Below are 56569 nucleotides of genomic sequence, written 5' to 3'. Positions count from 1 at the left end.
GCCGGGCGGTGTCGGGAGTGTGGTGTGTGGTCTGGGTCATGCCCGAAGCCTGGACCTGCTCTGCAAGGTGCGCAATAGTTCGCGTATCCACTGGACAATATGTTCAGCGATACGGCCGTATCGGCGGCCTTTCTGTACAGGATGACCATCTCCCAGGGAGGCCGGCGTGGGCATCGACGAGCTGGACGGGCGGATCATCGTGCTGCTCGCGCGCGAACCGCGGATCGGGGTCCTGGAGATGTCCCGGCGGCTGGGGGTCGCCCGGGGCACCGTGCAGGCGCGCCTCGACCGGCTTCAGTCGAGCGGCGTCATCCGGGGATTCGGCCCGCAGGTCGATCCGGCGGCGCTCGGCTACCCGGTGACCGCGTTCGCCACGCTCCAGATCCGGCAGGGGCAAGGGGCCGACGTACGGGCGCACTTGGCGACCGTGCCGGAGGTGCTGGAGCTGCACACCACGACCGGCAGCGGGGACATGCTGTGCCGCCTCGTGGCCCGCTCCAACGCCGATCTCCAACGGGTGATCGACCGGGTGGTCGGTTTCGACGGGATCGTCCGGGCCGCCACCGCGATCGTCATGGAGAACCCCGTTCCGCTGCGGATCATCCCGTTGGTGCAGCAGGCGAGCGGTCAGGAGTCGCCCGGGGCGTAACGTACAAAGAACCCGTTGCAAAGAACTCTTTGCAACGCTATCTTTGTACGCATGCCGGAAGAGCCCCAGGTACGGAACCTCGACGCCCGTTCACTGCGCGGGCTGGCGCATCCCCTGCGGATGCAGCTGCTGGACGCCCTGCGCTTCGGCGGTCCCGCCACCGCCTCCCAACTCGCCGAGAAACTGGGCGAGTCGAGTGGCGCCACCAGCTACCACCTGCGGCAACTGGCCGCGCACGGCTTCGTGGAGGACGCCCCGGAGCGTGGCAAGGGCCGGGAGCGCTGGTGGAAGGCGGTCCACAAGGGGCTGCGCTTCGACGACGCCCTGCTCACGGACAGCGATCCCGCCGTCCGCGGAGCCGCCGACATGTACCTGCACGAGGTGGCCACCGCCCAGATCCAGAACCTCTCCAACTGGCTGGGCGACCGCGCCACCTGGCCCGAGGAGTGGAACCGCGTCTGGGACATGAGCAGCGCGACGCTACGACTGACCCCCGAGCTGACCAAAGAGCTCATCGAGAAGATGCACGCCCTGGTGGACACCTACCGCGAACGCTCCACCACCGGAGACGACACGGCCCAGGTACGCATCCACACGCACGCCTTCCCCGTCGCCACGGACTGAAAGGGCCCCACCATGCACCCCGACACCCACCTCGCCGCACACCACCTGCGCGCCGCCGACCTCCGTGCCGAGGCCGACGCCTACCGGCTCGCCGCGCAGGCCGGGCGGCCGTACGCCATCAGGACCCGGCTCGGCTGGACCCTCGTCGAGGTCGGACTCCGGCTCGCCTCCCCCAGGCCGGCCCTCGCGCACTAGCAGGCGGGGACGGACCCCTTGCCCGACTCCAGTGCGGTCAGGGCGGTCACCGCCCCCTTCAGGGACGTCACCGGGATCAGCCGCAGGCCCTTCGGCAGTTCCGCCCTCGCGTCGGCGCACTCCTCCTCGGGGACCAGGAACACCGTCGCCCCGTCCCGCCTCGCGGCCTGTGTCTTCAGCGCCACGCCACCCACCGCGCCGACCGTGCCGTCCGCGTCGATCGTGCCCGTCCCGGCGACTTTGCGGCCGCCCGTGAGGTCGCCCCCGCTGCCGTCGCCGTCGAGCTTGTCGATGATCCCCAGGGTGAACAGAAGCCCCGCGCTCGGCCCGCCCACGTCCGCGAGCTTCAGCGTGACCTTGACCTTGTCGCCGCTGAGCTTGAGGTAGTTCAGGGCCGCCTCGGTCGCCGCGTCCTGGGACTCCTTCATCTGCGCGGTGTTGTGCTGCTCGATCTCCTTCACGCTCTGCCCGCTCGGGTAGACCGCGTCGTGGGGCATGACGGCCCGGTCGGTGCGGAACCAGCTGTCGAGGATGTCGCCGAGCGAGACATGGGTGTCGGGCCCGGTCGCCTCGATGGTCGTCATCCGCAGCTGGCCGCTCGTCGTACGGGTCTTCGCCCCGGCGATGGTGATCACCGCCGCGCCCTTGTTGTCGCCGAGGACGTTCGCCGTCATCCCGGGCTGCGCCAGCGCGAACGGCAGTGGCGCGAACAGGGCCGTGGCGACCAGTGCCACGACGGGCAGGGCGCAGACGGCGACGGCCTGGGGGCGCGTGAGGCGTGAGAGCACGGGATCAATCTAACGCGGCGGTCACTTCCGGCCACGCGCCGGTCAGCCCCCGTACAGGTCCCGTCGCGCCCGCGTGAAGCGGCGTAGGACATCGGGCAGCGGTTCGACACCGATGCCCGGGGTGCGCGGTACCGGCAGGTGGCCGTCGGCCAGGACGAACGGCTCGGTGATGTCCTCGGCGAAGTAGCGGGAGGAGGCGGAGGTGTCGCCGGGGAGCGTGAAGCCGGGCAGGGCGGCCAGGGCGAGGTTCGGGGCGCGGCCGATTCCGGTCTCCAGCATGCCGCCGCACCACACCGGCACGCCGTGCGCGCGGGCCACGTCGTGGATGCGGCGGGCCTCCAGATAGCCGCCCACGCGCGCGGGCTTGACGTTCACGACCCGGCACGCGTCCATCGCGATCGCGGAGGCGGTGTCCCGGGCGTTGTGGAGGGACTCGTCGAGGCAGACGGGGGTGGCGATACGGCTCTGGAGGCGCGCGTGGCCGTACAGGTTGTTCTCGTCCAGCGGCTCCTCGATCAGCAGCAGCCCGAACTCGTCGAGCCGCCGCAGGTGTTCGGCGTCCGCGAGCGTGTACGCGGTGTTGGCGTCGACCTGGAGGGGCAGGCCGGCGCCGAAGCGCTCGCGGACGGCCCGTACCGGCTCGAGGTCCCAGCCCGGTTCGATCTTCAGCTTGATCCGGACGTACCCCTCGGCGAGATACCGCTCGACGTCGTCCAGCAGTTCGGCGACCGACTCCTTGATGCCGACCGACACCCCCGCCGGGACCCGCTCGCGCACCGCGCCCAGGTACACCGCGAGCGGCATGCCGTACGACCGCAGCTCCGCGTCCAGCACCGCCGTCTCCAGGGCCGCCTTCGCCAGCTCGTGGCCCTTGATCCCGCTGACGGCGGGCCCGACCAGCGCGGCCGTGAGCGCGGGCAGTGCCGCCACCCTCGGGATCAGGAAGTCCCGCAGCACGAGTTCCGCGCCCGCGACGAACTCCGAGCAGTAGCGCGGCTGCGGGTCGGCGGCGAACTCCGACCAGCCCTCGGCACTGTCCGTGACGACGTGCAGCAGGAAGGTGTCCTTCGTGGTCATCGTGCCGAAGGAGGTACGGAAGGGGCTGACCAGGGGGATCGCCACATGGACGACCTCGACGCGCTCCAGCTTCACGCGGCGGCCTCCTTGGTGAGGGTGTACCAGCCGTCCCGGGACATCCCGGTCGCCCTGAACCCCTGCGCGAACGCCTCCGTGAACACCTCGCGCACGGCCCGCCGCCACCGCAGCGCGAGCGCCGGGTCGGCGGCCCGCAGCTTGACGACGTCGTCCGGGACCCGGCACCAGACGTGCCGGCCGGCGGGGTCGCGGCGGGCGAGGACTCCTCCGTCGGGGGCCTGGTGCGTGGCGGGCGCGGCCTCGCGATCCCCTGGGTCGTACGACGTTCCGGGCGCCGCCAGGTCCCACGTCACCGTCAGCCGGTCACTCTCGTCGCCTGCGTTCACGCCGTCCCGCATGGGGCCGTAGAAGTCCACGAGGTACTCGGTGCCGGCCCCGCCGAGCTTGACCAGGTTGAAGCGGGCGTTGCGGCCCACCAGCGGGTCGAAGGTCCAGCGCATGGTGCGGGCGCCCAGGCCGAGCGCCCAGGCCCGCTGCGCCTGCTTCACCACCTGCCCGAGCCCGGATTCCGCGGCGGTGACCAGGGAGTACACCTCCGCCGACCCCGGCGGCCCGAACACGGCGACACTGGCCCCGGCCAGCCGCTCGCCGTCGTACGCGGCGTGCACCGCGCCGCCCGCGTGGACCAGGCTGTGCAGCACTTCGGCCGGGTAGGGCGGGGCGCTGGGCGCCTGCCAGACCTCGCCGAAGTACGCGCTGACGGCCCCGAGGCCGGGGACGTCGTGGACGGTACGGATGCTCACTTCGCTCATGTGCCGAGTCTCCGGCCCGGTCCACCGCCCCGGGTTGTGCGGCCGTACAAGGCACACATAGGTTTCTTTGCGGATCGGCTAAAGCGGATCGGCTGAAGCATTCCTCTGGGGGCACCATGGACACCTTCACCCTCGGTGACCTCCTGGACCTCGTCGGCGGCACCTCCGTACGGCTGCACACCGCGCCCGCGGGGCTCGCCGCCCCGGTCACGGAGGTCCTTCTCCACGACGCCGACGCCCCGCTCCCGCAGGTGCCGGGCGCGCTGCTGCTGGCGGTCGGAGTGCGGGCGGCCGCGGCCGGGCCGCTGGTGCGGGCGGCCGCGGAGGCCGGGATGACCGGCCTGGTCGTGCGCGGTCCTGATGGGCCGGCGGCCGCAGCGCAGACGTACGGCGTGGCGCTGCTGTCCGTCGCCGAGGACATGGCCTGGCACCAGGCGCACCTGCTGCTGGCCTCGGCGATCGGCGCCCGGCCGGTCCCCTCGGCGGACGGCCACGGTGACCTCTTCGCGCTCGCCGACGCCATCGCGGCGGCGACCGGCGGGGCGACGGCCGTGGAGGACCCCCGCCGGCGGATCCTCGCCTACTCCACGGTCCCCGGCCAGCCGGTCGACGAGGTCCGCCGCCAGGGCATCCTGGGCCTCCAGGTACCGGAGGCCGCGGAGAACAGCGACGAGTACCGGACGCTGTTCGCGGCCGACGGCCCGGTACGGCTGCCCGCGGTGCGGGACGGCGAGCTGCCGCGCCTCGCGGTCGCCGTCCGGGCGGGCGGCGAGACCCTCGGCTCGGTGTGGGTCGTCGACGACGGCACACTCGCGGCGGACGCGGAGGACACACTCGTCCAGGGGGCGTCGACGGCGGCCCTGCTGCTCCTGCGGGCGCGCGCGGCGCGGGAGCTGGCCCGGCACCGCAACAGCGATCTGCTGCGCCGGGTGCTGGACGGCACGGCGGACGCCTCTGCCGGGCGGCTGGGGATGGAGGGCCCGGTGCGGGTGGCCGCCTTCGTCCTGGAAGCGGCCGGCCTTCCGGACGCCGAACAGACCGGACTGCGGCTCCTGGACGTCGTACGGCTGCAGTGCGAGGCCCGGTACGGGCGGCACGCGTGCGTCCTGGTCGACGGGGTGGTGTACGCGTTGCTGCCGGCCCCCGGGGTCCGCCACAAGCGGCTCGCGGAGGACATCGTGGCGCGGGCCGGACAGGCGCTCAGGGTGCCGGTGCGGGCGGGGCTGGGCGAGGTGGTCGCGGGACCCGCGGAGGTGGCCGGGTCACGGGCGGACGCCGATCTGGTGCTGCGGGTGCTGGGACCGTCGCGGCCGGTGGCGACGGTGGAGGAGGTGCGGGCCCGGGTGACACTGCTGCGGCTGACCGAAGTGCTCGGTGAGCAGCGGGAGTTGAGCGCGGGCTCGTGGCGGCGGGTGCTGGCGTACGACGCCGAGCACGGGACGGACTACGCCCGCACGCTGGCCTGCTGGTTCGACGCGGGATGCGACATGGCGGGGGCGGCGAAGCTGCTCGCCGTGCATCCGAACACCGTCCGCTACCGGCTGAAGCAGGTGCGTCAGCAGCTCGGGATCGACCTGGACGACCCCGACGAACGGCTGGTGCTGTGGCTGCAGTTGAGGGTGCTGGCGGGGCTCGGGCCTGGGGCGGCCGGCGGTTGAGGACCGCACATGGCGGCCGACGGGCACCGCACCCGCCCAGGGGCGCGGGGCTGTATCGATATGCGGCTCCGCCGCGTCAGCGCGACCAGCCCCCACCGGACCCGCGGCCGACGACGAACCCGACGAAGCCACACCCCACCGCTCAGCTCAGCGCAGCGCCTCCGCGACCTCGCGGGCCGCGTCCACCACCCTGGGCCCCACCCGTTCCGGCACCGCGTCCGCCAGCATCACGACCCCGACGCTGCCCTCGACCCCGGTGACCCCGAGCAGAGGAGCGGCCGCCCCGCTGGCACCGGCCTCCAGCTCGCCGTGCGTCAGCAGGTAGCCGGGCTCACCGAACCCCTGCTGCCGGGCCGCGAGTATCGCCCGCCCCGCGGCCCCCCGGTCCAGCGGATGCCGGAACCCGGCGCGGTAGGCCACGTGATAGTCGGTCCAGGTGGGCTCCACGACGGCCACGGCCAGCGCCTCCGCACCGTCCACCAGCGTGAGGTGGGCCGTCGCCCCGATGTCCTCCGCGAGGGAGCGCAGCGCGGGCAGCGCGGCCTCCCGTACCAGCGGATGCACCTGCCGTCCGAGCCTGAGCACCCCGAGTCCCACTCGGGCACGGCCGCCCAGATCACGCCGTACGAGGGCGTGCTGCTCCAGCGTGGCCAGCAACCGGTACACCACGGTCCGGTTCACGCCCAGTTTGTTGGAAAGCTCGGTGACGGTGAGCCCGTGGTCCGTGTCGGCCAGGAGCTTGAGGACACGCAGTCCCCGGTCAAGCGTCTGAGAGGTCTCCGCGGTCACGACGCCCACTCCTCCAAGTGGTGAGGTCGGCAGCCCCCTCGCGGCGGATGCGTCACCGAGTCCCGTCAGTGACGCGCTTCAGAGGCCGCCGATCGGCCGGCGGCCCGGTCTCTTTCCGGGCCGCGTCGCTTCACGGCTGCGCTCCGCGGCGGCGCTGCCACGGGGCGTGTGCGTAGCGGGACAGTAGCGAAGCGGGTTCGCTCAGCGGAAGCCTCCGTCCAGAATCCGGGCAGCGGCCGGTACGGACGACTCCGTTTGTCCTGATACGTACGGTGTGACAGCCGCCGGGCATGAGCGGACGCGGTGGTCACCGCATCCGGGTGGCCCACTCCTGCACCTTGGCGATCCGCTGCCGCAGCTGCCCGGCCGTGGCCTCGGCGCTCGGCGGCCCGCCGCACACCCGGCGCAGCTCGGTGTGGATCACTCCGTGGGGCTTGCCGCTCTGGTGGACGTACGCGCTGACCATGGTGTTGAGCTGCTTGCGCAGCTCCATCATCTCCTTGTGCGAGACGACGGGCCGCCGTTCGGCGGGCAGTTCGAGCAGGTCCGCCTCGGAGTCCGGCTTCTTGCGGCTGTGCGCGATCTGCCGGGCCTGCCGCTTCTGGAGGAGGAGCTGCACCTGATCGGGTTCCAGCAGTCCCGGGATGCCGAGGTAGTCCTGCTCCTCCTCGCTTCCCGGGTGGGCCTGCATGCCGAACTCGGCGCCGTCGTACAGCACCCGGTCGAAGACGGCCTCGGACTCCAGCGCCTCGAAGGCGAACTGCTCCTGCTCGCCGGTGTCCTCGTCCTCCTCCTTGTTCGCCTCCTCCATCTCCTTCTCGGACTCGGCGTACGGGTCCTCCTCGCCGTCCTTCTTCGGCTTGTCGAGGGCGTGGTCGCGCTCGACCTCCATCTCGTTGGCGAAGGTGAGGAGGTCCGGGACGGTCGGGAGGAAGACGGAGGCGGTCTCGCCGCGCCGCCGGGACCGTACGAAACGGCCGACGGCCTGCGCGAAGAAGAGGGGTGTGGAGATGGTGGTGGCGTACACCCCGACGGCGAGCCGCGGCACGTCGACGCCCTCGGACACCATCCGCACCGCGACCATCCACCGGTCGTTGCTCTCGCTGAAGTCGTCGATCCTCTTCGAGGCGCCGGCGTCGTCGGACAGGACGAGGGTCGCCTTGTTGCCGGTGATCTCGCGGATCAGCTTGGCGTAGGCGCGCGCGGAGTCCTGGTCGGAGGCGATGACGAGGGCACCGGCGTCCGGGATGGCCTTCCTGACCTCGGTGAGCCGCTGGTCGGCGGCGCGCAGCACGCTCGGCATCCACTCACCGCGCGGGTCCAGCGCAGTACGCCAGGCCTGGCTGATCGCGTCCTTGGTCATGGGCTCGCCGAGCCGCGCGGCGATCTCGTCCCCCGCCTTCGTCCGCCACCGCATCTGCCCGCTGTAGGACAGGAAGATGACGGGCCGCACGACATGGTCGGCGAGCGCGTTGCCGTACCCGTAGGTGTAGTCGGCCGCCGAGCGGCGGATGCCGTCGTTGCCCTCCTCGTACGTCACGAAGGGGATCGGGTTGGTGTCGGACCGGAACGGCGTACCGGTGAGCGCGAGCCGGCGCGTGGCGGGCTCGAAGGCCTCGAGGCACGCCTCGCCCCAGGACTTGGAGTCACCGGCGTGGTGGATCTCGTCGAGGATGACCAGGGTCTTGCGCTGCTCGACGCGGTTGCGGTGCAGCATGGGCCGTACGCCCACACCCGCGTAGGTGACGGCGACCCCGTGGTAGTCCTTGCCGAGCGGCCCGGCGCTGTACTCGGGATCCAGCTTGATCCCTATCCGCGCGGCCGCCTCGGCCCACTGCTTCTTCAGATGCTCGGTCGGCGCGACGACCGTCACCTGCTGCACGACATGGTGGTGCAGCAGCCAGGACGCGAGCGTGAGCGCGAAGGTCGTCTTGCCGGCGCCCGGCGTCGCGACGGCCAGGAAGTCACGCGGCTGCTCCTGGATGTACTTCTCCATCGCCCCCTGCTGCCAGGCACGCAGCTTGCTGGCGGTACCCCAGGGGGCCCGGCCGGGGAAGGCGGGGGAAAGGTGGTGCTGGGAGGAGGCGGCGGTGGTAGTCACGGTCTCCGTAACAGGGTCGAGCGGCTCGGCGGTCTCTTCGGCTGGGTATGACGACCGGGTCACCCTACCGGCGGGCGGGTCGGGTCAGGGCGCGGACGGGGCCGGGGCGCCGCTGGGTGGGACCGAGGTCACAGTTCTTGTGCGACGCGCGCAGACGGGCTGCGATCTTGGGCATGGAGCCGGGTCGTCACCCACGCCCCGACCAGGGCCACCGCCGCCATCGGCAGGAACACCGCGGCGAAGGCCGCCGGATGCTGTGCCCCGGACGCCGTGGCCGCGGTGGCCGTCGTGGCCGCAGTGGCCGCAGTGTCCGCAGTGGCGGCGGTATGGCTCACCGCGCCCCCGCCCAGTGCCGCGAACGCCGCTCCGCCCGCCGCCAGCAGCACCGAGTTCGCGAGGCCGTCGGAGATCTGGAGGGCGGCGGAGTTGGTACCGGCCTCCTCGGGGGCGGACAGCTGCAGCAGGAGCACACTGGTGGAGGAGATCACCAGCCCCATCCCGAAGCAGCCGAACCCCCAGGCGACCGCGACGGTCCACACAGGCACGGAGTGCACCAGCACACTCGGCGCGGCGGCGATCGCGGCCGCGACCAGCACCATCCCCGCGGTCATCAGACGCTCCCGGTACGGCTCCACCCGCGCCCGCGACTGCACCCACGACCCCAGCGCCCACGTGACGCCACCCGCCGCCAGCGAGAACCCGGCCAGCGTCGGCGACAGCCCCCGCTGGGTGACCAGCATCAACGGCACGAAGGACTCGGCGGCCACGAAGGACCCCGCGGCGACCCCGCGCAACAGCACGACGGAGGGCAGTCCGCGCACCGCCCGGTACGTGCCGCGCGGGAGCAGCCCGAGCACGGCCGGCACAAGCAGCGCGGTGCCCGCGAGGCCGGGGAGCAGGGAGAGGGGGCGCAGGTCCTGGGCGGCGTACTGGAGGAGTCCAACGCCCAGGGAGATGCCGAGGGCGAGCCGGATGCGGCGCCGGTCGAAGGAGGCCTGTCCGTGGGTGTCGTCGACCGGGCCGGACGCCCGCCGCCGTATCTGTGGAAGGGCGAGCACCAGCGGAAAGACCACCAGTACCGGAATCCCGACGAACACCCACCGCCACCCGAGATGCTCGGTCACCGCACCGGCCGCGAGCGGCCCCACGATCGACGGCACCACCCAGCCCGCCGCGAACGCCGCCATGATCGCGGGCCGCAGCCGCTCGGGGTAGGCCCGCCCGACCACGACGTACAGGGCGACGATGACGAGCCCGCCCCCGAACCCCTGCACGGCCCGCCCGACGATGAACAGCCACATCACGCCGGCCGTCCCGGACAGCAGCAGCCCGGCCCCGAAGGCGGCGATCCCGGCGGTCAACGCGCCGAGCGGCCCCCGACGGTCCGCCCACTGCCCGGCGAGCACCATCCCGAACAGGCTGGTGGTGAAGTACCCGGAGAACGCGAACGCGTAGAGCGCGACCCCGTCCAACTCCCGCGCGGCAACCGGCATGGCGGTCCCCACGGCGGTCGCCTCGAACGCGATCAACAGCACGACGGACACGATGCCTACGCTCAACGCCCGGTACGAACGCCCCAGCACCCCCTCCTCTCCCTCTCGACCGGACGGGACCTCAGAGTCATCGGTGACACCGGCGTCACGCGGTTCCAGCACAGCCATGCCCGCCAGGGTAAGGGCCATATCCCAGGTTGACCCCTGTCAAAAGCCCGTCCGGCCCTGAGACCTTGGTCGTACGACCACGAGCCGGCCCGATGCGGTTCATGAACGGCGTGTGGCAGTCCCGTTGCAGCGCCCGCGGTTCCCTTGAGCCCTCCCCCCACAGCCCCCTACGGTCAAGTCACCGGGTTACCCCGGCCGTGTGCCCGAGTGGCTCAGGGACTCGCCCGCGCTGCATCCATCAGCGAGCTCCGCTCGCGGGGAGTTACGCGGGTTCGATCCCCGCCCCACCAGGGAGACACGACCGAACTCCGGTGATGGCCGTGTGCCCGAGTGGTTCAGGGACTCGCCTGCAAAGCGAGTTACGCGGGTTCGATTCCCGCCACGGCCTCTGTAGTGAAGGGGCGGCATCTCGTTCAAGGTGCCGCCCCTTCCGCTGCGCGGCGTCCTAGGCTTGCGGCCGGCAGTGGCTGTGAGTGAGGAGTGCGGGCGTGGTCGACGGTGTGGCGGAGCCTCCCTTTTCCGATGCGGTCCGGGCCGATCAGGCGCCCGCTCCGCACGCGTTGCTGGGGCCCGTGCTCGGGTTTCTCGGGGTGTGGCGCGGACGGGGGCGGGGTGGGTATCCGACGCTGGACGGGGACTTCGCGTATGCACAGGAGGTCAGTTTCCGTCACGACGGGCGTCCCTTTCTGCGGTACGAGGCCCGGGCCTGGCTGGTCGACGGTGACGGGGTGCCTGTGCGGCCCGCGGCCAGGGAGAGCGGGTGGTGGCGGCTGCAGTCGGGCGGCCGGGTGGAGGCGCTGGTCACCCAGCCCACCGGCATCACCGAGATCCTGGTCGGGCACGTCACAGAGGGCGCCGTCGATCTCGCCACGCATGCCGTGGCGCTGACACCCACCGCCAAGGACGTCACCGCCACCCGTCGCCGCTACACCCTCGCCGACGGGGACACCTTCACGTTCGTCCACGACCTCGCAGCCGTCGGGCAGCCCCTGCAGCATCACCTGTCGGCGACTCTGCGCCGCGCGGAAGCTCAGAGCACCCCGCCCGCCTCGTCCTGGAACAGCTCCGTCCAGTAGTGCCAGTCCGCGTCCGTCGTCGTGCCCGTGGGGTCGATGGTGGACAGGGCCCGGATCATCGTCTTGGCGACCTGGGCGTACAGGGTGTTCGTCAGTTCGTGGGCGAGTGACTCGTCTATCCGGCGCTCCCGGTGCAGGAGCCAGAGGGTGAAGGCGAGGGTGGAGATGTCGGTGTTCAGGGGGTGGAGCGTGCCCTCGCGTTCGCTCCAGTTCAGGACCGCTCCCGTCGCGCCGTCGACGACCAGGGTGTTGTCCTCGATCAGGTGGCCGAGGACGATCAGGTGTTCGGCGCGGGGCGGGAGGGCGACCAGCCGGTCGGCCTGGTGTTCCGCGAGGGTCGGGAGCGGGGCGTCCGGGTCGGTGTGGAAGAGGACGCCGTCCTCGGGCAGGCCCGTCTCCGCGAGGAAGCGGCGGGTCGGCGCGTGCGTGAGCGTGGACGGGAAGTCGATGTCCTCGAAGCGGGCGACCCGGTTCCGGCCGAACTCGTGGTCCAGGAGGCGTGGCGGAAGGTCCAGGGCCAGACCGGAGTCCGTGCCCGGGCCCGCGACCAGGGCCAGGGGGCGGATCAGGGCCGCGATCTTCCAGAACGTCGGCACCTCGCCGCCCGTGCCCTCCTCGAACACCGTCATCAGCTGACGCGTCGCGTCCTCCACCGCCGTAGGACCGAAGCGGCCGGCGTACGCGGCGAACTGGCCGCGCACCTCCGTCAGTTCGTCCGTCGCCGTCGCGAAGCGGACCAGGGTGGGGAGGGAGGGCGCCAGGGGGGTGCGGTCCGTCAGGCCGGGGCGGGCGTGGAAGAACGCCGTCGTGGAGACCTCGCCGGTGACGCCGTCGAGCAGGACCGACTCCGTCTCCCTGCCCCCCAGGTCCGTGAGTCCGCCTATGACCAGCTGGCCGCGCAGTTCCTCGCTGAGCCGCCCGCCCGGGTCGTCCGTCGTGTCCGCCACCGTCCGCAGGCCCGCGCGGCGCAGTTCCTCGAAGGTGAACAGGTCGCTGGCGCCGGGCAGTCCGGGGCCGCTGAGCCAGCCGCGGGTCGGGGCATGCGTGATGTACGGGTGCAGTTCGTCCTCGGTGAGTCTGATCGCCGGTACGGCGGTTTCGGTCGTGCTCATGGCTCCCCCGTGTGCTTCGTACGCAGTCCCCTGGCCGGGCACGGCACGGCGAACCCGCCGGGTCTGCGCTCGTCCCCCACTGCTCGAAACACTACGCGCCGCCACTGACAACGCCCCCGTACCAAGGAGACGTCAGAGCACCCGCGCGCGTTCCCACCCCGCGAGCATCGCCTCCACCGTCTGTGCGGGGGTCTGCGCGGAGGTGTCCAGCCACAGCCCGATCGGCGGGGTCGACTCCCGCAGCGCATCGTCCAGCGCGGCGATCGTCCAGGCCTCGCCGTCGTAGCCCGTCTTCGCCCGGCCTGCCTCCCGGGCCGCCACGGTCCTGGGGTCCGGCGCCAGGACCACGACGTACAGCGGCCGGGTCCGGACCAGTCCCACCCACGCCGTCAGGTCCTCGCCCAGGACGACGTCCTGCACGACCGCCGTGAACCCGGCCTCGGCGTACGCGTCCGCGGTCGCCGCCGACAGCCGGTGGCGCAGGCGGAGTTGGGCGGACGCCTCCTCGGAGGCCCCGGGTACGTACTCCTCGCGGCCCGACACGATCATCCGCCGGAACACGTCCCCGCGCACATGCGCCGCCCTCGGCAACCGCTCGGCCAGTGCCTGCGCGACCGTCGACTTCCCGGCCGCCATCACGCCGGTGACGAGCACGACGCCGCGCATCAGGTGAACTCGCGGGCGGCCGGCGGCACCTCGCTCACGCGAAGTACACGCCGCCCAGCACGACCACGATCGCCGCCACCACGAACAGCAGGATCCACAGCGCCAGCTTGCCCAGGCCGGGCGGCGGTTCGTACTCGCGGGGCTCCTGGCCGGGAGCGCTCATCGGTCCGTCACCACCGCGGCCTGCGGGCGGATCGGGAGCCGGTTGACGGGACGGCCCGTGGCGGCGCGTACGGCGGAGGCGATGGCCGCCGGTGAGGTGACCACCGGTACCGCGCTGGCCGCCTTCGCGCCGAACGGGGCGACCACGTCCCGCTCCTCGACGAGCTTGACGATCCGGATCTCCGGCGCGTCCAGGGCCGTCGGCAGGGCGTACCCGGTGAGGTCCGGGTGGCGGATCAGCCCGCGCGCGCTGCGCAGGTTCTCCGTGAGCGCTATCCCGACGCCCTGGGTGACGCCCGCTTCGATACGGGCCTCCAGCTGGGCGGGGTTGAGGATGCGGCCGACGTCCTGGGCGAGCGCCAGCTCGACCACGCGGACCGAGCCGAGTTCGATGTCGACGTCGACCACCGCGCGGATCGCGCAGAACGCCATGCCGACGAAGGCGTCGCCCTGGCCGATCTCGTTGAGGGGCTCCGTCGGGTGCGGGCGGCACTGGGCGGTGGCCCACAGTTCCTTGCCGTCCATGGCCTCGGTGACGGTCGTCGACAGGACGCCGTCGTACGAGGTGATCTTGCCGTCGGTGATCTGGAGCAGCTCGGTGGACATGCCGAACTTGTGCGCCAGGGGCTGGAGGAGCTGGGTGCGGACCATCTTGGCCGCGCGTTCGACCGCGCCGCCGGAGACCCAGGTGTGGCGGCCGCGCGCGCCCGGCCCTGCCGGGGGCTGGTCCGTGTCGACGGGAGCGACGTGCACCTCGTCGATCCCGAGGGTCTCCTGGACGATCTGACGGGCCAGCGTGGTGAAGCCCTGGCCGGTCTCGACGGCCGCGCACAGGACCGTGGCGACGCCGTCCTGGACCCGTACGGTCGCCGTGGAGACCTCGTCCGCGCCCTCCGCGCCGAGCATGTGCACCATGCCGAGGCCGTAGCCGACGCCCCGGCGGATCGCGTCCGGGTCTCCCGCGCCCTCGGGGCCGCCGGGCAGCAGCCACTCGTCCTCGGGGGTGTCCTTGGGCAGCGCGGGCAGCGGGAAGTCCCGTACGGCCTGGAGCAGTTCGGCGACCGGGGCCGGACAGGTCACCGTCTGGCCGGTCGGCAGTACGTCGCCGGTGGCGAGGGCGTTGCGCAGGCGCAGTTCCGCCGGGTCGACGCCCAGCTTCTTGGCCAGCTTGTCCATCTGCGCCTCGTAGGCGGCGCACACCTGCATGGCGCCCTCGCCGCGGACATGGCCGGAGGGCGGGTTGTTGGTGCGCACGGCCCAGCCCTCGATGAAGGCGTTCGGGACGACGTACGGCCCGCAGGCGAAGCCCACGGCGGCGGCCAGGGCCTCCGAGGAGGTGTCGGCGTAGGCGCCCGCGTCGAGCAGGATCTGCGCCTCGACCTTGACCAGCCTGCCCTCGGCGTCGGCGTGGTGGCGGTAGCGGAGCAAGGTGGGGTGGCGGTGCACGTGGCCGAGGAAGGACTCCTCGCGCGTGGCCGTCAGCTTCACCGGGCAGCCGGTCTTGAGCGCGAGCAGGCCGAGCGGGAGCTGGAAACCCTGGTCCTCGCGGTCGGCGGTGGCACCGGGCACCCCGGTGACGACGACCTTGACGCGCTCGGGTTCGAGGCCGTAGCAGGCGGCGGCCGTGTCGCGGTCGGTGTGCGGGTCGGTGGAGGCGAGGTAGAGCTCGACGCCGCCGTCGGGTCTGGGCACCGCGAGGCCGGCCTCGGCGCCGATGGGGGCGGGGTCCTGGCGGCCGATGCGGTACTGGCCCTCGACGACGATCTCGCCGGCCGCGGTGGGGTCGCCGTGCTGGAGCGGGATGTGCCGGATCAGGTTGCCGTCGGGGTGCAGGGGCTCGGCCTCGAAGGCCTGCTCCGGGTCGGTGACCGGGTCGAGGACCTCGTACTCGACGATGACGGCGGCCGCGGCCATGCGCGCGGTGTCGGGGTGGTCGGCGGCGACGGCCGCGATGGGCTCGCCGTGGTGGCGTACGACCTCGGAGGCGAAGACCGGACGGTCGGCCCTGCCGCGGCCGTGCACCGGGCTGCCGGGGACGTCCTCGTGGGTGACGACCGCGCGGACCCCGGGCATCTCACGCGCGTGGGAGGTGTCGATGGACACGATGCGCGCGTGCGCGTGCGGGGAGCGCAGGACGGCCGCCCACAGCAGCCCCTCGGCCCACAGATCGGCCGCGTAGGGGAAGGTGCCCTCGGTCTTCGCGCGCGCGTCGGCGGCCGGCAGGGAGACGCCGATGCCGTGCGGAATCGGCTCGGGGGCGGGTGCTGCCTCCGCGGCGGTGGTCGCGGTGGCGGCTTCGTTGCTCACGCCTGGCCTCCGTCCTGTCCCTGTCCGTACGCCTGCTCATGTGGTCCGGAGGCGTTCGGGAACCCCGGGGAGTCGAACGCCGACGGGTGGACGCTTCCGCCTCCGGGGCCCGCCTGATGCGGAATACGTGCCTCGTCGCCGTCCGTCTCACCGTCGCCCGTCGCGTGGGCCTCGCGCTCGGCGACGACCTCCTTGACGGCGTCGACGACGCCCCGGTAGCCGGAGCAGCGGCAGAGGTTGCCGCACAGCGCCTGGCGGGTCTCCAGCTCGGTGGGCGCGGGATTGCCCTCCAGCAGGTCGTGCACGGTCATCGCCATGCCGGGCACGCAGAAGCCGCACTGCACGGCGCCGCACCGGGCGAGGGCCCGCTGCACGTCGGAGGGCCGGCCGTCCTCGGCGAGGCCCTCGACGGTACGGACCTCGCTGCCGGCGGCGGTCACGGCGGGCACCAGGCAGGAGGCGACGAGCCGTCCGTCGACCTGGACGTTGCACGCCCCGCACTCGCCCTGCGAGCAGCCGTCCTTGGCGCCGGCGAGTCCGAGCCGCTCGCGCAGCACGTAGAGCAGCGACTCGCCGATCCAGGCGTCGGTGACGGGGCGGTCGACGCCGTTGACGCGCAGGACGTAGGCGGCGAGGGGGTGTTCCTCGCCGGGGTGCGCGGGGGCCTGGCCGTCCGGGTTCTCGCCGGGGTCGGCGGCGCGCTCCTCGCCGGCCTCGGTGGACGGTTCGTCGTCGCCCTCGGCCGGAGCGTGCTCGCCACCGTGCTCGGCACCAGGTTCGCCACCGTGCTCGGCGAGGCCGTCAGCGGCTTCTACGGCCTCTTCGGCGCCCTCGGGGCTCCGGAGGGCCGCCGGTGCCTCACCGGGGCCGGACGAGGGCTGTGAGGCGGCTGCGGAGGTGCTGTCCGGGTAGGGCTCGGCGGGGTCGTGGGGCTGGGCCGTGTCGGGCGGCTCGGGGAGGGCGATGCCGCGACCGTCGGTGTGCGGGTGCGCGGAGCCGGGGGGCGCCTCGTCCGTCGGGGCGTGCGCGTCACCGTGCCGCTCGTCGGCCTCGGTGTCCGGTGCCTCGGCCGCGGGCATGTGGGCGTGGGTGTCGCCGACCGGACCACTGTGACCGTCGTCGAAGCCGCCGTGCACGTCACCGTGCGGCGCGTGCGCGTGCCGTTCGCCGGCCGGTCCGCCGTGCTCGGGTCCCGCTCCCGGGCCGCCCTGGGGCTGGTCGCCCCACGGCTGGGTCGCCCAGGGCGCCGCCGCACCGCCCGGCAGGGTCGCCGGCGGGGTGCCGCCCCACTGCTCGACCAGGGACGAGGCGGTGAACTCGCCCGACTCGTCCGGCAGGTCGCCCCCGGCGACGGGGATCGACCACTGGCCCGTGACGTCGTGACCCGGCGCGGGCGCGGCCGCGGGGTCCTCGACGTGCCACTGCTGGGTGGTCGCGGGGTTGTACGTGAACTGTCCGGTGTGGCCCTGCGGCAGCGTGCTCGGGTCGGGCCACTGCGCGCCCTCGGCCGGTACGGCCCAACTGCCCGTGCCCGCCGGGTCGGTCCCGTCGCCCGGCGTCGCCGTTATCTGCGGCGGCACATAGCCGTGACCGGGCGCGGCAAGCGGGCTGTCGGCGGAGGCCAGGAAGGCGTCGATGCCCCCTTCGGGGAGCTTCACGAAGGCGGTCGCGCCGTCGTCGTAGTCACCCTGGGGCAGCGGGTCCCAGCGGCCGGCGGCCCGGGGTGTGCCCTCTCCGTGCTGGTCGTCGGTCACGAAAGTGCCCTCCCCAGTGCTCGTCGGGCCAGCGCGGCGACGGTGCGCCGCAGGTGCAGTACGGCGGGCGGATGCTGCGGTACGGAGCCGTCCGGGGCCGGCGCCGGGTCGGGGATGCAGGCCGCGGCGACGTACTCGCCGAAGGCCTGGAGGGCCTCCGGGACGATCGCGCGGTTGTTGTCCCAGTCGATGAGCCGGGCGACCCACTGCTCGGCGTCCAGGGGCCGCAGCGGCATCGGCGCTATGGCACCGACGGCGCACCTGACCCCGCGCCGGGCCGGGTCCAGGACCAGCGCGACGGAGGCCATCGCGCGGCCCGGGCCGGTGCGCCCTGTGACCTTGAGGAAGACCTGCGGGGCGTGCAGCAGCGGCACGCGCACGTAGCCGATGAGTTCACCGGCGCGCAGCATCTCCATGCCGGCCAGCAGGTGCGAGACCGGCATCTCCCGGCGGGCTCCGTCGGGGCCCGCGATGATCAGCGTGGCCTCGAGGGCGGCGAGGACGGGCAGCGCGTCGCCCGTGGGGGCCGCCGAGGCGATGTTGCCGCCCAGGGTGCCCGCGTTGCGGATCTGCGGCGGGCCCGCCGCGCGGGCGGCGGCCGCGAGGGCGGGGATGAGGGCGGCGAAGTCGGGGCGGCCCATCCGCGCGTGGGTGAGTCCCGCGCCGAGCAGGGCGTGCCCGTCCTGGTACTGCCAGCCGCGGATCTCGCTGATCCGGCCGAGGCCGACGAGGGCGGCGGGCCTGAGCTGCCCGGAATTGACGGCGGCCATCAGGTCGGTGCCGCCCGCGACGGGCACGGCGGCCGGCATGGCGGTGAGCGCCGCCACGGCCTCGTCCAGCGTCGTGGGCAGCGTGACGGCCTGCGCCGCCTGCGGTGTGTGCGTGGTCAAACCGGCTGCCCCTTCCCGCTGCCCACCTGGTCCTGCCTGTTGCTGCCGTACGGTACGTGCTGACAGGGCGGACGTGGCAACTCTGGCACATCTTCGCCACACGCGAGGACAGGGGTCCGCCAGGAGGCGTTCGGCCGCTGTCGCCCGCCCCACCAGGGAGATAGTCCGTTTTCACACGGGATCACCCACACATGGGGATTGACACTCTTCGGTGACCCTTGAGGTCTTTTTCCCCTACCTGTTCGGGGGCGCGCCCTCGATGGGCCGGCCCAGCACTCCGGGCCGTTTCTGCCACGGCAGCGGCCCGGTGGGTGGCCGGTAGCCGACGCCCAGGGCGTCGAGCAGCTCGTAGTGGGCGGCCATCCGGCGCTCGAAGTCGGCGAAGTCCCGTTCCGCGGGGGCGGGCAGAGCGCTCCAGGCCACCTCGGCGAAGGCCGCAAGGCGGGGGAAGGTCTGGTAGTCGACGCGCCCCTGGTCCTCCATCACCTCCGTCCACACGTTGGCCTGTGCGCCGAGGACGTGCGCGGCCTCCTCGGGCGTCAACTCCGGTGGAACGGGCTCGAACCGGTAGACGTCCTCCAGGGTGCGGACGTAGGCGATGGGGACCGGTTCGTCCGCGCCCGCGTCCTGCCGGTAGTCCAGGTACACCTGCTGCTCGGGGCACATGACGACGTCGTGGCCCGCGCGGGCGGCCGCGACGCCGGCCGCGTAGCCGCGCCAGGACGAGACCGCCGCGCCTTCGGCCAGCCCGCCCTCCAGGATCTCGTCCCAGCCGATGAGCCTGCGCCCGCGCGCGGAGAGCCATTTGTCGAAGTGTCCGATGAACCAGGACTGCAACTCGTCCTCGTCCGCGAGGCCGAGTTCCTCGATCCGGGCCTGGACCGAAGGCGACTCCCGCCACTGCTCCTTGGCGCATTCGTCGCCGCCGATGTGAATGAACTCCGAGGGGAACAGCTCCAGTACTTCCTCGAACACGCCCTCGTAGAAGCGAAGGGTGTTGTCAGTGGGGGCGAGTACGTTCAAGGAGATGCCCCAGTTGTCCCAGACCGTGAGGGAGGACGTGTCGATGACATCGGTGTTGCCGAGTTCCGGGTACGCGGCGATGGCGGCCTGCGAGTGTCCGGGTACGTCGATTTCGGGGACGACGGTGATATGCCGTTCGGCGGCGTAGGCGACGATCTCCCGGATGTCGTCCTGGGTGTAGAAGCCACCGTGCGGCTTCTCCTCCCACAACGGCGAGGCCCGGTGGCCGAATTTGGTACGCGCCCGCCATGAGCCCACCTCGGTGAGCCGGGGGTACCTCTTGATCTCGATCCGCCATCCCTGGTCGTCCGTCAGATGGAAGTGGAAGACGTTGAGTTTGTGCGCGGCCATCAGATCGAGGTAGCGCAGGACACCGTCCTTGGGCATGAAATGCCGGGAGACGTCGAGCATGAGGCCACGCCAGCGGAATCTCGGGGCGTCCTGAATCCGGGTCAGGGGCAGCCTCCACCGCCTGCCGGGCAGCGGGGCGCGACGGAAGGCGTCGGGGCCGAGCAGCCGCCGTAGCGTCTGGGCGCCCCAGAACAGCCCGGCGGGGCCGCCGCCCACGAGGTGCACCCCGTTCGGTCGGACGGCCAGCCGGTAGCCCTCCTCGCCGAGGTCCTTGGTGACCGTGGGGTGGGTGTACAGCCGGACGACGTCGTCGTCCTCCCCCTCCCCCGGCGGCAGTGGGAGCCCGGTGGCCGCGCCGAGCGTGGCGCGCAGCCAGCGCTCCGTCCGCTCCGCTCCCTCGCCCACGGCCAGTTTGGTGGCCGGGCCCAGTTCGAAGGAGCCGTCCCCGTGGACCTGCACATGTCTCGGCTCGGGAATCACATCGACCACGTCAGTCCTTAACCGCTCCGCCAGGCCCCGGGACCGGGCGTCGCTGTACTAGTACGGAGAACACCAGCACCGGAATCGTCATGACCATGGACGCTGCCATGACGAGGAAATACCCCCTCAGCATCCAGATCGCGGTGATCCGGAAGCGGAAGCGGAATCGCGTGACGGCGGTCGCCGCGAGAAACGCGATCAACGCCGAGACGATCACGACACCGCGCACGACGACAAGACCGTTGACGAAATACCGACCGAAATCCCGCCCTCCGGACACGCGCCGGGCAGGCCGTGGAAAATTCACAGACACGCGAAAGGTCCCCGAGGCGCGCCGAACACGCCTCGGGGACCTCGTGAAGCTCAGCCGGGTGGCAGGACTACTTGTCGCCGCCCTTGTCGTCGTCCCCGGAACCCATGGACTCGTAGATCTCCTTGCACATGGGGCACACGGGGTACTTCTTGGGATCGCGGCCGGGTACCCACACCTTGCCGCACAGCGCCACGACGGGGGTCCCGTCGAGGGCGCTCGCCATGATCTTGTCCTTCTGGACGTAGTGGGCGAAGCGCTCGTGGTCGCCGTCGCCGTGGGAAGTCTGCGGCGTGGGCTCGACGAGGGTCCCCGTACCAGTCCCGCGCTCGGGCTCGAGAGTGCTCATATCGCCAAGAGTACTGAAGGTCACATGGATCAGTTCAGCGAAGGGTCGTCCGGATACGTGGCCACCATCGCCAGCTCGTTGCGCTGGCGCCGCAGGACCTCGCGCCAGAGTCTTTCCGGGGCCGGCGAGGAGACGTCGCCGGGTTCCGACTCTACGACGTACCAGGCGCCCTCCACCAGCTCGTCCTCCAGCTGGCCGGGGCCCCAGCCGGCGTAACCGGCGAAGATGCGCAGGCTGCCGAGGGCCGAGGCGAGCAGTTCGGGAGGCGCCTCCAGGTCGACCAGTCCGATCGCGCCGTGCACTCTGCGCCAGCCCAGCGGGGACCCGTCGACGGCCCCGCCGCCGGGGATGACGGCGACCCCGAGCGCGGAGTCCAGCGAGACCGGGCCGCCCTGGAAGACGACACCGGGCTCGCCCGCGAGGTCGGCCCAGCCCTCCAGGATGTCGCCGACGTCCACCGGGGTGGGCCTGTTGAGGACGACACCGAGGGAGCCCTCCTCGTCGTGGTCGAGAAGGAGCACCACCGCACGGTCGAAGTTCGGGTCCGCCAGGGCGGGCGTTGCCACGAGCAACCGCCCTGTGAGCGAGGACACCTCGGTCATGCCAGACATGATCCCGCATCTTCCCTCCGCGTGGGGAGGCAATGCCGCTACGGCGGTGGATGCAGCTCAGAGCGCAACGGTGCGCCGTGAGCGCACGCCGGGCGCCGGTGACCCCTTGTACCCGGCACCTAGCAGTTCGTGTTGTGACAGAGCTATGACGTGACTGGGCGGCACTTGGGCTTACAGAAGGGGGGTGGGCGGCGATTACCCTTGTCCCTTCCGGCCCCTGCCCGACTCATCGGAACGCGAGATACATGACCGTCAACGGCTCTGACGACGTACTGCTTGTCCACGGCGGAACCCCGCTGGAGGGCGAGATCCGTGTCCGCGGTGCGAAGAACCTCGTACCGAAGGCCATGGTCGCCGCCCTGCTGGGCAGCGAGCCGAGTCGACTGCGCAACGTTCCGGACATCCGTGACGTGCGTGTCGTACGCGGGCTGCTGCAACTGCACGGTGTGACGGTCCGTCCGGGTGAGGAACCGGGCGAGCTGGTGATGGACCCGACGCACGTCGAGAGCGCCAACGTCGCCGACATCGATGCCCACGCGGGTTCCTCGCGCATCCCGATCCTGCTGTGCGGTCCGCTGCTGCACCGGCTCGGGCACGCCTTCATCCCCGGCCTCGGCGGCTGTGACATCGGCGGCCGGCCCATCGACTTCCACTTCGAGGTGCTGCGGCAGTTCGGCGCGACGATCGAGAAGCGTGCGGACGGTCAGTTCCTGGAGGCGCCGCGGCGCCTTCGCGGCACGAAGATCCGGCTGCCGTACCCGTCCGTGGGCGCGACCGAGCAGGTGCTGCTGACCGCGGTCCTCGCCGAGGGTGTCACCGAGCTCTCCAACGCCGCGGTGGAGCCGGAGATCGAGGACCTCATCTGCGTGCTGCAGAAGATGGGCGCCATCATCGCGATGGACACCGACCGCACCATCCGCGTCACGGGCGTGGACCGGCTCGGCGGCTACAACCACCGCGCCCTGCCGGACCGCCTGGAGGCCGCCTCCTGGGCGTCCGCGGCGCTGGCGACCGAGGGCGACATCTACGTCCGCGGCGCCCAGCAGCGCTCGATGATGACGTTCCTGAACACCTACCGGAAGGTGGGCGGTGCCTTCGAGATCGACGACGAGGGCATCCGGTTCTGGCACCCCGGCGGGCAGTTGAAGTCCATCGCGCTCGAGACCGACGTGCACCCGGGCTTCCAGACGGACTGGCAGCAGCCGCTCGTCGTCGCCCTCACGCAGGCCACGGGCCTGTCGATCATCCACGAGACGGTCTACGAGTCCCGCCTCGGCTTCACCTCCGCGCTCAACCAGATGGGTGCGCACATCCAGCTGTACCGCGAGTGCCTGGGCGGCTCGAACTGCCGCTTCGGCCAGCGCAACTTCCTCCACTCGGCGGTCGTCTCAGGGCCCACCAAGCTCCAGGGAGCCGACCTGGTCATCCCCGACCTCCGCGGCGGCTTCTCCTACCTGATCGCCGCTCTGGCGGCCCAGGGCACGTCCCGCGTCCACGGCATCGACCTGATCAACCGCGGCTACGAGAACTTCATGGAGAAGCTCATCGAACTGGGCGCGAAGGTGGAACTGCCGGGCAAGGCGCTCGGCTGACCGCTTCCCGCACACGACGATGGGGCGGCCACCCGGTTCCGGGTGGCCGCCCCATTGACGTTACTGAGACGTGTACGTCGTCCCGAGACGCACCGTCGGACCTACTTGCCCTTGGCGGCTTCCTTGAGCTTGGAGCCCGCCGAAACCTTGACGCTGTAGCCGGCCGGGATCTGGATCGGGTCGCCGGTCTGCGGGTTGCGCGCGGTGCGAGCGGCACGGTGGGTGCGCTCGAAGGTCAGGAAGCCGGGGATGGTGACCTTCTCGTCGCCCTTGGCGACGATCTCGCCGACGGTCTCGGCGAACGCGGCCAGAACGGCGTCGGCGTCCTTGCGGGTCACCTCGGCGCGGTCGGCCAGCGCGGCCACCAGCTCACTGCGGTTCATGTTGTTACTCCCGTGTTCTTCTTGCCGTTGGGGTGTGCCTCGCGGCGGTGCCGCACACGAGGCACAGCGAAGCCGATGCGCTCGCGCCCAGGGACGCATCCTGCCCCTACCTGCTGCGGGAAAGCCAATCCGGCACCCGTAGGACTCGTATGAACACCCTAGGGGGTCACACGAACAGAGGCCTGGGCGTGGCGCCACCCTAGAGGGTGCCGTGAAGCGCCCGGTTCCGCGACGCGCCGGGCCGGGGGGCCGCCGTGGCGATCCTCACAGCCGAACAAACATACGACGCCCACTGTAGACGCGGGACCGGGAGGCCCGGACAGGGACCCTACGCCGTCGCTCCCGCGGCCTTCGCCGCCTCCCGCACCGCACCCGCGACCGCGCCCGCGACCTTGTCGTTGAAGACGCTCGGGATGATGTAGTTCGGGTTCAGCTCGTCCTCGGTGACGACGTCCGCGAGGGCCTTGGCGGCCGCGAGCATCATCTCGGTGTTGACCGTGCGGGACTGGGCGTCCAGCAGACCGCGGAAGACACCCGGGAAGACCAGCACGTTGTTGATCTGGTTCGGGAAGTCGGAGCGGCCGGTGGCCACGACGGCCGCCGTCTGGCGGGCGATCGCCGGGTCGACCTCGGGGTCGGGATTCGCGAGCGCGAACACGATCGCGTCCTCGGCCATGGCGGCGACGTCGGTGCCGTCCAGGACGTTGGGGGCCGAGACACCGATGAAGACGTCGGCGCCGCGCACGGCCTCCTTCAACGTCCCCGTCAGGTTCTCGGGGTTGGTGTTGTCGGCGATCCAGCGCAGCGCCGAGCCCGGAGCCGCGTCCACGAGGTCCTCACGGCCCGCGTGCACGACACCGTGGATGTCGGCCACGACGGCGTTCTTGACGCCGGCGGCGATCAGCAGCTTGAGGATGGCCGTACCGGCCGCGCCGGCACCGGACATGACGACCCGGATGTTCTCGATCGCCTTGCCGGTGACGCGAAGCGCGTTCGTCAGGGCGGCGAGGACGACGATCGCGGTGCCGTGCTGGTCGTCGTGGAAGACCGGGATGTCGAGGGCCTCGCGCAGCCGGGCCTCGATCTCGAAGCAGCGGGGCGCGGAGATGTCCTCGAGGTTGATGCCGGCGAACCCGGGGGCGATCGCCTTGACGATCTCGACGATCGCGTCGGTGTCCTGGGTGTCCAGGCAGATCGGCCAGGCGTCGATGCCGGCGAACCGCTTGAAGAGGGCCGCCTTGCCCTCCATGACCGGCAGGGCGGCCTTGGGGCCGATGTTGCCGAGGCCCAGCACGGCCGAGCCGTCCGTCACGACCGCAACGGAGTTGCGCTTGATGGTGAGGCGGCGAGCGTCCTCGGGGTTCTCGGCGATCGCCATGCACACGCGGGCCACGCCCGGCGTATAGATCATCGAGAGGTCGTCACGGTTGCGGATGGGGTGCTTGGACTGCATCTCGATCTTGCCGCCGAGGTGCATGAGGAACGTACGGTCGGAGACCTTGCCGAGCGTGACGCCCTCGATGCCGCGCAGTTCCTCGACGATCTCGTCGGCGTGCGTGGTCGAGCTGGCCGCGATCGTGACGTCGATCCGGAGCTTCTCGTGACCGGACGCGGTGACGTCGAGGCCGGTCACCGAGCCTCCGGAGGACTCCACGGCGGTGGTGAGCTGCGAGACGGCGGTTCCGCTCGCGGGCACCTCCAGCCGGACCGTCATCGAGTAGGAGACGCTGGGCGCCGTTGCCATGGCCGACTTCCTCTGCTTTCACCTGCGGAGCTGTATGCCGTCCGATGGTCGCACCTACTGCCGGGTAGGCGTTAGCCGCCCTGGATTGCGAACGTTTTGTTCACGTGGCCGTTCATGAGAAAGAGGCCCACGTCACACGGACGTGGGCCTCTCATCAGCCAAGTGGCACCGACCCGCCATGCTCGCCTCGCGGCAAGTGGTCCCTCTGAGGGACGAAGGTTGGGCCCGGGGGCTTGGATCGGGCCGGTGCCACATCCAGGCTAACAAACAGATCCCGTAAGGCCATTCCCGTCTCGACAGTTCTTTGGGGATCAGTCCCTGAGGAGATCGGGGACACCCTGGGCGTCCGGCTGGTCGCGGTCCCCGGAGACCACGGTCAGCTGCTGGGTCGCCCGGGTGAGGGCGACGTAGAGCACCCGCAGCCCGGCCGGTGACTCGTCCGCGATCTCGGCGGGCGACACGACGACCGTGGCGTCGTACTCCAGGCCCTTGGCCTCCAGGCTGCCGAGCGCCACCACCCGGTCGCCGAGCCCGGCGAGCCAGCGGGCGGCCTCCTCGCGGCGCTGCATGGCGACGACGACGCCGACGGTGCCGTCGACGAGTTCGAGCAGGCGTGCCGCCTCGGCGCGGACGGTCTCCGCCAGGGACCTGCCCACGGCCGTGTATCGGGGCTCGACACCGGTGGACCGTACGGCTCGCGGGGACTCGGCGCCCGGCATGGCCAGGGCCAGCACCTTCGCCGCGAGGTCGGCGATCTCGGAGGGGTTGCGGTAGTTGACGGTCAGCTGGAAGCGGCGGCGGGGGCGGGTGCCGAGGGCCTCGTCGCGGGCCTCGGCGGCCTCGTCGGGGTCGGACCAGGAGGACTGCGCGGGGTCTCCCACGACCGTCCAGGTGGCGTGCCGGCCGCGGCGGCCGACCATGCGCCACTGCATCGGCGTGAGGTCCTGGGCCTCGTCGACGATGACGTGGGCGTACTCGACGCGTTCCTGGGCGAGCCGCTCGGCGCGCTCGCGCTGGGTCTCCTCGCGGACCGGCATCAGCTCCTCGAGGCCGGTGAGCTGGTCGAGCGGGTCGAGGTCGCGCCGCTTCCTCGGGCGGGCGGGGGCACCGAGGACCGCCTGGAGCTCGTCGAGCATGGCGATGTCGTGCACGGACAGGCCGTCGCGCCTGAGCGAGCGGGCGACCCGGCGGACCTCGCCGGGGTTGAGGATGCGGCGGGCCCAGCGCCCGAGGCGCCGCTCGTCGGCCATGGCGGCCAGCACGGTCTTCGGGGTGAGCTCCGGCCACCAGGCGTCGAAGAACTCGATGAAGCTGTCCTCGGAGGTGATGTCCTCGTCGAAGGAGGACCGCAGTTCCGCGGCCAGCTCCGGATCGGTGTGCCGGGTCCCGGCGCCGGACCGCGCCCACAGCGCGTCCAGCAGCAGCTTGCGGGCCCTGGGCCGCAGCAGGTTCACGGGCGCGGTGCCGCCGAGGGCGTTGCGGCGGACACGGTCCAGCTCGTCCGCCTCCAGCTCCAGCCTCCGCCCGAAGGCGACGACGCGCAGGCGGGTGGGGGGTCCGGAGGGATTCCGGGATACGGCGGTGTCGGCGCCGTGTCCCACCCCGGGACCGCCCTCGGACTCGACGGTGTCCCCGAAGGCGAGTTGCCCGGAGTCGGACCGCCCGTGGGTCCCGCCGGAACCACCGGAACCGCCGGTGCCGACCTCCAGCACGCCCCGCGCGGCCTTCCGCAGCACCTTCAGCATCCGGTACGAGCCCTTGGCGCGGGCCACCGACGGGGAGTCGTACAGGGTGGCCTCGACGCCGTCGACCAGGGAGCCGATCGCGCGGATGGCGACCTGGCCCTCCTCGCCGAGGGAGGGCAGGACGCCCTCGGTGTAGGCGACCAGCAGGGGGGTGGGCGAGACGATGAGGATGCCGCCCGAGTAGCGACGGCGGTCCTGGTAGAGGAGGTAGGCGGCGCGGTGCAGGGCCACGGCGGTCTTGCCGGTGCCGGGCCCGCCCTCGACGTACGTCACGGAGGCGGCGGGGGCGCGGATGACCAGGTCCTGCTCGGCCTGGATGGAGGCGACGATGTCCCGCATGGTGTGGCTGCGGGCCTGTCCGAGCGCGGCCATCAGGGCGCCGTCGCCGATGACGGCCAGCTCGTGGCCGTCGAGGAAGGCCTTGAGCTCGGGGCGCATGAGGTCGTCCTCGACGCCGAGGACCCTGCGCCCCTTGGAGCGGATGACCCGGCGTCGTACGACACGCCCGGGGTCCACCGGAGTGGACCTGTAGAAGGGGGCGGCGGCGGGGGCCCGCCAGTCGATGACGAGGGGGGCGTACTCGGAGTCCAGGACTCCGATCCGGCCGATGTGCAGGGTCTCCGCGATGTCGGCGGAGTTGTCCTCGCGGACGGCTCCTTCGGCGGGTTCCACGGCGGTGTAGGCGCCGTCGGGCCCCTTCTTGCCGTCCTTGCCGAGGAGCAGGTCGATCCGGCCGAACAGGAAGTCCTCGAACTCGTTGTTCAGCCGGTTGAGGTGGACGCCGGCCCGGAAGACCTGGGCGTCCCGCTCGGCGAGCGCGCCGGGCGTGCCGACCTGGCCACGCTTGGCCGCGTCGTTCATCAGGAACTCCGCCTCGTGGATCTTCTCCTCGAGGCGCCGGTAGACCCGGTCCAGATGTTCCTGTTCGACGCTGATCTCACGGTCCCGAACCGAGTCCTGAACCGTGCCGACCGCGGTTGGTTGAGCCTGAGCGGCCACCGGGCCCCCTTCTGACGTGCTGGGCAGCCGTCAACCGTACGCGAAGGGGGCCCCGGAAGCTACGCGTCGACCTGGACGAGCTTGTTGCCGTCGGAGTCCACGACCTCGAAGTGGTCGATCTCGTTCTGGGCCGGTGCGACCGCGCCGCCGATGTAGAGCGGCTTCTTGGACTCCGGGGTCTTGCCGTCCGGGATGCCGTAGCCCCACTTGCCGACGGACCAGGTGGAGGCCGTCCAGCGCTCGCCGTTGGTGCCCACCGCGATCAGGGAGCACTTGAGCGGTCCCTTGACGCCCTTGAGCTCCAGACCGAGGGAGGTGCCCCAGTCCTTCTGTGCCATGGCGACCGTCGCGCTGACCCCGGTCGAGGAGTCGGTGGCCGTCACCTTGTCGGTCATGGACTCGAAGAGTTCCTTGGGAGTGGCCGCCAGGACCTGGCCCTGCTTGGGCCCGCCGTCCGAGTCGCCGCCGCTCGCCGCCATGGCGACGAAGGGACCGCCGATGATCAGCGCGGCCGCGGCCGCGACCATGTAGAAGCTGCGGCGCCGCTTCTGCGCACGGCGCTCCGCGACCTCGTCCACGAGCTTGTTCACGATCCGCGGGCTGGGCTTGGCGGAGAGCGACTCACCGATCGCGGGGGTGCCGGAGCCCGGCAGGTCCGCGAGGGCGGCGAGCATCGGCTCCATGCCGGCGAGCTCGTCGAGCTGCTGGGCGCACCATTCGCAGGTCGCGAGATGCGCCTCGAAGGCGGTCGCCTCGGCGTCGTCGAGGATCCCGAGCGCGTAGGCGCCGACGGTCTCGTGCTCGTTCGGCACCGGAGATCCCATCATGGAACCAGACATACCCGAACCACCTGTGCCGAATCCCTGGTTACCCCCGTACACACTCATCACGCCGTCACCCCCCGCTCCTCCAGTGCGAGCTTCATCGAACGCAGGGCGTAGAACACCCGCGAGCGGACGGTTCCGCTGGGTATGCCCAGGGTCTCGGCCGCCTCGTTGACGGTACGCCCCTTGAAATACGTCTCGACGAGCACCTCCCGGTGGGCCGGGGTCAGGTCGTCGAGCGCGTCGGACAACGTCATCAACCACAGCGCCTTGTCGATCTCGTCCTCCGCGGGGATGACCTCCAGCGGCGACGGATCGACCTCCTGCGGCCGGGCCTGCCGGCTGCGGTGGCCGTCGATGACGATGCGCCGGGCGACCGTCACCAGCCAGGGGCGTACCGATCCGGTCGCTCGATTGAGCTGTCCGGCGTTCTTCCAGGCACGGATGAGCGTCTCCTGCACCACGTCCTCGGCTCTCTGGCGGTCGCCCGCAACCAACCGAAGGACATACGCAAGGAGAGGCCCGGCGTGCTCTCTGTACAGGGCACGCATCAGCTCCTCATCAGGTTCCGAGGGCTGGGACATGCGATGTCGGGCCCTCGATCCACGTTCATTGGCCACGACAGAATCCTTGCGCACGCCCACCTCCGATGTCCGGGGGTTCCCCCAGTCGGTCGCTCGTGGAGGGGTACGGACGGGAGGGGTGGGGTGTTCAAAGGGCGACGACAGTTTTCTTCTGAGTGACGTGACGAGACAGGACATGCGCGCACATTCCCGCCGCGCGATCTTTACATTTCCACCACACAGGCAAGATCACGGCTACGGCCCGTAAGGTTGAGCGATTAAACGACATGTAATCGAAATCACTTCGACTCCCCCTCCACAGAAGGGACATAACGACCAGTCAGGTGCGCGAGAGCGCCGCGCGCCGGCGATGCCGGGCCACTCTTTCGCGGTTCCCGCAGACCTCACTGGAGCACCAGCGCCTCCTGCGCCCCCGTGACGTATCCAGGTACACGATGGGGCAGTTGTCCCCTTCGCACTCCCTGATCCCGGCCCGCGCGACCGGGTCCGTCAGCAATCCCACGGCGTCCCTGGCGATGGCCCCGAGCAGTGCCGCGCAGCCCGGCGGGCCGTCCAACTCGCGCACCAGCGCACCGTCTTCGCCGCGTACGGCGCGCGGGGCGGGCGGCGCGACACGGGCGGCGGCGTTGAGGCGGGCGAGCGCGAGGTCGTAGCCGTGACCGGGGGCACCCCTCACCAACTGTCCGATGCATCCCCGTAGTTCGCGGAAGCCGACGAGCCAGGAGGGGTCCGCGTGCGTCAGGTCCGTCCCCTCGGGCACCAGTCCCGAGCCGACGATCCAGGCGCCGAGCACCTGCGTCGAGTCGAGGCGTTCCTCGGGGTGGGTGGTCGCGAGGAGGTCCAGACAGATCCGTCCGGCGTCGAACCGCAGTTCGTACGCGACCGTGGCCGTACCCAGTGCCATGTGCCTGTCACCGCCTTGGGGTGCCCCGGTCGTCGGGAGTCGGCGAGGTGCTCGGAGGCTGTGCGGGGTTGTGCGGCTGTTCCGGGGCTCCCTCCCACAGTGCCTTCCCTCCCCCGCCGCCGGAACCCCTCTACCGGGGGCGGTGCCTGGACGCGCACGTATGCGACAGCGCGTCTCGGCCATGTCGGCGCGCAGGGGCCGGGTCCTTGACTGGGTGGCATGACACAGAGCAGCAGGAGCAGCCGACTCGTCCTGGGCGCGGCCACGGTCGCCACGGGCCTGATCGCCGGGGCCTTCTACATCTTCGCGTGCGCCGTGATGCCCGCCCTGGCCCGCAGCGACGACCGTGTGTACGTCGAGGTGATGCGCGACATCAACGAGGTCATCCAGAACCCGGTGTTCTTCCTGGGCTTCCTGGGCGCCCCGGCCCTCACGGCGGTCGCGGCCCGGCAGGCGCGGGGCAGGGACCACCGCGGGTGGCTGTGGGCGGCCCTGGCGGCTTCCGCGCTCGCCTTCCTGGTCACCGTCGTCTTCGACGTCCCCCTCAACGACGCCCTCACGCGCGACGGCGACCCCGGCGCCCTGCGCGAGGAGTTCGAGGACCCGTGGGTGGCGTGGAACGTGGTGCGGGCGGTGTTGCTGACGATGGCGACGGGCCTCCTGGTGAAGGCCACCGGGAGTCGCACGGCGGATTCGACCCGCTAGACGTCCCCGTACTTGGTGTCGGCCGCCGGGTCCAGCGCCAGCCGGTACCCCCGCTTCACCACCGTCTGGATCAGCTTCGGCGCCCCCAGGGCCGTACGGAGGCGCGCCATCGCCGTCTCCACGGCGTGCTCGTCGCGCCCTGCGCCCGGCAGCGCCCGCAGCAGCTCCGCCCGCGACACCACCCATCCCGGCCGCCGGGACAGCGCCCGCAGCAGGGACATCCCGGCCGGCGGCACCGGCCGCAGCACCCCGTCGACCAGCACCGCGTGCCCCCGGATCTCCACCCGGTGGCCGCCGATGGGCAACGCCCGGGCCCGCCCGGGAAGCTCCTGGCACAGCAGCTGCACGAGCGGCCCGAGCCGGAAACGCTCGGGCGCGACGGTGTCCACCCCGCGTGCCTGCAACGGCAGCGCGGTCACCGGCCCGACACACGCCGGCAGCACGTCGTGGTTGAGGGCGGCGAGCAGCTCCGGCAGCAGACCCCGGTCCTCGGCGCGCGACAGCAGCGAGGCCGCGGCGGGCGCACTGGTGAAGGTCAGCGCGTCCAGGCCCCGCGAGACCGCCGCGTCCAGCAGCCGGTCCACCGGCCCGATGTCCTCCGGCGGCATCCACCGGTACACCGGCACGCCCACGACCTCCGCGCCGCCGGCCCGCAGCGCCTCCACGAACCCGGGCAGCGGCTCGCCGTGCAGCTGGATGGCGACCCGGCGCCCCTCGACCCCCTCCTCGAGCAGCCGGTCCAGCACCTCGGCCATGGACTCGGACGACGGCGACCAGTCCTCCGTCAGCCCGGCGGCCCGGATGGATCCCTTGACCTTGGGGCCGCGCGCGAGCAGTTCGACCTCGCGCAGCCGGTCGAGCAGCGCCTCACCGAGCCCCCAGCCGTCGGCGGCCTCGACCCATCCCCGAAAGCCGATGGCGGTGGTGGCCACCACCACGTCCGGGGCCTGGTCGATCAGGTCCTTCGTCGCCGCCAGCAGCTCGCTGTCGTCGGAGAGCGGCACGATCCGCAGGGCGGGCGCGTGCAGGACCGCGGCCCCGCGACGCTGGAGCAGCGCACCGAGTTCGTCCGCCCGGCGCGCGGCCGTGACTCCCACGGTGAACCCCGCGAGGGGGCCGTGCTGCTCTGCTGCCTGCTGTTGCTCGTACATGGCTCTCGTCCCGCACTCGAGTCGTCGTACACAGTCGTACGTCGTCGTCCCTACATGCCGACCGAGCCTGTCAACGGCTCGTGACAGGCTCGGTTCCGGTTCATGTCGCCAGTGTTACGTCACACCTCGGCGTAGTTGAGCTGCGGCTTCGCCTCCGCCGCCGCCGTGGTCTGCCCCTTGGCGGCCGTACGGCGAAGGTATACGGCCCAGGTGACCCCGAAGCAGGCCGCGTAGAAGGCGAGGAAGGCGACGAACGCGCCGGTCCCGGAGCCGTAGGAGAGGAAGGACTGGCGGAAGGCCAGGTTGATGCCGACACCGCCGAGCGCGCCGACCGCGCCGATCAGGCCCATCGAGGCACCGGAGAGACGGCGGCCGTAGGCGGCGGCCTCCTCGCCTTCGAGCCCCTTGCCCAGGGCCTTCGTGTGGAAGATGCCGGGGATCATCTTGAAGGTCGAGCCGTTGCCGAGACCGCTGAGGACGAACAGCACCACGAAGGCGACGGTGAACAGTCCGAGCGACTTCTGCATGCTGGCGGCGATGAGGACGGCGGTCGCTGCGGCCATCGCGACGTAGTTCCACAGCGTGATCTTCGCGCCGCCGTACTTGTCGGCCAGCGCGCCGCCCACCGGACGGATCAGCGAGCCGAGCAGCGGGCCGATGAAGGTGACGTACGCGGCCTCCAGCGGGGTCCGGCCGAACTGGTTCGTCAGTACCTGGCCGAAGGCGAAGCTGTAGCCGATGAACGAGCCGAACGTGCCGATGTAGAGGAAGGACATGATCCAGGTGTGACCGTCACGCGCGGCGTCCTTGGCGGCGCCGGTGTCGTTCTTCACGTTCTCGATGTTGTCCATGAAGACCGCGGCGAGGACGGCGGCGACGAGGATCAGCGGGATGTAGATCCCGAGCAGCACCCGGGGGCCACCGCTGGCGCCGATGATCGCGAGGGCGACCAGCTGGATGACCGGGACGCCGATGTTGCCGCCGCCGGCGTTGAGCCCGAGGGCCCATCCCTTCTTACGGAGGGGGAAGAACGCGTTGATGTTGGTCATCGACGAGGCGAAGTTGCCGCCGCCGATACCGGCCAGCAGGCCGACCAGCAGGAAGGTGTTGAACGAGGTCCCCGGCTCCATCACCGTGAACGCGGCGATGGTGGGGATGAGGAGGAGGCTGGCCGAGATGATCGTCCAGTTCCGGCCACCGAAGATGGCGACGGCGAAGGTGTACGGCACGCGGACGACGGCCCCGACGAGCGTCACCATGGACGTCAGCAGGAACTTGTCGGCCGGGGTCAGCCCGTACTCCGGGCCCATGAAGAGCACCAGCACGGACCACAGGGTCCAGATCGAGAACCCGATGTGCTCGGAGAGAACGGAGAAGAGCAGGTTCCGCTTGGCGACCTTCTCTCCGGTCTCCTTCCAGAAGGTCTCGTCCTCCGGATCCCACTGCTGGATCCAGCGGCCGCCCCTGCTCGGGGGTGCGGGGGCTGTGCTAGGGGCTGTCATGACGCCTCCACGGTGCGACGGGGCTCAGGTCCTGCTTCGAGTGGCTGATCCCGAAGGTAGGGAGGATGCGTTTCCTGCCTGTGGCACCGGGTGACCGGAAAGGAACTTTGCTCTCACCCCGGCGGGGGGCGGGATGAGAGGTCGTGGGTGCTTTGTGTTACGAAACCCTCCGCGTCAGTACTCGTCGTCCTGGGAGTTCTCGTAGTCCTCAAGGATCCGCAAGGCGAACTCTCGAGCTCGATGACGGAGAAGTGCCGGCGCGCCTCGTGGACGTCCATCAGGTCCTGGGGGTGGCCGCGGTCGACGAGGGCACGCATCGCCTCGACCGCGATGCTCTGCGGATCAGCCCTTCGCTTCGAGGCAAAGGGTGCGTACGCGACCGGGACTTCGCTCAGGGCCGGAAAACCTTCACACCGCGCTCTCAGGAGGCGTGCGCCGCGACCCCGCCCCGACGCCGGCGCGAGCCGTTCGGCCACAACCGCGGCCTCCGTTTCGCCGCCAGGTCCTCGATCCACCCGAAGGCCAGGATCGCCAGCCCGATCAGTGGCCACACCAGGAAGAACATCCACAGCGTGTCCGTGGAGTCGAGGGCCGCGACCGCGCGGTCGCTCTGCATGAAGGGGAGGTCGTAGGCCAGGTCGATGATCGGGACCGTGGCCATGATGAGGAGGTTGTGCCAGAGGTAGATCGTGACGGCGCGGTTGTTGGAGAGGGTCACCAGCTTGTCCCAGCGGGCCAGGCGGCCCGGGAGTTCCTGCCAGGACGGTGAGTACTGGAGCAGGATGACCACGAAGCCGAAGGACCAGGCCGCCTGGGCGAGCGGGATGTCGTTGAGGTCCCAGCCCTCGGGGCCCAGGTGGCCGGAGGCCCACCACAGGGCGAAGGACATCACCAGGAACGAACCGGAGACGGCGAGATAGCGCGGGACCTTCGCCAGCACCCCCTCGTGGTGCGCGAAACCGAGGACCCAGCAGCTGCCGTAGACCGCGAAGTCGGTGACCGCGTTGCCGAGTTCGCCGGGGATCGTCACGAGGCCCGTGCCCACGACGGCCGTCAACGCCAGCGGCGCGAGCAGCGTCGCCCACGGAACCCTGCGGAACGCCCAGAGCAGCAGCGGGGAGGCGAGCACGAACCACAGGTACGCGCGGAGGTACCAGAGCGGGCCCACCGCCTGGTCCGCCCACGTGCTCTCCAGGAGGTCGGACGGGAAGCCGACCTCCCAGGGGTACGGCGGCGCCCCGATCGGGATGACGTAGTTCACCAGCTCCAGCAGGCCCCAGGTACCGCTGTGGTCGGGGTCCTCCGAGAGGTTCCAGCCTCCGACGAACATCAGCGGCAGCACCACCGCGCTGAACGCCCAGAGGGGAGGCAGCAGTCGGCGGGTCCTGCCCCTGATCACGCTCAGCGCCGGGCGGTTCAGCGAGCGTGCCATCAGCGAGCCCGCCAGCGCGAACATCACGCCCATGGAGGGGAACAGCACGGTCAGCCATGCCCAGCCGAAGAGGTGGTAGAGGACCACCCGGACCAGGGCCAGGGAGCGGAGAAGGTCGAGGTAGCGGTCGCGGCCGGGTGCCTTGGGCGGGGCAGCCGCGTCACGCTGCCCCGCCGTGTACTCCTGCGTCATCCGACCGGCCTCCGCTCGTCACTCTCACTGCGCGCCTGCTGCCGCGGTACCGGTCCGCCCGGTGCCTCGACGACCCCCGTGCGGCGCAGCTTCTGCCAGCGCAGGCGGCCTCCGGTGAGGGCCGTGATCCAGGACTGGAGCAGCACGACGTACATGAGCTGGCGGTAGAGGATCTGTTGCAGCGGCAGCGAGATCAGGTGGGTCATGCGTTCCCGGTCGAGGCGGAACGCGTAGGCGGCGCAGACCAGCTGGATCGCGAGGACGCCCAGCCAGGCCACGATCGTCTTCTCGGTCGGGCCGAACACGACGCCGTACAGAAGGAAGATGTCGATCAGCGGGGCCAGCAGCGGGGCCACCACCATGAACAGCGACACCAGCGGCAGCCCCACGCGGCCGAAGCGGCCCGACGGGCCCCGCTCGACCAGCGCGCGCCGGTGCTTCCAGATCGCCTGCATGGTGCCGTACGACCACCGGTAGCGCTGCGACCAGAGCTGCTGGACGGACTCCGGTGCCTCGGTCCACGCGCGCGCCTTCTCGGCGTAGACCACGCGCCAGCCGTCCCGGTGCATGGCCATCGTGATGTCGGTGTCCTCGGCGAGGGTGTCGTCGCTCATGCCGCCGACGCGTTCCAGCGCGGACCGGCGGAAGGCTCCCACCGCGCCCGGGATGGTCGGCATGCAGCGCAGGATGTCGTACATCCGGCGGTCGAGGTTGAAGCCCATCACGTACTCGATGTGCTGCCAGGCGCCGATCATGGAGTCGCGGTTGCCGACCTTGGCGTTGCCGGCGACGGCTCCTACGCGCGGGTCGCCGAAGGGCTGGACCAGTTCGCGGACCGTGGACGGTTCGAAGACGGTGTCGCCGTCCATCATGACGATGATGTCGTGGCGGGCGTTCGCCAGGCCGCGGTTGAGCGCGGCGGGCTTGCCCGCGTTGAGCTGGCGGACCACCCGGACGTTGGGCAGGCCCATCGCCTCGACGATCCGCGCGGTGCCGTCGCTCGAACCGTCGTCGATGACGAGCACCTCGATGGGGTGCTCGCTCGCCATCAGTGAACGGACGGTGTTCTCGATGCACTTGGCCTCGTTGTACGCCGGGACCAGTACCGACACCGGCTGGGTGACCGGCTCTCCCCAGCGGAAGTCCTTGCGGCGCACCCGGCGGGCGTGGACGCCCGAGAGCAGGAGCATGAGGACGAAGCGGGCGATGACCAGGGAACCGATGATCGAGAGCCCGACGACGAGGACGTCGGTGATGTGCTCGGAGGCCTGGACCAGGAAGATCCACGCCTTGCCCTTCCACAGTTCGGGCCCGGCGACGGCGGTGTGGGCGGAGGGGGCGTCGAGGGCCTCGGTGAGGTTGTCGAACTCGTAGCCCTTGTCCTTCATCTCCGGCAGGAACCGGTCGAGCGCCTGGACCGTCTGGTGGCGGTCGCCGCCGGAGTCGTGCATCAGCACGATCGCGCCCTTGCCGGGCTTCGGCGTGGCGTTGCGGATGATGCGGCGGACGCCGGGCTTCTGCCAGTCCTCGCTGTCGGTGTTGTTGACGACGGTGATGTAGCCGCGCGTGCCGATGTACTCGGTGACCGGCCAGGACTTGTCGTCCATGGCGTCGGCGAAGGAGGAGTAGGGCGGGCGGAAGAGCGAGGTGCGGATCCCGGCCGCGCCGGCGAGCGCGAGCTGGTTCTGGGAGAGCTCCCAGTCGATGCGTTTCTTCGACTGGAAGGACAGGTCGGGGTGGTTGAAGGTGTGCAGCCCGACCTCGTGGCCCTCGTCGACCATGCGCTTGACCAGGTCCGGGTAGCGGGAGGCCATGGTGCCGGTGACGAAGAAGACCGCGTGCGCGTGGTGCTTCTTCAGGACGTCCAGGACCTTGGGGGTCCAGGTCGGGTCGGGGCCGTCGTCGAAGGTGAGGACGAGCCGGCGGTCCGGCATCTTCAGGCTGGTGGCCTTGCCGCCGCGGGTGTCGATCACCGGGCCGCCGTCGATGATGTTCTCCGGGACCTTGTCGGTGGCGGCCTCGGGCTGGATGCGGTGGTCGGCGAGGATCTCGCTGTGGACGTAGCCGCGCAGCATCAGCATCGCCATGAGGGCGACGAGGACGAGCACGGGCAGCAGCAGGCGCATGGGCAGGCGACGGCGCCTGGAGCCGACGGGGGCTCCTGGTGCGGACCCCGGGCGGCGGGTGCGGGATGCCATCAGAGGATGTTCTCCGGGGACGGGGAGGAGAGCGGGGCGCCCGAGGGCGCGGGAGCGGCGGTGCCGGAGGTCTCCGACGCGATGGGCGAGGGTTCGGCCGGGCCGTCGGCGACCGTGCCGGGCCCGGCGCTGCCACCACCCGTGGTCTGGGTCGGGGCGACCGAGGGGTCGGGGCTGGTGGTGACGGGCGGGGTCACCGAGGGGCTGGGCGGCGGGGTGACCGACGGGGACGGCTGCGTGGACGGGTCCGCGCTGACCGACGGGTTGCCGCCCGGCCGGGTGGCGGTCGCCGACGGGTCGGCGGACACTCCCGACCGGCCCGGGCTCACGGTGGCGCCGGGCGCGGTGCCACCGACTCCGGGAGCCGGCGTCACACCGCCGCTGACCGTCGGGGTGGTCCCCGGGATGACACCTCCGGCGTCGGAGGGCTCGGCGGGCCGGGCCGGCAGCGGGCTGGTGTCGACCTTGCCGGCCGGGGTGTCGTCCTTCGGGCCGGTCACGGGCAGCCAGGGCGCGTTGGAGTTGCCGGACAGCAGGGTGACGACGATGACGACGGCGTAGACCGCGCAGGCCAGGCCGACGGCGATGCCGATCCGGCGGAAGCGGCGGCTGCGCCGGCCCGACTCGTCGACGAAGACCGGGGCGTCGGAGCCCTCGGATCCGCCGTCGGCGCCGGGGCGGCCCTCGATGCGGTGGTCGCCGTTCACGCCGATCGCGTCGAGCTGGACGGTCACCTCGTGCGGGTCGTGGTGGTGACCCGCACCGCTGTCGGACTCGTCCCAGGGGTCGCGTACGACGGCTCTGCGGCCGGCCGGCTCGGGGCCGTCCAGGGCGCGGTCGGCTCGCGGAGCCCCCGGGAAGTCCCGGCCGGCGCTCTTTCCCGACAGCACCTCGGTGCGCTCGGGCGTCGGCTCGGGGCCTTCGGACGCGACCGAACGGGAGAGACCCCCAGCCGGGACCCCGGCCGCGCCGATCACTTCGGCTGCCCCGGCCGGACCGGTGGCTCCGGTGGCTCCGGCGGCTCCGAACACGTCGGCCTCGCCGGTGGCTCCGGTTTCCGGGAACGTCTGTGTCGCGCCCCCCGTCGCCGGTATGTCCTGGGTGCCTGATGCGACCTCGGGCCATTCCGGTTGGGCGTCTTCTCGCCACTTTTTCACGCGCACGCACATCCCCCCACGGGCTGTTCTGGGCGCGCTTCGACCTTGAGCACACGTCGGCTGAACCGGGCCCCCACCCGGTCCGAGCGCCCCCTTTACCACACCGTGCTCAGGCCACGAATGTAGCGCACACGGGGGAAGCGTGTTTGCCACGTGTCATTTGTGGATGTTCATATCGGCCTCATCGGTGGCTGGAATCCATCCATCGGAGGGCCGGTGGAGCCATCCATGTTCGACGGACAGTTCGATTGCGGCGCGCCGCAGGGCGTCGAAAGCGGGATGCGCCAGACCCTTGCGCCACACCAGCGACACGGGCGACAGCGGTACCGGGTCGACCAGCGGACGCAGCACCGTGGCGGGCATGGCCGGAAAATCCACGACCGCGAGAATCGGGTTCCGGGTCTTCGCCATGATCCGCTGGAATTCCTCGTCGCCGACCGCGAGCGGGACCGGCGGGGCGATCCGGATACCCCGGCCTTCGAACAACCGACGAGCGAGATCGGTCCATTCCGGAGTACGCGGATTTCCGGCCCCGGCGTACACGGTCTCGCCCTCCAGGGCGGCGAGCGGCACCCGCTCCAGCGCGGCCAGCCGGTGGCCCTCCGGCAGGACGACGGCCATGGGTTCGTAGCGCACGGGCTGATGGTCCAGGCCCGCCCGCAGCGCCGGGTCCAGACCGGCGAACCGGCCGAAGGACGCGTCGAGACGACCGGCGAGCAGCTCCCCCGCCGCGCCGGTCAGCCCGCTCTCGTAGCGGGCCATCAGCTCCTGGTCGGGGGCGAGTTCCCGGGCCCGCAGCAGCACCGCGCGGGCGGTGGCCTGGTCGGGGAAGTTCAGGTCGACGAGCAGGGGGCGGGCCTGCGCGAAGGCGGCGAGCAGTTCGTCCTGGGCGTCCAGGGCCCGGCGGGCGTACGGCACCAGCCGCTCGCCGTCGACGGTCAGTGTCACCTGCCGGGTGGTGCGCACGAACAGCTCCGCGCCCAACTCCCGCTCCAGCCGCCGCACATCACGGCTGAGGGCCTGCTGGGCGACGTAGAGCCGGGCCGCCGCGCGCGTGAAGTGGAGCTCGTCGGCGACGGCGAGGAAGGCGCGCAGGAGGCGGGGGTCGAGGTGGTGGGAGCGGGGGGTGGGGCCGGGGCTGGGGTCGGGGCTGGGGCTGGGGCCGGGGTTGGGCGCGGACATCCGGCGAACTTACAACACAGGTGCGTGAGTCGGTGCGGAGAAGGTGTTGGACCTCTTGATCGCCTCCGCGCGACGGTGGGCGCATGCCGCAACCGGACCGACCGCTGTTCACCACGACCGCCGACGCGCTCGTCATCGCCGACTTCAGCCCACGGGGTCCGCGTCGCCGCCGCGCCCCCGGCCCCTACCGCCGTCTTCTCGCCACCCCCGGAGCACGCGCCTTCACCATCGGGAACCTTCTCGCCCGCCTGCCGATGGGCATGTTCGGCGTCAGCGCGGTCGTCATGATCGCCGGGACGCGTGGGTCGTACGCCCTCGCCGGCGCCGTCACCGCGACCGGTCTCGCGGCCACCGCGGTCGTCGCCCCGTGGACCGCGCGGCTCGTCGACCGACACGGTCAGGCCAAGATCGCCGTACCGGCCACGCTGCTCGCCGCACTGGGTTCGGTGGCGCTGCTGCTGTGCGTGCGCCTCGGCGCCCCGGTGTGGACGCTCTTCCTGTCGTACGCCGCCACCGCCACGACCCCCAACCTCGGCGGCATGTCCCGCGCCCGCTGGGCCCACCTCCTCGTCGGCGACGAACGGGCGCTGCATGTGGCGAACTCCTTCGAGCAGGCCGTGGACGAGGCGTGTTTCATGCTGGGCCCGGTCCTCGCGGCCTTCCTGTGCACGGCGTTGTTCCCGGAGGCGGGCACGCTGACCGGGGTGGCGCTGCTGGTGACGGGCGTGCTGGTGTTCGCGGCACAGCGCTCGACGGAACCGCCGGCACACCGGCACGGCGTCTCGAAGGCTCCCTTCCGCGCGCCCGGCATCCCGCCCCTGCTCGCCGTCTGCCTCGCCATGGGTGCCGTCTTCGGCTCCATGGAGGTGGTCACCATCGCCTTCGCCGACGCGCAGGGACACCGATCGGCGGCCGGGGTCGTGCTCGCGCTCCAGGCGGCCGGTTCGTGCGCGGCGGGGCTCGCGTACGGGACGGTACGGCGGACCGGGTCCCTGGAGGACCGGTACGTGTGGTGCGTCGCCGCCATGACGGCTCTGCTGACACTCCCCCTGCTGGCCGCCTCCGTCACCGGTTCCCTGCTCGCCCTGGCGGCCGCGCTGCTGGTCGCCGGGATGGCGACCGCCCCGACGGTGGTCACCGGAATGGCCCTGGTCCAACGGCACACCCCGCCCGGCCGCCTCAACGAGGGCCTGACCCTCGCGGTGACCGGCCTCCTCGGCGGAATCGCCTGCGGGAGCGCGGCCGGCGGCTGGACGGTGGAACACGTCTCACCGGTGGCGGGCTACGGCATCCCGGTCACGGCGTCCGCGGCGGCACTGATGACCGCGCTCGCGTGGAGACCGACGAGACCGTACGCCTCACCGTGAGGCGACCTGCCGGGCGGCGCGCCAGGGGCCGCACCATCCCGACGGCACCCGCCGCAGCAGCAGCCTCGATGACCGCGCTCGACGCCGCCCACGCCGGCGCCGTCCAGCGCCGTCCAGCGGCTGGCGGTGCGGTAGGCGTCGCGCCCGCGGCGGGCTACGGCATCCCCGCGACAGCAGCGCCGGGAGCCCCGACGCCCGCGCTCACCTGCACGAAATTCGACGCATCGACCGCCCCTGCCGTGACCGGCCCGACCGGCGGGAGCGCGGCCGTCGGCCGGACAGTCGAAGCACCTTTCACCGGGGGAGGCCACAGCACCCCGGCTCCCCCACCCCCGCACCCCTGACGACCACGCCCCACCACGCCCGCCATCGAACCGCTTCACCTGATCCTGCACAACCCATTGACGACCTTCAAAGCCGCCACATACGTTCCTTCGTCGAAGCGCTTCGACAGGGGCCGTCGAATCGAGTCGAATCGACGGTCCCTGCGCAGCGCCCCGCCCGAAGCACCATCCGACTCCCCGGAGGTACGGGATGTTGACGGCACGAAGGCGCGCGGTGGCGACGGCGGTGGTCCTGACCGGATCGCTGCTGATGACCTCCTGCGGAGGCTCCGACAGCGGGTCCTCCGACGGAAAGACACTGCGGCTGTGGCACTACGAGGGCCCGGACAGCGCGATGGGCATCGCCTGGAAGGCGGCGATCAAGGAGTTCGAGGCCACGCACCCCGGTGTGAAGGTGGAGTTCGAGGAGAAGAGCTTCGACCAGATCCAGAAGACCGCCCCGATGGTCCTCAACTCCTCCGACGCGCCCGACCTCATGGAGTACAACAAGGGCAACGCGACCGCGGGTCTGCTCTCCAAGCAGGGCCTGCTGACGGACCTCACACAGGAGGCCACCAAGCGCGGCTGGGACAAGAAGCTCAGCCCCAGCGTCCGCACGACGAGCCTCTACGACACCAACGGCGTGATGGGCTCCGGCAAGTGGTTCGGCGTCCCCAACTACGCCGAGTACACGATGGTCTACTACAACAAGGACCTCTTCAAGAAGTACGGCATCGCCGAGCCGAAGACGTTCGCCGAACTGACCGCCGCGATGGACAAGTTCGTCGACAACAAGGTCACCCCCCTCGCCAACGGCGGCGCCGCCTACCCCGCCCAGCAGTACCTCTACCAGCTCGCGCTGTCGAAGGCCGACCGCTCGTGGGTCGACGCCTACCAGCTCTACAAGGGCAAGACGGACTTCCACGACGCGGCCTGGACGTACGGCGCCGACACCTTCGCCGACTGGGTGAAGAAGGGCTACTTCAGCAAGAGTTCCAGCGGCCAGAACGAGGAGGCCGCCGGCGTCTCCTTCACCTCCGGCAAGGCGCCGATCCTGTTCTCCGGCAGCTGGTGGTACGGCCGCTTCAAGACGGACAACAAGTTCGACTGGGGCACCTTCCGCTGGCCCGACTCGAAGCTCACCCTCGGCTCCGGCGGCAACCTCTGGGTCGTACCGCAGGGTTCGAAGAACAAGGACCTCGCCTACGACTTCATCGACATCACCATGTCGAAGAAGATCCAGAACCTGCTCGGCAACTCCGGCGGTGTCCCGGTCGCGGCCGACGCCTCCGCCATCACCGACCCCCGGTCGAAGACCCTGATCGACGACTTCAACACCCTGTCCCAGAACGACGGCCTGGCCTTCTACCCCGACTGGCCGGTCCCCGGCTTCTACGACGTCCTCGTCTCCGCGACCCAGAAGCTGATCACCGGCAGCGAGAAACCCGACGCCTACCTCAGCGATCTCCAGGATGCCTACGACAAGGGCGCGCCGAAGCAATGACGGCGACCGTCGAACGCGGTGCGCGGGTGGTCGGCAAGGGCGGCAGCGCCCCCCGGCCCCCGCGCCGCCCCCGCGACTCCTACGCCCTCTTCCTCCTCCCCGGCGCCCTCGCCTTCCTCGCGGTCATCGTCCTGCCGTTCGTGATGAACACGTATGTGAGCTTCACCGACTGGCAGGGCGTGGGCTCCCCCGAGTGGTCCGGGCTCGCCAACTACCGCGAGCTGCTGGACGATTCCGAGTTCTGGGCGTCGTTCCGGCACAGCCTGTTCATGGTCGTGGCGATGGCGGCGGTCCCCACGGTCCTCGGACTGGTCCTCGCCGCCGCCCTGTTCGACTACGTGGGCAAGCACTTCGGCAGTCGGATCGCCGCCGTCCTGCGCGCATGCTTCTACCTCCCCCAGGTGCTGCCGATCGCGGTCGCCGGCATCGTCTGGAGCTGGATCCTCGCCCCCGACAACGGCTCCCTCAACGCCCTCCTCAAGGCGATCGGCCTCGGCGGCTGGCAGCAGGACTGGCTGGGCGACCCCGACCTCGCGCTCTACAGCGTCATGGGCGTCATGGTCTGGGTCCAACTCGGCTTCCCACTGGTCATCTTCATGGCGGGCCTCCAGCGCGTCGACCCCCAGCTGCACGAGGCGGCCGAGCTGGACGGCGCCGGCTGGTGGCGCCGCTTCTGGCACATCACGCTGCCGCAGATCCGCCCGGAGATCTACGTCGTCCTGACCTGGTGCTCCATCGCCGCGCTCAAGGTGTTCGGCGCGGTGTACGTCCTGACCAAGGGCGGGCCCGGCGGCGCCACCGACGTGCCCTCCTACTTCTCCTTCACCACGTTCTTCGAGAAGACGCAGGTCGGCTACGGCGCCGCGATCTCCACCGTGCTGACGGTGATCATCCTGCTGCTGTCCCTGATCGGTCTGCGGCTCCAGGAGAGGACCGACGCATGACCACCGCCCTGCGCCGCTACCCGGTGCTGATCGCCCTGTGCGTCGCGGCCCTGTTCATGATCGTGCCGTTCCTCGTCGTCACGGTCAACGCCTTCAAGTCCCCCACGGAGTACGCCCAGCACGGCCCCCTCAGCCTCCCCGACGGCCTCTACACGCAGGGCATCCAGGACTTCTGGGAACGCGTCGACTTCGGCCAGAAGCTCCTCAACTCGGTGCTGATCAGCGGCTCGGTGGCGGTCCTGGCCGTCGTCCTGTCGGTCCTCAACGCCTATGCGATCGGCATCGGCCGCATCAAGGGCCGCACCTGGGTCCTCGCCTTCTTCGTGCTGGCGAACATGCTGCCGCAGGAGGCGCTGGTCTACCCGGTCTACTACCTGAGCAAGGAAGTCGGCCTCTACGACACCAGGCTGAGCGTGATCATCGTGTTCACGGTGATCCAGGCGGCCTTCGGCACGTATCTGCTCTCCGCGGTGCTCGGCCAGTTCCCCCGCGAGATCCTCGAAGCGGCCCGGATCGACGGCGCGAACAAGTGGCAGGTGCTGTGGCGGATCGTCGTCCCCGTCAGCCGCCCCACCCTCGGTGTGCTGCTGGTCTTCTTCTTCATCTGGACCTGGAACGAGTTCCTGCTCCCCCTGGTCATGCTGATCTCCAACGACAACCAGACGGTGTCCGTGGCCCTCGGCGTCCTCCAGGGCCAGCGCCTGATGGACGCCACGATGACCAACGCGGCCGCCCTGCTCGGCGTGCTCCCCGCGATCGTGTTCTTCCTTGTCTTCCAGCGAACCCTCACCCGCGGTATCGCCGTGGGTGCCGTCAAGTAAGGACCCCCCACGTGAAGTTCACCGACGGCTACTGGCTGCTGCGCGAGGGCGTCACCGCGGCGCATCCGGCCCAGGTCCACGAGGTCGCCGCGTCGGACGGCCGGCTGGACATCCTCGCGCCGACCCAGCCCATCCGCCGCCGCGGCGACCTGTTGAAGGGACCGGTCGTGACGATCAGCGCCCACGCCCCGATCCCCGACGTCATCGGCGTCACCTTCACCCACTTCGAGGGCGAGCAGCCGCAGGGCCCCCGGTTCGAGGTGCGCAAAGAGGACTTCACCGCGCACACGGAGTACGACGAGGAGCACGCCACCCTCACCTCCGGCGCGCTGTCGGTCCGGGTGGCCCGCACGGACACCTGGCAGGTCGACTTCCTCGCGGACGGCCGGCTGCTGACCGGCAGCGGTCCCAAGGGCATGGGCATCATGCGGGACGCGTCGGGCGCCCACTATCTGCGCGAGCAGCTGGGACTCGGGGTCGGCACCTCGGTGTACGGCCTCGGCGAACGCTTCGGGCCGCTGGTCAAGAACGGCCAGGTCGTCGACATCTGGAACGCCGACGGCGGCACCGCCACCGAACAGGCCTACAAGAACGTCCCGTTCTACCTCACGGACGCGGGCTACGGCGTCTTCGTCGACCACCCCGGCAAGGTCTCCTTCGAGGTCGGCTCGGAGGCGGTGTCACGGGTCCAGTTCAGCGCCGAGACCCAGGAGTTGACGTACTACGTCATCTACGGCCCCTCCCCCAAGGAGATCATCCGCAAATACACGGCCCTCACCGGCCGCCCGGCCCTCCCGCCCACCTGGTCCTTCGGCCTGTGGCTGTCGACGTCCTTCACGACGTCGTACGACGAGGAGACCGTGACCTCCTTCATCGAGGGCATGCGGGAGCGCGAACTCCCCCTCTCCGTCTTCCACTTCGACTGCTTCTGGATGCGCGAGTTCAACTGGTGCGACTTCCAGTGGGACCCGCGGGTCTTCCCCGACCCGGAGGGCATGCTCGCGCGACTGCACGAGCGGGGTCTGCGGGTGTCGGTCTGGATCAACCCGTACATCGCCCAGAGATCCCCCCTGTTCGCGGAGGGCAAGGCGCTCGGCCATCTCCTCAGGCGCCCCGACGGCAGCGTCTGGCAGTGGGACCTGTGGCAACCCGGCATGGCCCTGGTCGACTTCACCAGCCCGGCCGCCCGCGACTGGTACGCGGCCAAGCTGGAGGCGCTCCTCGCCCAGGGTGTGGACTGCTTCAAGACCGACTTCGGCGAGCGGGTGCCGCTGGACGTGGAGTGGTCCGACGGCTCCGACCCGGAGCGGATGCACAACTACTACACCTACCTCTACAACCGGACCGTCTTCGACGTGCTGCGCAAGCACCGCGGTGAGGAGGAGGCGGTGGTCTTCGCCCGCTCCGCGACCGCGGGCAGCCAGCAGTTCCCGGTCCACTGGGGCGGCGACTGCGAGGCGACGTACGAGTCGATGGCCGAGTCCCTGCGCGGCGGCCTGTCCCTCGGCCTGTCCGGCTTCGGCTTCTGGAGCCACGACATCGGCGGCTTCGAGGGCACCCCGAGTCCGGCGCTCTTCAAACGCTGGCTGGCCTTCGGCATGCTGTCCTCCCACAGCAGGCTGCACGGCAGCGCCTCCTACCGGGTCCCGTGGCTGTTCGACGAGGAGTCCGTCGACGTCCTGCGCCACTTCACCCGCCTCAAGCTGAGCCTGATGCCCTACCTCTACGAGGCCGCGCGCGCCGCCCACACCGAGGGCGTGCCGGTGATGCGGGCGATGGTCCTGGAGTTCCCGGACGACCCCGGGTGCGCGCACCTGGAACGCCAGTACATGCTCGGCCCCGATCTCCTGGTGGCGCCCGTGTTCAGTGACTCCGGGGAGGTCTCGTACTACGTCCCCGAGGGCACCTGGACCCACTTCGTGACCGGGGAGACGGTCACCGGGCCGCGCTGGGTGCGCGAGCGGCACGACTTCATGAGCGTGCCGCTGCTGGTCAGGCCGGGTGCCGTCCTCCCGGTCGGCGCGGTGGACGACCGCCCCGACTACGACCACGCCGACGGGGTGACGCTGCGGGCGTACGGCCTGGCCCGGGGCGAGCAGGTCACGGTACGGGTCGGCGAGGTCGCCTTCACCGTCGTACGGGAAGGGGACACGCTGCGGGCGTCCTGCGCCGATCCGTCGGCGCCCTGGAGTCTGGCGGCCGGGGACAGGACGGCGCGGGCGCAGGCGGGCACCGGGTTCCTCTCCCTGGAGCTGGGCTGATGGTGAAGATCACGGATGTGGCGCGGCGGGCCGGGGTCTCCCCCAGCACCGTCTCCTACGCCCTCAGCGGCAAGCGCCCGATCTCGGAGGAGACCCGGCAGCGGGTCGAGGACGCCATCCGCGAGCTGGGCTACCGGCCGCACGCGGGTGCCCGCGCCCTGGCCGGCCGGCGGTCGAACGTACTGGCCCTGGTCGTGCCCTTACGGGCCGGGATCCATGTCCCGACCGTGATGCGGTTCGCGGTGGCCGTGGTCACGGCGGCCCGGCGCCACGACCACGACGTGCTGCTGCTGACCCAGGAGGAGGGCGAGGACGGACTGACCCGGGTCGCGGACACGGCCCTGGTCGACGGACTGATCGTGATGGACGTCCAACTGGACGATCCCCGGCTGCCATTGCTGCGGTCCCTGGACCTGCCGTCGGTACTGATCGGCTTCCCCGCCGCCCCGGAGGGCCTGACCTGCGTCGACCTCGACTTCACGGCGGCGGGCGAGGCGTGCGTGGAGCATCTGGCGCGGCTCGGTCACCGGTCGGTGGCCCTGGTCGGCTCCCCGCCGGAGGTGTACGTGCGCCGGACCGCCTTCGCCCAACGGGTGGTCCAGGGCTTCACCGCGGCCGCGGACCGCGGCGGTATGTCGTCGGCCGTCCACCCCGGCGACCCGGGCACGGCCCGCGAGGTCGCGGAGCACCTCCTGCGCGAACAGCCCGCACTGACGGGGGTGGTCGTCCACAACGAGGCCCTCCTCGAACCCCTGGTCGACGCCTTCGAGCAACTGGGCCTGCGCGTCCCGGCCGACCTCTCGATCACCGCGATCTGCCCCGACGAACTGGCCCAGTCGGCCCGGGTGCCGGTCACCTCGGTCGCGGTGCCGTCGGAGGAGGTGGGCACGCGGGCGGTGGAGCTGCTGATGAGAAAGCTGGACGGGGCGGCCGTACCGGAGTCGACGTTGCTGCCGCCGAGGATGACGGAGCGGGCGAGTACGGGGAGGCGGACGGTTTCCTGACGCCTCGACGAGGGGTGCGGCGAAGGCCCGCACTGAGTCAGTGCGAGCCTTCGCAACCAGACGTTACGGCTCCTCGACCAAGAACCTGGCACTCCCCACTACGAACTCGCCGTAGTGGAGCGCCGATCCGAGAGCCTCCATCCGCTGATACTGGTTCGGGGAGAGCGAACCGTCAGGGGCATACACCATTGCTCTCAGCAATACGCGGAACGCGAGGTCCGGGGTGCAGCGGTGAGCACACTGCACCAGCGCGTCGCGGACCTCGGCGTCCAGGAACTCCACCCGTTCGATCTCGGCCACGACGTCGTCCCGGTGGGCGAGGCCGTCCTCGATGTCGGCTCCAGTCAGCGGGCGTACGTCCGCCTGCGCGGACAGTCGCACCGCACACAGGTCGACGACCGTCCGCGTCCACTCGGCACCCGTGATCTGCTGGAAGCTCGGTATGTACTGCGTCCCGGCCGTCCACAGCACCTCCAGCGTCTCCGACGTCGGCGGCCGTGGGCCCGTCGTAGATCCAGTCCTGGTGGAAGAAGCCCATCACCCAGGGGACACCGAACTCGAACTCGGTGAAGCGCCGCACTGTCGGTCGTCTCCTTACCTCGGGTAGCAGGTGTACACGTAGTAGCCCCGGGGATGGCCCGGCGCTCTCTTCAGCATGATGTAGAAGCCGTTGCTCGCGGCCTTCTCCGCTCCGTTCGCGGAGTACACCGTGCCGAGGGAGTTCCTCGCCCCGAACGTGCCCACGAACTCGCGCTCCTGCTTGCTGTGCCGTCTGCAGATCGACGAACACGCTGTTCGGTGTGTCCCTGCCCAATCTGGCCGTCTTGGCCTGGGCCAGTGCGATCGCCTCCGCCTTGGTCGGGTCCACGTGCTCGTCGAGGGACCAGCACGGGGGTGCTGCCCGCCACGGCGTAGAAGGTGTGCAGACCGGCCCAGGCCTCCGCCGCCAGCCGCTTGGCGTGCGCGTCGGCGGCCGCGGCCTTCGCGTCCGCCTCGGCCTTCCGCGTCTCGGCGAGCTTCGTCTTCGCGAGGTCCCGGGCGGCCTTGGCGGTCTGCGCCTGCAGGGCGGCCGCGTCGGCGGCGGCCTTCGCCTGGGCCCGGGCCTCGTTCGCGGCCGCGGTACGGAATGCGGCCTTCGACTGCGCGGCCTGCGTCAGCGCACGGGCGGCGATGGTCTCGCTGTCACCGGCGGCTGCGCGGGTGGCCGAGGAGGCGGTTTCGCCGGGCTTGGCGAGTGCGTCCAGCGCGGCCGACGACGCCTTGGTGACCTGCGCCGGCATCGGCCACGGAAGCCATGTCGTCGCCCGCGTACCGGCTGATCAGGTCCGGCTGTACGGACACCGAGCCGATCAGGGCCACGGCGACGGCGGATGTCAGCAGCGGTGTCAGGAGCCCGGAACGCGCTCGGGCATGCGTGAAGAGCCGAAATCTCGGCATGGTGGTCTGTCCTCCCCGTGGCGACGGTGTTCCCCCGGTCGCCGGTGTGCGCGCCCTGTGGCGGAGTGGTCGGCTCCGTCCGGCGCGGCGCTCACCTTGGACATACATGTCGGGTGCAGGGAAACGTGTGAAGCCCGGGGCAGACCTGGTCAGGACAGGACATGACGAAGGCCCCGCTGCCGTGAAGCAGCGGGGCCTTCGCCCACATGGGGTTGTCCCCGGAGGGACGAGTGGAGATGGCGGGAATCGAACCCGCGTCCAACGGTGCAGAACCAGGGCTTCTCCGTGTGCAGTTCGCTGCGATTTTCTCGGCCCCGGCGATCACGCGAACAAGTCGCCGACGGGCCCAGTCACTGTTTGGTTTCCCATCGAACCCCGTGACCGGGCTCGGTGGTTTAGTCCCCTAGATTATGCCAGGATCCGGGTCGGGAACACTCCCGGGCTGACACCCGTTAGGGCCTTCGCTCACTGCTTATTAGGCAGCGAGGGCGAAGACGCGGGAATCGCTCTTGGAATTGGCGATTATTGGTTGCGACATATGGTTTACGAGATCATTGCCGCTTCCTCGACACGCTTCCCCTGCCTCAACAGCCGCTGTCGAAACCGATCATCCCCATGTTGTGTTGTCAATCAGCACACCGACCGCGGCCGGTGTTGACTCCATCGTACGTGACCAACGCGCGCCGATGCCACCGTATTCCCGGCGGCCCCGCTCTACTGGCCGCGCTCCTTGCGCTTCACCGCCGCGATCGCGCGGTCCGACTCCCGCCGGTCCTGCTTCTCGCGCAGGGTCTGCCGCTTGTCGTACTCCTTCTTGCCTCGCGCGAGGGCGATCTCGGCCTTGGCCCGGCCATTGGTGAAGTACAGGGCGAGGGGCACGATCGTGTGACCCGTCTCCTGCGCCTTCGTCTCCAGCTTGTCGATCTCCTCGCGGTGCAGCAGCAGTTTGCGCTTGCGGCGCGCGGAGTGGTTGGTCCAGCTGCCCTGGCTGTACTCGGGGATGTGGGCGTTGTGCAGCCACGCCTCACCGCCGTCGATCTGGACGAAGCCGTCGGCCAGCGACGTGCGCCCCTGACGCAGGGACTTCACCTCGGTACCGGTGAGCACGATCCCGGCCTCGTAGGTGTCGATGATCGCGTAGTCGTGCCGGGCCTTCTTGTTCTGGGCGACCAGCTTGCGCTTGCCGCCCTTCTCCCCGTCCCGGGCCTTGCCGCCCCCGCCACCCTGCTTCGGCTGGGACTCCTTCGGTACGTACATTCCCTTGCTCATAGTGCTGCCCATTTTCGCACTAGGAGGGGGTGGGGAGGCCAGTGCTTATGGACGAGCGATGAGGGGGAGCGCCTCTTCAGGGGCGGACAGCCCCGCAGCCAGGGGACACCCCCCTAGTCGCCCAGTCCCCCGAGCACCGTCTCAGCCTGCCGAAGGGCCCCCTCATCGGCCTCGAGGTCGGGCGTGATCCCCCGCCCGTCAACACCTCGCCCCGACGGAGTCCGATAGTGGCCCACGGTCAGCTCGGCCACCGCCCCGTCCGGGAGCCGGCTGGGCATCTGCACGGAGCCCTTGCCGAAGGTACGGGAGCCGACGACCACCGCCCGCCCCCGGTCCTGCAGCGCCCCGGTGAGAAGCTCCGCCGCGCTCATCGTCCCACCGTCGACCAGGGCGACCAGCGCCCGGGTCGTGTCCCCGCCGGGCTCCGCGTGCAGGGCCTGCTGCGACCCGTCCACGTCGTACGTCGCGACCAGGCCCCCGTCGAGGAAGGCGGACGCCGTGGTGACGGCCTCGGTGACCAGCCCGCCGGAGTTCCCGCGCAGGTCGAGGATGATCCCCCCGCCGGCCGGCGCCTCCCGGACGGCGTCACGGACCTCGTCCCCCACTCCCTTGGTGAAGGAGTCGATCTTGATGACGGTGATCCCGCCGACGAGTTCTCGAACGATGACCGAGTCCGTGGACAGCCGCGCGCGCCGCACAGTCTCCGTCCACGCGCGCGTGCCGCGCTGCAAGCCCAGCTTCACCGCCGTACCGGCGGCCGCGCCCGTGGCGTCACCGCGCAGTAAGGAGACGACCTCGGTGACGGGCCGCCCGTCGGCGGAGGCCCCGTCGACACTGCGCAGCAGATCACCGCGGCGGATCCCGGCGGCGGCCGCGGGCGAGTCCGAACTCACCCTGGTCACCTCGATACGGCCGTCCCGCTCGCGCCGCGCCCACAGGCCGACACCGGTGTACTGGCCGTCGAGGGCCTCCTCGAACTCCTCGTACTCGCCCCGGGAGTAGACGGCACCCCAGCGGTCCCCGCTGCGGCTGACGGCACGCTCGGCGGCCTCGATGGGGGGTTTGCCGTCGGCCTTGGCCTCCTCGGCCGCCTTGGCCACGTCCTCGTGGTGATCCGCGGAAAGGACCGAACGGGCCGACTGCGACGAGGACTTCCGGTCGCTTCCGTCGGCCTCGGGAAAGGAGCCGGTCGCCGCGCCGGCCACCAGCACGCTCGCGAACACCAATGTCAGGGCCGCCCCGCGGCGGATGCGGCGGGGCTGACAGAACAGGTCTCGGCCCGACATGCCGGTGAGTCTAGGACAACGCAAGAGGGCCGCACGGCCGGTTGACCGTACGGCCCTCTTGGCATGCGTCACACCTTCAGGTACTTGCGCAGCGCGAAGAACGCGGCCAACGCGGGCATCAGCACGCTCGCGGCCAGGATGAGCGGGAGCTTCGTCAACACGGCGTCCCAGCCCACGAAGTTGATCAGATTGAGCTTGGTGGCCAGGGCCATGCCGTGGTCGACGGTGAAGTACCGGCCGACGACCAGGAAGACACAGGCGAGCCCGCCGCCGATCGCCCCGGCGACGGCGGCCTCCATGATGAACGGCGCCTGGATGTAGAAGCCGGACGCGCCCACCAGCCGCATGATCCCGGTCTCCCGCCGACGGCTGAACGCCGAGACACGCACCGTGTTGACGATCAGGAGCAGGGCGACGATCAGCATCAGCGCCATGACGCCGAGCGCGGCCCGGTTCATCAGGTTGAGCATCGTGAAGAGGTTGTCCAGGATGCCCTTCTGGTCCTGCACGGACTGCACGCCGTCACGCCCGTTGAAGGCGGTCGCGATGACCTGGTACTTCTCCGGGTCCTTCAGCTTGATCCGGTACGACTCCTGCATCTGGTCCGGGGTGAGGGACGCGGCCAGCGGGGAGTCGCCGAACTGCTCCTTGTAGTGCTTGTACGCCTCGTCCTGCGACTCGTGGATGACCGTCTCGACGACCGACATCTTCTTCAGGTCGGAGAGGATGTCCTTCTTCTGGTCATCGGTGACCGCGCCCTTGGCGCAGTTGGGGTCCGACTCGGCGTCGCTCTTGTTGCAGAGGAAGATCGAGACGTTGACCTTGTCGTACCAGTAGCCCTTCATGGCGCCGACCTGGTCGCTCATCAGGAGCGACCCGCCGAACAGGGCGAGCGACAGGGCGACGGAGACGATGACCGCGAACGTCATCGTCAGGTTGCGACGGAGACCGACACCGATCTCGGAGAGTACGAACTGGGCGCGCATGGCGTCTTCTTCAGGCCTTTCCGGGGACTCTTCGAACGGCGGTCAGTGCTGGTAGCCGTAGACGCCGCGTGCCTGGTCGCGGACGAGGCGGCCCTTCTCCAGCTCGATGACGCGCTTGCGCATCTGGTCCACGATGTTCTGGTCGTGCGTGGCCATCACGACGGTCGTGCCGGTCCGGTTGATCCGGTCCAGCAGCTTCATGATGCCGACGGAGGTCTGCGGGTCGAGGTTGCCGGTGGGCTCGTCGGCGATCAGCAGCTTGGGCCGGTTCACGAAGGCCCGGGCGATCGCCACGCGCTGCTGCTCACCACCGGAGAGCTCACCGGGCATCCGCTCCTCCTTGCCGCCGAGCCCGACGAGGTCGAGCACCTGCGGCACGGACTTGCGGATCTCGCCGCGGGACTTGCCGATGACCTCCTGCGCGAAGGCCACGTTCTCGGCGACCGTCTTGTTCGGCAGCAGCCGGAAGTCCTGAAATACCGTCCCCAGCTGGCGCCGCATCTGCGGCACCTTCCAGTTGGACAGACGGGCGAGGTCCTTGCCCAGCACGTGCACCTGTCCCTGGCTGCACCGCTCCTCGCGGAGGATCAGCCGCAGGAAGGTGGACTTTCCGGAGCCGGAGGACCCGACGAGGAACACGAACTCGCCCTTCTCCACTTCCAGGGAGACATCCCTGAGTGCGGGGCGGGTCTGCTTGGGGTAGACCTTGGATACGTTGTCGAATCGGATCACGGATGCACCACGGTAGGCCGGGGGTAGATGAGCGTGACCATACGCGAACCGGGTGCGCGAGCGCAGGCGCCGGTTCGGGTTGCGTATCTGTTGGGCGGTTTTGTGCCGACCTGGAAACCCACGCTTCGGCAGCGCACAGGCGACCCCCTCGGGAACCTGGCACAGTAGGGAGGGGAACGTTCTCCGGCCCGGAGGCGTTCTACCCCGTGGAACGTATTCGCAAGAAGGGTGACGCGCATGACGTACGACCGCCTGGTGTGCGCAAACTGCGCGGCGCCCGTGAGCGAGGGCCGGTGCCATGTGTGCCGCGCGAACCGCGAGCGGCTGCAGCAGGAGAACCTCTTCGCGGGCCTGAACCCGACGGCCCTGATCGCCCTGCTCGCCGTCCTGATCGCGGCGCTGGCCCTGCTGGCGCACCAGACCGCTTAGGACTCGGGCCGCGGCCAAAGCACACGAGGACATACGAAGGGCCCGGAGCGGACAAGCTCCGGGCCCTTCGCCGTACAGCATGCGCACGCTAAGCGGGCACGGGACTACCTGACGTCACCGTCAGGCGGCAGCGCCACCGCGGCCGCCCGCCAGGCGCGGCAGGAGGCGGAAGCCGACACCGCCGGCGATCATCGTGGCGGCACCGATCACCAGGAACGCGGTCTGGCCGGCACCGGTTTCGGCGAGCTCCTGGCCGTTGCCCTGGGCCGACGTGTTGGACGTGGTGTCCGTACCGGTCTCGGTGAGGGCCGAGGAGCCCTCCTCCTGGGTGGAGGTGTGGGAACCGCCGTCGGGGTTGGCGTTGTTGCCGCCGCCCCCGGCGTTGCCGTTGCCGTTGCCGTTGCCGTTACCCGGGTCGGACGGGTCCTCGGTGGGCTCGGTGGGGTCATCGGTGGGCTCCGACGGGAGCGTCGGGTCCTGGGTGACCGGCGGCTCCTCGGTGGGCGGCTGCTCCGTGGGCGGCTCCTCGGTCGGCGGCTGCTCGGTCGGCGGCTCCTCGGTGGGCGGGTTGGGCAGGGTCGGGATGCCGTCGCCCGGGTCGGTCGGAGTGCCGTCACCCGGGCCGTCGTCGCCGAGGCCGGTGTCGACGTTCACGCCGACCCCGCTCTCGCCGACGCTCACACCGATCTCCAGCGCGGAAGCGGCGCCGGCGGCAGTCAGAGAGGCACCGGCCGCGATCACGGCACCGGCGGCTATGCGCGCGATCCGGATCCGCGTCTTCTTCGTCATGTGGTTGCTACCCCCAGTAGCTCATCGTCAATGAGGCGGCGCTCGGGGCCGTGATCGACGGGAGAAGGTAGCTGTGCTCAAGTCCCCCGGTTCACATGCGCCCCAGAGATACGCATGCCGCGCTTTACCTTTCCCATTTTTCAAAGCAACGTCAAGGCCGTTGCGAGCACGATGTCCTGGTTGGCGCTCTTTGCCGGGGAAAGCGGTCTGTGAGTGTGATGTAAAACCCAGACATAAAGCAAACTGCCGCCCGATGGGCGGCAGTTGAGGAAGCGTGGTCAAGTCGACAAAGTTACTTCTCCTGCTGCTTGCGCCAGCGAATTCCGGCTTCGATGAAACCGTCGATCTCGCCGTTGAACACAGCCTCGGGGTTGCCGACCTCGAAGTCGGTGCGCAGGTCCTTGACCATCTGGTACGGGTGCAGGACGTACGAGCGCATCTGGTTGCCCCAGGAGCTGCCGCCGTCCTTGAGGGCGTCCATCCTGGCCCGCTCCTCCTGGCGCTGCCGCTCCAGCAGCTTCGCCTGGAGAACGTTCATGGCGGTCGCCTTGTTCTGGATCTGCGACCGCTCGTTCTGGCAGGAGACGACGATGCCGGTGGGGAGGTGGGTCAGCCGCACCGCGGAGTCGGTGGTGTTGACGCCCTGTCCACCGGGCCCGGACGAGCGGTACACGTCCACGCGCAGCTCGGACTCGTCGATCTCGATGTGGTCGGTCTGCTCGACCACGGGAAGCACCTCGACACCCGCGAAGGAGGTCTGGCGCCGCCCCTGGTTGTCGAAGGGCGAGATGCGCACGAGCCGGTGGGTGCCCTGCTCCACGGAGAGCGTGCCGTAGGCGTACGGCACCTGCACGGCGAAGGTGGTCGACTTGATGCCGGCCTCTTCGGCGTACGACGTCTCGTAGATCTCGGTCTTGTAGCCCTTCTGCTCCGCCCAGCGCAGGTACATCCGCTGCAGCTTCTCGGCGAAGTCGGCGGCGTCGACGCCACCGGCCTCGGCGCGGATGTTGACGAGCGCCTCACGGGAGTCGTACTCGCCGGAGAGGAGGGTGCGCACCTCCATCTCGTCGAGCGCCTTCTTGACGGAGGTGAGCTCGGACTCGGCCTCGGCGAGGGTGTCCGAGTCGTCCTCCTCCTCGGCCATCTCGAACAGCACGGCGAGATCGTCGATCCGGCTGCGCAGTGCGTCGGCCTTCCTGACCTCGGCCTGGAGGTGGGACAGCTTGCTGGTGATCTTCTGCGCCTCGTCCGGGTTGTCCCACAGGGACGGCGCGGCCGCCTGCTCCTCGAGCACGGCGATGTCTGCCCTCAGCTTGTCGAGGTCCAGAACGGCCTCGATCGACTCCATGGTCGAGGAGAGGGACTTGAGCTCTTCGGATACATCGACGACTGCCACGCCCTCCAGCCTAACGGCTGTGGCAACCGACGTCGGTCGTCCCCCGGACGGCCGACCCCTCAGGGAGAGCCGGGCGCCGAGTTCTTCGTGTCGGTGCGCCCCCGCCAGCGGCGGCAACCAGCACCCGCCCCGCGACCGGCCTCCGGCCCCAGCCGCGGCACCCGAGAGCCTCAGGGAGAAGCCGGCGCCGAGTTCTTCGTGTCCTGCGGTGCCGCCCCCGCGTCGTCGCCCGACGTGGCCGCCCAGATCCCGGCACCCGGCATC

Annotated in this window: 50 protein-coding genes, 1 tRNA gene, 1 other RNA gene and 1 pseudogene (1 of these 53 only partly in view); 15 read left to right on the top strand and 38 right to left on the bottom strand. The window is 70.9% G+C overall.

From position 1 onward, the window contains the following. A protein-coding gene (gene hppD, locus ACFYZ8_RS00515) for a 4-hydroxyphenylpyruvate dioxygenase (protein ID WP_359030531.1) crosses the window boundary here: on the bottom strand, nucleotides 1–40 show its 5' portion. 1106 nt of this gene lie to the left of the window's left edge; the window shows 40 of its 1146 coding nt (coding positions 1–40); the start codon lies at nucleotides 38–40; the stop codon falls past the left edge of the window. A gap of 126 nt (nucleotides 41–166) precedes the next feature. Here hppD and ACFYZ8_RS00510 point away from each other — a divergent pair, with 126 nt between their 5' ends. From ACFYZ8_RS00510 to ACFYZ8_RS00500, 3 genes are read left to right on the top strand one after another with little or no spacing between them, the layout of a single operon-like run. Next, nucleotides 167–649: an Lrp/AsnC family transcriptional regulator gene (locus ACFYZ8_RS00510; RefSeq protein WP_359030532.1), complete on the top strand. Its 483-nt coding sequence runs from the start codon at nucleotides 167–169 to the stop codon at nucleotides 647–649. Between the two features lie 51 nt (nucleotides 650–700). Further along, a complete protein-coding gene (locus ACFYZ8_RS00505; protein WP_359030533.1) occupies nucleotides 701–1273 on the top strand; it encodes a helix-turn-helix domain-containing protein in 573 nt (190 codons plus the stop codon). A gap of 12 nt (nucleotides 1274–1285) precedes the next feature. Then, nucleotides 1286–1468: a hypothetical protein gene (locus tag ACFYZ8_RS00500; protein ID WP_359030534.1), complete on the top strand. Its 183-nt coding sequence runs from the start codon at nucleotides 1286–1288 to the stop codon at nucleotides 1466–1468. Here ACFYZ8_RS00500 and ACFYZ8_RS00495 read toward each other — a convergent pair. The 3 genes from ACFYZ8_RS00495 to ACFYZ8_RS00485 are packed head-to-tail and all read right to left on the bottom strand — an operon-like array spanning nucleotide 1465 to nucleotide 4163. Then, nucleotides 1465–2256, bottom strand: a complete 792-nt coding sequence (locus ACFYZ8_RS00495; RefSeq protein WP_359030535.1) for a S16 family serine protease — start codon at nucleotides 2254–2256, stop codon at nucleotides 1465–1467. The two genes, ACFYZ8_RS00500 and ACFYZ8_RS00495, sit on opposite strands and share 4 nt — an antisense overlap. Before the next feature lie 42 nt (nucleotides 2257–2298). Further along, nucleotides 2299–3408 (bottom strand): o-succinylbenzoate synthase, encoded by a 1110-nt coding sequence (gene menC, locus ACFYZ8_RS00490; RefSeq protein ID WP_388542038.1) that lies wholly within the window; start codon nucleotides 3406–3408, stop codon nucleotides 2299–2301. Further along, entirely contained in the window at nucleotides 3405–4163 is a 759-nt protein-coding gene (locus ACFYZ8_RS00485) for a chorismate synthase (protein WP_388542040.1), read from the bottom strand. Before ACFYZ8_RS00485 ends, menC begins: the two co-directional genes overlap by 4 nt. A gap of 116 nt (nucleotides 4164–4279) precedes the next feature. Between ACFYZ8_RS00485 and ACFYZ8_RS00480 the strand changes: the two genes are divergently transcribed. Beyond that, the gene (locus tag ACFYZ8_RS00480; RefSeq protein WP_359030538.1) at nucleotides 4280–5821 is read left to right on the top strand and encodes a helix-turn-helix domain-containing protein; all 1542 of its coding nucleotides are present in this window, start codon (nucleotides 4280–4282) and stop codon (nucleotides 5819–5821) included. A gap of 147 nt (nucleotides 5822–5968) precedes the next feature. Here ACFYZ8_RS00480 and ACFYZ8_RS00475 read toward each other — a convergent pair whose 3' ends face one another. From ACFYZ8_RS00475 to ACFYZ8_RS00465, 3 genes are all read right to left on the bottom strand, one after another. Then, the gene (locus ACFYZ8_RS00475) at nucleotides 5969–6610 is read right to left on the bottom strand and encodes a helix-turn-helix domain-containing protein (protein ID WP_355748356.1); all 642 of its coding nucleotides are present in this window, start codon (nucleotides 6608–6610) and stop codon (nucleotides 5969–5971) included. A 307-nt stretch (nucleotides 6611–6917) separates the two neighbouring features. Continuing rightward, nucleotides 6918–8711, bottom strand: coding sequence for a DEAD/DEAH box helicase (locus tag ACFYZ8_RS00470; protein WP_359030539.1), 1794 nt, complete (start codon nucleotides 8709–8711; stop codon nucleotides 6918–6920). Nucleotides 8712–8839: 128 nt separating this feature from the next. After that, nucleotides 8840–10372 (bottom strand): MFS transporter, encoded by a 1533-nt coding sequence (locus ACFYZ8_RS00465; RefSeq protein ID WP_388542042.1) that lies wholly within the window; start codon nucleotides 10370–10372, stop codon nucleotides 8840–8842. Nucleotides 10373–10688: 316 nt separating this feature from the next. Here ACFYZ8_RS00465 and ACFYZ8_RS00460 point away from each other — a divergent pair. Beyond that, nucleotides 10689–10760, top strand: a tRNA-Cys gene (locus tag ACFYZ8_RS00460). A gap of 100 nt (nucleotides 10761–10860) precedes the next feature. Beyond that, a complete protein-coding gene (locus ACFYZ8_RS00455; protein WP_388542044.1) occupies nucleotides 10861–11448 on the top strand; it encodes an FABP family protein in 588 nt (195 codons plus the stop codon). Here the strand turns inward: ACFYZ8_RS00455 and ACFYZ8_RS00450 are convergent. From ACFYZ8_RS00450 to ACFYZ8_RS00405, 10 genes and pseudogenes are all read right to left on the bottom strand, one after another. Continuing rightward, nucleotides 11403–12560: an SUKH-4 family immunity protein gene (locus ACFYZ8_RS00450; RefSeq protein WP_359030546.1), complete on the bottom strand. Its 1158-nt coding sequence runs from the start codon at nucleotides 12558–12560 to the stop codon at nucleotides 11403–11405. The genes ACFYZ8_RS00455 and ACFYZ8_RS00450 overlap by 46 nt on opposite strands. 132 nt (nucleotides 12561–12692) lie before the next feature. Continuing rightward, nucleotides 12693–13226 carry an AAA family ATPase gene (locus ACFYZ8_RS00445; protein WP_388542046.1) on the bottom strand — a complete coding sequence of 178 codons (534 nt, stop codon included), beginning with the start codon at nucleotides 13224–13226 and terminating at the stop codon, nucleotides 12693–12695. A 34-nt stretch (nucleotides 13227–13260) separates the two neighbouring features. Continuing rightward, nucleotides 13261–13389, bottom strand: coding sequence for a hypothetical protein (locus ACFYZ8_RS00440; RefSeq protein ID WP_359030548.1), 129 nt, complete (start codon nucleotides 13387–13389; stop codon nucleotides 13261–13263). After that, nucleotides 13386–15695 (bottom strand): molybdopterin cofactor-binding domain-containing protein, encoded by a 2310-nt coding sequence (locus tag ACFYZ8_RS00435; protein ID WP_359030549.1) that lies wholly within the window; start codon nucleotides 15693–15695, stop codon nucleotides 13386–13388. The genes ACFYZ8_RS00440 and ACFYZ8_RS00435 overlap by 4 nt, the downstream gene beginning before the upstream one ends. Beyond that, complete coding sequence (locus ACFYZ8_RS00430) at nucleotides 15692–17449, bottom strand: 2Fe-2S iron-sulfur cluster-binding protein (protein WP_388542048.1); 1758 nt, start codon at nucleotides 17447–17449, stop codon at nucleotides 15692–15694. The genes ACFYZ8_RS00435 and ACFYZ8_RS00430 overlap by 4 nt, the downstream gene beginning before the upstream one ends. Further along, on the bottom strand, nucleotides 17446–18339 hold the full coding sequence (locus ACFYZ8_RS00425) for an FAD binding domain-containing protein (RefSeq protein ID WP_359030551.1): 894 nt from the start codon (nucleotides 18337–18339) through the stop codon (nucleotides 17446–17448). Before ACFYZ8_RS00425 ends, ACFYZ8_RS00430 begins: the two co-directional genes overlap by 4 nt. Before the next feature lie 234 nt (nucleotides 18340–18573). After that, entirely contained in the window at nucleotides 18574–20202 is a 1629-nt protein-coding gene (locus ACFYZ8_RS00420) for a beta-N-acetylhexosaminidase (RefSeq protein ID WP_388542049.1), read from the bottom strand. 1 nt (nucleotide 20203) lies between these two features. Then, a pseudogene (locus ACFYZ8_RS00415) lies at nucleotides 20204–20479 on the bottom strand (hypothetical protein); the annotation flags it as partial. 94 nt (nucleotides 20480–20573) lie between these two features. Further along, the gene (locus ACFYZ8_RS00410) at nucleotides 20574–20852 is read right to left on the bottom strand and encodes a DUF3039 domain-containing protein (protein WP_123761082.1); all 279 of its coding nucleotides are present in this window, start codon (nucleotides 20850–20852) and stop codon (nucleotides 20574–20576) included. Nucleotides 20853–20881: 29 nt separating this feature from the next. Then, nucleotides 20882–21454, bottom strand: coding sequence for a YqgE/AlgH family protein (locus ACFYZ8_RS00405; RefSeq protein ID WP_359030553.1), 573 nt, complete (start codon nucleotides 21452–21454; stop codon nucleotides 20882–20884). A 254-nt stretch (nucleotides 21455–21708) separates the two neighbouring features. Between ACFYZ8_RS00405 and murA the strand changes: the two genes are divergently transcribed. Further along, the gene (gene murA / locus ACFYZ8_RS00400) at nucleotides 21709–23055 is read left to right on the top strand and encodes a UDP-N-acetylglucosamine 1-carboxyvinyltransferase (RefSeq protein WP_359030554.1); all 1347 of its coding nucleotides are present in this window, start codon (nucleotides 21709–21711) and stop codon (nucleotides 23053–23055) included. 101 nt (nucleotides 23056–23156) lie between these two features. Here the strand turns inward: murA and ACFYZ8_RS00395 are convergent, their stop codons facing one another. The 6 genes from ACFYZ8_RS00395 to ACFYZ8_RS00370 form a co-directional block, all read right to left on the bottom strand. Continuing rightward, nucleotides 23157–23438: an HU family DNA-binding protein gene (locus ACFYZ8_RS00395; protein ID WP_007382399.1), complete on the bottom strand. Its 282-nt coding sequence runs from the start codon at nucleotides 23436–23438 to the stop codon at nucleotides 23157–23159. Between the two features lie 328 nt (nucleotides 23439–23766). Further along, nucleotides 23767–25182: an NAD-dependent malic enzyme gene (locus ACFYZ8_RS00390; RefSeq protein ID WP_388542052.1), complete on the bottom strand. Its 1416-nt coding sequence runs from the start codon at nucleotides 25180–25182 to the stop codon at nucleotides 23767–23769. Between the two features lie 311 nt (nucleotides 25183–25493). Continuing rightward, nucleotides 25494–27926 (bottom strand): HelD family protein, encoded by a 2433-nt coding sequence (locus tag ACFYZ8_RS00385; RefSeq protein WP_388542054.1) that lies wholly within the window; start codon nucleotides 27924–27926, stop codon nucleotides 25494–25496. Between the two features lie 59 nt (nucleotides 27927–27985). Continuing rightward, a complete protein-coding gene (locus ACFYZ8_RS00380; protein WP_388542055.1) occupies nucleotides 27986–28765 on the bottom strand; it encodes an anti-sigma factor family protein in 780 nt (259 codons plus the stop codon). A 47-nt stretch (nucleotides 28766–28812) separates the two neighbouring features. Next, on the bottom strand, nucleotides 28813–29334 hold the full coding sequence (locus tag ACFYZ8_RS00375) for a sigma-70 family RNA polymerase sigma factor (RefSeq protein WP_010039908.1): 522 nt from the start codon (nucleotides 29332–29334) through the stop codon (nucleotides 28813–28815). A gap of 319 nt (nucleotides 29335–29653) precedes the next feature. After that, on the bottom strand, nucleotides 29654–30238 hold the full coding sequence (locus tag ACFYZ8_RS00370) for a CGNR zinc finger domain-containing protein (RefSeq protein WP_388542057.1): 585 nt from the start codon (nucleotides 30236–30238) through the stop codon (nucleotides 29654–29656). Between the two features lie 219 nt (nucleotides 30239–30457). Here ACFYZ8_RS00370 and ACFYZ8_RS00365 point away from each other — a divergent pair, with 219 nt between their 5' ends. Continuing rightward, nucleotides 30458–30943 (top strand): DUF1772 domain-containing protein, encoded by a 486-nt coding sequence (locus tag ACFYZ8_RS00365; protein ID WP_388542059.1) that lies wholly within the window; start codon nucleotides 30458–30460, stop codon nucleotides 30941–30943. Here the strand turns inward: ACFYZ8_RS00365 and ACFYZ8_RS00360 are convergent. From ACFYZ8_RS00360 to ACFYZ8_RS00335, 6 genes are all read right to left on the bottom strand, one after another. Continuing rightward, nucleotides 30940–32094, bottom strand: coding sequence for a uroporphyrinogen-III synthase (locus ACFYZ8_RS00360; RefSeq protein ID WP_359030560.1), 1155 nt, complete (start codon nucleotides 32092–32094; stop codon nucleotides 30940–30942). The genes ACFYZ8_RS00365 and ACFYZ8_RS00360 overlap by 4 nt on opposite strands. A 119-nt stretch (nucleotides 32095–32213) precedes the next feature. Beyond that, on the bottom strand, nucleotides 32214–33596 hold the full coding sequence (locus ACFYZ8_RS00355; RefSeq protein WP_359030561.1) for a nitrate/nitrite transporter: 1383 nt from the start codon (nucleotides 33594–33596) through the stop codon (nucleotides 32214–32216). A 421-nt stretch (nucleotides 33597–34017) separates the two neighbouring features. Further along, a complete protein-coding gene (locus tag ACFYZ8_RS00350; RefSeq protein WP_388542061.1) occupies nucleotides 34018–35220 on the bottom strand; it encodes an acyltransferase in 1203 nt (400 codons plus the stop codon). Next, nucleotides 35217–37418: a glycosyltransferase gene (locus ACFYZ8_RS00345; RefSeq protein ID WP_388542063.1), complete on the bottom strand. Its 2202-nt coding sequence runs from the start codon at nucleotides 37416–37418 to the stop codon at nucleotides 35217–35219. Before ACFYZ8_RS00345 ends, ACFYZ8_RS00350 begins: the two co-directional genes overlap by 4 nt. Further along, on the bottom strand, nucleotides 37418–38449 hold the full coding sequence (locus ACFYZ8_RS00340; protein WP_359030564.1) for a hypothetical protein: 1032 nt from the start codon (nucleotides 38447–38449) through the stop codon (nucleotides 37418–37420). Before ACFYZ8_RS00340 ends, ACFYZ8_RS00345 begins: the two co-directional genes overlap by 1 nt. Nucleotides 38450–38731: 282 nt before the next feature. Continuing rightward, complete coding sequence (locus ACFYZ8_RS00335) at nucleotides 38732–39757, bottom strand: LysR family transcriptional regulator (RefSeq protein ID WP_388542065.1); 1026 nt, start codon at nucleotides 39755–39757, stop codon at nucleotides 38732–38734. Between the two features lie 83 nt (nucleotides 39758–39840). On the opposite strand from ACFYZ8_RS00335, the gene ACFYZ8_RS00330 reads away from it, so the two are divergent. The 6 genes from ACFYZ8_RS00330 (at nucleotide 39841) to ACFYZ8_RS00305 (ending at nucleotide 47981) form a co-directional block, all read left to right on the top strand. After that, on the top strand, nucleotides 39841–41124 hold the full coding sequence (locus ACFYZ8_RS00330; protein WP_388542066.1) for an MFS transporter: 1284 nt from the start codon (nucleotides 39841–39843) through the stop codon (nucleotides 41122–41124). A gap of 534 nt (nucleotides 41125–41658) precedes the next feature. Next, nucleotides 41659–42951, top strand: a complete 1293-nt coding sequence (locus tag ACFYZ8_RS00325; protein ID WP_388542068.1) for an ABC transporter substrate-binding protein — start codon at nucleotides 41659–41661, stop codon at nucleotides 42949–42951. Further along, on the top strand, nucleotides 42948–43895 hold the full coding sequence (locus ACFYZ8_RS00320; protein WP_388542070.1) for a carbohydrate ABC transporter permease: 948 nt from the start codon (nucleotides 42948–42950) through the stop codon (nucleotides 43893–43895). The genes ACFYZ8_RS00325 and ACFYZ8_RS00320 overlap by 4 nt, the downstream gene beginning before the upstream one ends. Then, a complete protein-coding gene (locus ACFYZ8_RS00315) occupies nucleotides 43892–44716 on the top strand; it encodes a carbohydrate ABC transporter permease (RefSeq protein WP_359030569.1) in 825 nt (274 codons plus the stop codon). Before ACFYZ8_RS00320 ends, ACFYZ8_RS00315 begins: the two co-directional genes overlap by 4 nt. An 11-nt stretch (nucleotides 44717–44727) precedes the next feature. Further along, the gene (yicI, locus tag ACFYZ8_RS00310; protein WP_388542072.1) at nucleotides 44728–46977 is read left to right on the top strand and encodes an alpha-xylosidase; all 2250 of its coding nucleotides are present in this window, start codon (nucleotides 44728–44730) and stop codon (nucleotides 46975–46977) included. After that, complete coding sequence (locus tag ACFYZ8_RS00305) at nucleotides 46977–47981, top strand: LacI family DNA-binding transcriptional regulator (protein ID WP_388542073.1); 1005 nt, start codon at nucleotides 46977–46979, stop codon at nucleotides 47979–47981. The genes yicI and ACFYZ8_RS00305 overlap by 1 nt, the downstream gene beginning before the upstream one ends. 63 nt (nucleotides 47982–48044) lie before the next feature. Here the strand turns inward: ACFYZ8_RS00305 and ACFYZ8_RS00300 are convergent, their stop codons facing one another. From ACFYZ8_RS00300 to ftsE, 7 genes are all read right to left on the bottom strand, one after another. Then, nucleotides 48045–48452: a hypothetical protein gene (locus tag ACFYZ8_RS00300; RefSeq protein WP_388542075.1), complete on the bottom strand. Its 408-nt coding sequence runs from the start codon at nucleotides 48450–48452 to the stop codon at nucleotides 48045–48047. Nucleotides 48453–48575: 123 nt separating this feature from the next. Next, the gene (locus ACFYZ8_RS00295) at nucleotides 48576–48725 is read right to left on the bottom strand and encodes a hypothetical protein (protein ID WP_388542076.1); all 150 of its coding nucleotides are present in this window, start codon (nucleotides 48723–48725) and stop codon (nucleotides 48576–48578) included. 921 nt (nucleotides 48726–49646) lie between these two features. Further along, nucleotides 49647–50033: a transfer-messenger RNA gene (ssrA, locus tag ACFYZ8_RS00290) on the bottom strand. A gap of 99 nt (nucleotides 50034–50132) precedes the next feature. Then, on the bottom strand, nucleotides 50133–50675 hold the full coding sequence (gene smpB, locus ACFYZ8_RS00285; RefSeq protein WP_007382420.1) for an SsrA-binding protein SmpB: 543 nt from the start codon (nucleotides 50673–50675) through the stop codon (nucleotides 50133–50135). Between the two features lie 125 nt (nucleotides 50676–50800). Then, nucleotides 50801–51973, bottom strand: coding sequence for a S41 family peptidase (locus tag ACFYZ8_RS00280; RefSeq protein ID WP_388542078.1), 1173 nt, complete (start codon nucleotides 51971–51973; stop codon nucleotides 50801–50803). A gap of 68 nt (nucleotides 51974–52041) precedes the next feature. Beyond that, a complete protein-coding gene (ftsX, locus tag ACFYZ8_RS00275; RefSeq protein ID WP_053851794.1) occupies nucleotides 52042–52959 on the bottom strand; it encodes a permease-like cell division protein FtsX in 918 nt (305 codons plus the stop codon). 42 nt (nucleotides 52960–53001) lie between these two features. Next, nucleotides 53002–53691 carry a cell division ATP-binding protein FtsE gene (gene ftsE / locus ACFYZ8_RS00270; protein ID WP_125191296.1) on the bottom strand — a complete coding sequence of 230 codons (690 nt, stop codon included), beginning with the start codon at nucleotides 53689–53691 and terminating at the stop codon, nucleotides 53002–53004. Nucleotides 53692–53928: 237 nt separating this feature from the next. Between ftsE and ACFYZ8_RS00265 the strand changes: the two genes are divergently transcribed. Beyond that, nucleotides 53929–54120, top strand: coding sequence for a hypothetical protein (locus ACFYZ8_RS00265; RefSeq protein ID WP_359030575.1), 192 nt, complete (start codon nucleotides 53929–53931; stop codon nucleotides 54118–54120). A gap of 120 nt (nucleotides 54121–54240) precedes the next feature. Here the strand turns inward: ACFYZ8_RS00265 and ACFYZ8_RS00260 are convergent, their stop codons facing one another. Together ACFYZ8_RS00260 and prfB are read right to left on the bottom strand one after the other, a co-directional pair. Next, on the bottom strand, nucleotides 54241–54909 hold the full coding sequence (locus tag ACFYZ8_RS00260) for a hypothetical protein (RefSeq protein ID WP_388542081.1): 669 nt from the start codon (nucleotides 54907–54909) through the stop codon (nucleotides 54241–54243). 292 nt (nucleotides 54910–55201) lie between these two features. After that, nucleotides 55202–56305, bottom strand: a complete 1104-nt coding sequence (gene prfB, locus ACFYZ8_RS00255) for a peptide chain release factor 2 (protein WP_359030577.1) — start codon at nucleotides 56303–56305, stop codon at nucleotides 55202–55204. Between the last annotated feature and the right edge of the window lie 264 nt (nucleotides 56306–56569).

Source organism: Streptomyces sp. NPDC001668 (assembly GCF_042893155.1).
Lineage (GTDB): Bacteria > Actinomycetota > Actinomycetes > Streptomycetales > Streptomycetaceae > Streptomyces.
Note: the sequence above shows the minus strand (reverse complement) of the source record. Positions and strands in the feature narration are given on the sequence as shown.

Excerpts from the sequence above, each read along its gene's own strand:
- ACFYZ8_RS00395 (WP_007382399.1), bottom strand. The coding sequence starts at position 23,438 with ATGAACCGCAGTGAGCTGGTGGCCGCGCTGGCCGACCGCGCCGAGGTG.
- ACFYZ8_RS00440 (WP_359030548.1), bottom strand. The coding sequence starts at position 13,389 with ATGAGCGCTCCCGGCCAGGAGCCCCGCGAGTACGAACCGCCGCCCGGC.
- ACFYZ8_RS00330 (WP_388542066.1), top strand. The coding sequence starts at position 39,841 with ATGCCGCAACCGGACCGACCGCTGTTCACCACGACCGCCGACGCGCTC.
- ACFYZ8_RS00265 (WP_359030575.1), top strand. The coding sequence starts at position 53,929 with ATGACGTACGACCGCCTGGTGTGCGCAAACTGCGCGGCGCCCGTGAGC.
- ACFYZ8_RS00390 (WP_388542052.1), bottom strand. The coding sequence starts at position 25,182 with ATGGCAACGGCGCCCAGCGTCTCCTACTCGATGACGGTCCGGCTGGAG.
- ACFYZ8_RS00360 (WP_359030560.1), bottom strand. The coding sequence starts at position 32,094 with ATGTACGAGCAACAGCAGGCAGCAGAGCAGCACGGCCCCCTCGCGGGG.
- ACFYZ8_RS00465 (WP_388542042.1), bottom strand. The coding sequence starts at position 10,372 with ATGGCTGTGCTGGAACCGCGTGACGCCGGTGTCACCGATGACTCTGAG.
- ACFYZ8_RS00260 (WP_388542081.1), bottom strand. The coding sequence starts at position 54,909 with ATGACGAAGAAGACGCGGATCCGGATCGCGCGCATAGCCGCCGGTGCC.
- ACFYZ8_RS00485 (WP_388542040.1), bottom strand. The coding sequence starts at position 4,163 with ATGAGCGAAGTGAGCATCCGTACCGTCCACGACGTCCCCGGCCTCGGG.
- ACFYZ8_RS00375 (WP_010039908.1), bottom strand. The coding sequence starts at position 29,334 with ATGTCCCAGCCCTCGGAACCTGATGAGGAGCTGATGCGTGCCCTGTAC.
- ACFYZ8_RS00405 (WP_359030553.1), bottom strand. The coding sequence starts at position 21,454 with ATGACCGAGGTGTCCTCGCTCACAGGGCGGTTGCTCGTGGCAACGCCC.
- ftsX (WP_053851794.1), bottom strand. The coding sequence starts at position 52,959 with ATGCGCGCCCAGTTCGTACTCTCCGAGATCGGTGTCGGTCTCCGTCGC.
- ACFYZ8_RS00320 (WP_388542070.1), top strand. The coding sequence starts at position 42,948 with ATGACGGCGACCGTCGAACGCGGTGCGCGGGTGGTCGGCAAGGGCGGC.
- ACFYZ8_RS00445 (WP_388542046.1), bottom strand. The coding sequence starts at position 13,226 with ATGCGCGGCGTCGTGCTCGTCACCGGCGTGATGGCGGCCGGGAAGTCG.
- ACFYZ8_RS00315 (WP_359030569.1), top strand. The coding sequence starts at position 43,892 with ATGACCACCGCCCTGCGCCGCTACCCGGTGCTGATCGCCCTGTGCGTC.
- ACFYZ8_RS00500 (WP_359030534.1), top strand. The coding sequence starts at position 1,286 with ATGCACCCCGACACCCACCTCGCCGCACACCACCTGCGCGCCGCCGAC.
- ACFYZ8_RS00370 (WP_388542057.1), bottom strand. The coding sequence starts at position 30,238 with ATGGCACTGGGTACGGCCACGGTCGCGTACGAACTGCGGTTCGACGCC.
- ACFYZ8_RS00350 (WP_388542061.1), bottom strand. The coding sequence starts at position 35,220 with ATGACGCAGGAGTACACGGCGGGGCAGCGTGACGCGGCTGCCCCGCCC.
- ACFYZ8_RS00380 (WP_388542055.1), bottom strand. The coding sequence starts at position 28,765 with ATGTCTGGTTCCATGATGGGATCTCCGGTGCCGAACGAGCACGAGACC.
- ACFYZ8_RS00325 (WP_388542068.1), top strand. The coding sequence starts at position 41,659 with ATGTTGACGGCACGAAGGCGCGCGGTGGCGACGGCGGTGGTCCTGACC.
- ACFYZ8_RS00480 (WP_359030538.1), top strand. The coding sequence starts at position 4,280 with ATGGACACCTTCACCCTCGGTGACCTCCTGGACCTCGTCGGCGGCACC.
- ACFYZ8_RS00450 (WP_359030546.1), bottom strand. The coding sequence starts at position 12,560 with ATGAGCACGACCGAAACCGCCGTACCGGCGATCAGACTCACCGAGGAC.
- murA (WP_359030554.1), top strand. The coding sequence starts at position 21,709 with ATGACCGTCAACGGCTCTGACGACGTACTGCTTGTCCACGGCGGAACC.
- ACFYZ8_RS00305 (WP_388542073.1), top strand. The coding sequence starts at position 46,977 with ATGGTGAAGATCACGGATGTGGCGCGGCGGGCCGGGGTCTCCCCCAGC.
- ACFYZ8_RS00335 (WP_388542065.1), bottom strand. The coding sequence starts at position 39,757 with ATGTCCGCGCCCAACCCCGGCCCCAGCCCCAGCCCCGACCCCAGCCCC.
- smpB (WP_007382420.1), bottom strand. The coding sequence starts at position 50,675 with ATGTACGTACCGAAGGAGTCCCAGCCGAAGCAGGGTGGCGGGGGCGGC.
- ACFYZ8_RS00355 (WP_359030561.1), bottom strand. The coding sequence starts at position 33,596 with ATGACAGCCCCTAGCACAGCCCCCGCACCCCCGAGCAGGGGCGGCCGC.
- ACFYZ8_RS00345 (WP_388542063.1), bottom strand. The coding sequence starts at position 37,418 with ATGGCATCCCGCACCCGCCGCCCGGGGTCCGCACCAGGAGCCCCCGTC.
- ACFYZ8_RS00365 (WP_388542059.1), top strand. The coding sequence starts at position 30,458 with ATGACACAGAGCAGCAGGAGCAGCCGACTCGTCCTGGGCGCGGCCACG.
- ACFYZ8_RS00410 (WP_123761082.1), bottom strand. The coding sequence starts at position 20,852 with ATGAGCACTCTCGAGCCCGAGCGCGGGACTGGTACGGGGACCCTCGTC.
- ACFYZ8_RS00280 (WP_388542078.1), bottom strand. The coding sequence starts at position 51,973 with ATGTCGGGCCGAGACCTGTTCTGTCAGCCCCGCCGCATCCGCCGCGGG.
- ACFYZ8_RS00505 (WP_359030533.1), top strand. The coding sequence starts at position 701 with ATGCCGGAAGAGCCCCAGGTACGGAACCTCGACGCCCGTTCACTGCGC.